This is a genomic window from Variovorax boronicumulans (assembly GCF_019352895.1).
Taxonomy (GTDB): domain Bacteria; phylum Pseudomonadota; class Gammaproteobacteria; order Burkholderiales; family Burkholderiaceae_C; genus Variovorax; species Variovorax boronicumulans_A.
This window is the reverse complement of record NZ_JAAAFX010000007.1, coordinates 512998-570668: the sequence shown is the minus strand read 5'-3', so window position 1 is coordinate 570668 and position 57671 is coordinate 512998. Positions and strand designations below refer to the sequence as shown.

Genomic DNA, 57671 nt, shown 5'->3' with positions numbered 1-57671 from the left:
AGAAGCCGCCGTGGCCGGGTTGCGCGCGCCAGTTGGTGGCGAGCACCACCTTGTCCTGCGCGAGGGCGGCGAAGGCGGTGCCGGCGAGCAGCGTCGTCAGCAGTGCGCGTGCGATGAAGGGGGCTTGGAGTCGCATGGGAATGCCTTTTGTGGGGTGTTTGGGAACGAAGAAAAGCTCAGGCGTCGCGCGCCATCTCCGGCGTCCAGCCGCGGGTCTTGCCGGGGTTCATCAGGCCCATCGGGTCGCTGCGTTTCTTGAATTCGATCTGCTGGTCGTCGATGGCCTTCATGCCGCCGTCCTCGATGGTGTAGACGTGCGGGTTGAAGATCAGGCAGCCGCCCTGCGACTCGATCTCGCGCATCACGGCGTACTGGTGGGCTTCGTCCTTCCAGCGCACCAGCAGGATGCCGAAGGTGCCGTAGGCGCCGCCGGCGCGCGCGAAGTCGTGGTGCTGCAGCACCTCGTCGCCGAACAGCGCGAGGTGGCGGTCGACCACGGCCGGGTCGAAGGGCTGCGCATAGGCCACCTGCAGGTAGGTCCAGCTGCGGTCGACCTTGAGCGCCTGCAGCGTGGTGTGGTTGAAGGCGCACTCGTAGGCCGGCGGCAGGCCGCGCGCGACCAGCTCGGCCTCGGTGCCGGCCAGCGAGATGGTGCCGCCGTGGGCCTCGACCAGGGCACGGAAGCGTTCCATGGATTCCGGCGCCACCATGGTGAAGGCCGCGTGCCGATCCGGCGGGAACAGCGCGCCCATCTGCACGTAGTAGGGCGAGAAGCGCGCCTCGACGGTCGACAGCAGGAACAGGTCGATCTCGGGCGTGCTCGCGGCCACGCTGAAGTCGAGCGCGCCGCGGTAGCTGTCGAACAGCGCGGTGCAGTGCACCCATTCGATGGCCGGGCTCAGCGCGACCTCGACGTCGAGGATCACGCCGTTGGTGCCGAAGGCATGCTGCACCTGCTGGATCTCGTCGCCCTGCAGTTCGATGATGCGCGGCTCGCGCTCCACCGTCATCACGCGCGCGCGCAGCATGTTGCCGGGGTCGCGCAGGATGCCGTGGCGCACCGAGCCGATGCCGCCGAAGCCGCCGGAGATAAAGCCGCCGATCGAGGCCACGTGCCAGGTCGAGGGCCACATGCGCAGCGCCTGGCCGGTCTCGGCCACGGCCTGCTCGATGTCGTGCATGCGCGCGCCGGCCTGCACCCGCACCCGGCCGTCGTCGATGGCGAGCACGCGGCACATCTGCGTGACGTCGAGCACCAGGCCGTTGTGCAGCGGCACGCACTGGCCGTAGTTGCCGGTGCCGCCGCCGCGCACGGTCAAGGGCAGCTTCCACCTGGCGGCCACCGCGCAGACCTGGCGCACGTCGTCCTCGGTGCTGACCTTGACCACCAGGTCGGCCAGGCAGTCGGCCAGCTGCGCCGTGAGGATCGGGCTGTACCAGTAGAAGTCGCGCGAGAGCTGCCGGCGCTGGCCCGGTGCGTCGATCAGGTTCAGGCCCTGCAGGTCCGCGCGCACCGCGGCCCAGTCGATGGATGCCGTCATGTTCATCGCTCCCTCCGCATCTCGCTCTCGTGCCAGTGGCCGAGCACCATGCGCGACAGCGCCGCGAACACCAGGAAGATCGCGATGCCCAGCAGCGACACCAGCAGCAGCGCGGCGAACATCATCGGGATCTCGGTGCGGAAGCTCGACTCCAGGATGCGCGAGGCCAGGCCGGTCTCGCGACCCGCGGTCCCGGCGGTGAACTCGGCCACCACGGCGCCGATCAGGCTCAGGCCGCCCGCGATCTTCAGGCCCGCCATGAAGTAGGGCAGCGCGCTGGGCGCCAGCAGGTAGCGGAAGGTCTGCCAGGGCGAGGCCTTGTAGAGCTGAAACAGGTCGCGCAGGTTGCTGTCGGCGCTCTTGAGGCCGATCACGGTGTTCGACAGGATCGGGAAGAAGGCCACGATCCAGGCGCACAGCAGCAGGGCGGCGGTGGTGCTCGAGACGTAGATCAGGATCAGCGGCGCGATCGCGATCACCGGCGTGACCTGCAGGATCACTGCGATCGGGAACAGGCCGATCTCGACCCACTTGAAGAGCGCGAAGGCGATCGCCAGCAGCACGCCGCCCACGATGGCCGCGAGCAGCGCCAGCAACGTGAGCTTGACCGTGAACCACAGCGCACTCGACAGCGAGCCCCAGTTCTCGAACAGCGTGCTGAGGATCAGCGAGGGCGCGGGGATGATGTAGTGCGGCACGTTGTTGATGCGCACCAGCGCTTCCCACACGATGAACAGCAGCGCGATGACGGCGATGGGCACCACGATGCGCAGCGTGCGGTCGCGCCGGCGCAGGCGCTCGTCGCGCGCGCGCAGCGCATCGGCGGAGGTGGCGTCGCCGTCCTGGAGGGCCACGCCGGGCTCAATGATCGATGTCGATGCCATGCAGGGCTCCGTGCAGGGATTGCGACACTGCGGTGCAGTGCGCGTTGTAGCGACTCGAGGTGCGGAAGTCTTCGCCGCGCGGGTACGGTTCGTCGATGCGGATCTCGTCGATCACGCGGCCCGGACGCGCCGCCATCACGACGATGCGGTTCGACAGGTAGACCGACTCGTAGACGCTGTGCGTCACGAAGATCACCGAGAAGCGGTGCTCGCGCCAGATCGCCAGCAGGTCGTTGTTGAGCTTGATGCGGGTCATCTCGTCGAGCGCGGCGAAGGGCTCGTCCATCAGCAGCAGGCGCGGATGCGTGACCAGCGCGCGCGCGATCGACACGCGCATCTTCATGCCGCCCGAGAGTTCGCGCGGATAGACGTCGGCGAAGCGCGACAGGCCCACCATCTCGAGCACCTGCTCGACCACCGGCGCGGCCGCGTCGCGGCCCATGCCGGCCAGCTTGAGCGGCAGCCAGACGTTGTCGAAGACCTTGGACCAGGGCATGAGCGTGGGCTCCTGGAACACGAAGCCCAGTTCGCGGTCGCTCTTGCTGCCGCTGCTGCCGGCGCCCGTGTTCTCGCGCGACCAGACGAGCTCGCCCGAACTGGCACGCGTGAGCCCGGCGATCAGCCGCAGCGCGGTGCTCTTGCCGCAGCCCGAGGGGCCGAGGAAGCTGATGAAGTCGTGCTCGCCGCAGTCGAGCGTCATGCCCTGCAGCGCGAGCGTGCCGTTGGCGAAGCGCTTGCCGACGTTGCGCAGGCTGACCAGCGGCGGCGTGGCCGCGGACGCGGCAGGTGTGGAGGCGGTGTCCATGCTCAGCGCCATGCGGGAACGTTGTCCAGGCGCGAGAGCGGGAAGCGGTCGACCTCCTGCAGCAGCTCGACGAAGCGCCGGCCCACGTGGTCGAGCACGGCCGCGCCCTTCTCGGCGGTGGCGCGCGTGGCGTCGCCGGCCGCGCCGGCGGGGTTGATGTCGTGCATCTGCCAGCCGAGCTTGCCGGTGGGCGTGATCGAGAGGAATTTGTTCTCGCGGGCCAGGTCTTCCGTCATCGAGTGGAAGTTCTGGAACTTGTCGGACTGCACGTCGTCGGGCGTGAGGTGCAGCATCACCGAGCTCTCGAGGTCGCCGGCATGCACGCCATGCCTGCCTTCGTGCGCGGTGAACAGGCCGTCGGGCAGGCCCAGCGTGTACCAGTTGGCGGACACGACCATCATGTCGTGCTCCTCGCGCAGGTCGCGCCCCACGATGTCCATCACGCCCATCTGGCCGCCATGGCTGTTGTAGAGCACCAGCTTGCGCACGCCGGCCTTGGCCACGCAGGCGCCGATGTCCTTCCAGAGCGAAATCAGCGTGGCGGCCGACACGGTCAGCGTGCCCGGGTAGCGCGAATGCTCGTTGCTCTTGCCGTAGGCCACGGTGGGCAGGAACAGCACCGGCAGGTCGTCGGGCAGGTAGGGAATCGTCGCGCGCACCATGCCGTCGATGGTGGCGGTGTCGGTCGACATCGGCAGGTGCGGCCCATGCTGCTCGGTCGCGCCCACGGGCAGCACGGCGATCAGCCGTTCGCGGTCGAGGCGGGAGAACTCTTCGCTGGTCAGGTCGGACCAGTAGCGCGTGCGCAAGCGTGTCGTCATGGGCGGGACTTCCTCTTGTGGTGGGGAATCAAAATTATCCGAGTGGTCAATAGTAATGGGGCTAGCGACTAACCCTGAGCAAAGGCCGTGCCGGGAATTCGGGATTCTCCCAGGGAAAATTGGAATGCAAGCCGGGTATAGCGCCTCAAAGCGGTGCACCGCCTGAGCCAATACTTGTACGACTGGTCAATTCAAGGGGTGCAAGCGCGCGACATAAACGCATGCACGGACCGGCGCCTCACGCCGATGCGGTGGTGAGGAGTGCCGCTGCGGGATCGGGTCGCGCAGCAGGCCCCTGCGCGCGTTCTCAGCGGCGGACGACGAAGCGCTTGACGATGGGCGGCCCGTCGCCCAGGTGGAAGGCCAGCCGGCGCTCGCGCAGCGCCAGGTCGGCCGCGGTCGCGCGGTGGAAGCGGCGCAGGTGGCCGGTCCAGGACTCGTCGACGATCTCCTCGACGTAGCGGCCCGGCTCGGCGATGTCGTGCAGCAGCTCCCAGCCGATCGCGCCTTCGCTCAGGCGCGTGCGGCGCGTCTGCTGCATCACGGCCTGGAAGGCGGCGGCGCGTGCCGGGTCGATCAGGTACTCGACCATGATCACCAGCCGCCCCTCGCCCGGCGGCGCGTGCGGCGGCACGTCGGCCCAGCCCGGCGCGGCCGGGCTCACGTCGTCGTCGACGCCGCCGTCGACCACGTAGCGCAGCGCCGCGCCCATCATCAGCACGCCGGTGACGGCCGCGATCAGCAGGCTGGCCTGCAGCGAGCTCACGGTGGCGATCTGGCCCCAGAGCGCGGCCCCGAAGGCGCTGGCGCCCATGATCGCCATCTGGAACATCGACATGCCGCGCGCGCGCACCCAGTCGGGCAGCGCGAGCTGCGCCGACACCGACAGCGAGTTGGCCACCGTGATCCAGGCCGCACCACCGACGAACATGGCCGGCACCGCCACCCAGGTGTTGGGCGCGACCGCCATCACCGCGGTCGCGGCCGACTGCAGCAGCGCGCCGCGCAGCACCAGCTGGTCGCGCACGTAGGCCTGGCGCAGCCGCGGCATCACCAGCACCGCGCTGATCGCGCCCGAGCCCATGGCTGCGAGCAGCAGCGTGAAGGTGCCGGCACCGCCGCCTTCGAGGCCGCGCGCCAGCAGCGGCAGCAGCGCCAGCAGCGCGGTCGAGTGCAGGAAGAAGATCGAGATGCGCACCAGCACCGCGCGCATGCGCAGCGACTGGCGCACGAACTGCACGCCCACGCGCATCGCGCTGACCAGCTTCTCGCGGCCCAGCGGATTGGGCGTGTGCTCGCGCCGCCAGCGCAGCACGATGAAGCCCGAGGCCACCGACATCACGGCGTTGAGCACGAAGACCCACAGCGTGCCGGCGCTGGCGATCAGCGCGCCGGCCACCAGCGGGCCGACGATGCGCGAGGCGTTCATCGCGATGCCGTTGAGCCCCAGCGCGGCCGGCAGCAGCGGCCGCGGCACCAGCTCGGGCACGATGGCCGCGAACACCGGCCAGCGCAGCGCCAGCCCGATGCCGTTGGCGAAGGTCAGGGCCAGCAGCAGCGGCGCGCTCATCATGTCGAGCGCCACCGCGATGCACAGCACCACCGCCACGCCCGCCAGCCAGAACTGCGTGGCCATCAGCCAGCGCCGCCGGTCGAGGATGTCGGCCAGCGCCCCGCTGGGCAGGCCCAGCAGGAACACCGGCAGCGTGGAGGCCGACTGCACCAGCGCGACCCAGATCGGCGTGGTGGTCAGCGTGGTCATCATCCACGCGGCCGCCACGTCGTTCATCCACATGCAGACGTTGGCCAGCAGCCAGGTGCTCCACAGCATGCGGAAGACCGGCAGCTTCAGCGGCTCGAAAGGCCCGACGCGCGCAGGCTTGGCGCGTGGCGGGGAGAGGGGTGTTTCTTCGGGGGAGATGGGCGGCATCGGGTGGGCTATTGTGGCCGGACAATTGTGGGGTGGCCCGACAATCGCCCCCATGACAACACCCCGAAGCCAACGCCCCAGGGCTGATCGGCGAGAAGCTCGCCGCTGCGGACGGGGAGTGCAGGACATGCATCTGCGGGGCTTGGGCGCGGATCGCAGTTGCCGCGCGACGAAGGAGAGCACGTGATTCGCGACGAAGACTATTGGCGCAGCGTGGTGCACGAACTCACGGCGTTGCCCAGAGAGACCGGCTGGCTCGAATTCAAGCAGAACAAGGCCGACCCGCAGGACATCGGGGAGTACATCTCGGCACTCGCAAATTCGGCGGCGCTGGAGGGCAAGGCACAAGCCTATGTGGTCTGGGGCATCGAAGATCTTGCACATGCCATCGTCGGAACGACGTTCGACCCGGCAGCCTGCCGCATCGGCAACGAGGAGTTGGAGAGCTGGCTGTTGCGGCGCTCTCGCCAAAGATCGACTTTCGATTCCATGCGATCGACATCGACGGCATGCGCGTGGTGCTGCTGGAACTGTCGCGTGCGGTGCGTCACCCTGTGCAGTTCGCCGGCACCGAGTACATCCGCATCGGTTCATACAAAAAGAGGCTCAAGGACTTCCAGGAAAAGGCGCGTGAGCTGTGGCGCATCCTGGACGCCGTGCCCTTTGAACTCCTGACGGCCGCGCAGCGCTTGAGCGCAGACGAGACCGTGGCGCTGCTCGACTACCCGGCCTACTTCGAATTGCTGGGACGGCCCCTGCCCAACGGCAGGGACGCGATCCTTCAGGCCTTGAACGAAGACCATCTGATCGAGCGGGAAGACGGCGGCACATGGAGCATTCGCAATCTCGGCGCCATGCTGTTTGCACGGCGCCTTTCGGATTTCGGGCGGCTGCAGCGCAAGGCCGTGCGGGTCATTGCGTACAACGGCGTCGGCCGGGTACAGACCTTGCGGGAGCAGGAGGGCAACCGCGGCTACGCGGCCGGCTTCGAGGGCCTGATCGGCTTCATCAATGGCTTGTTGCCGAGCAACGAGATGATCGGCCAGGCCTTGCGCAAGACGGTGCCGATGTATCCCGAGCTGGCGATTCGCGAGCTGGTCGCCAATGCATTGATTCACCAGGATTTGTCGGTGACCGGAAGCGGGCCGATGGTGGAGATCTTCTCGGATCGCATGGAGATCACCAATCCGGGCCCACCGCTGGTGGACACGAACCGGTTGCTGGACCACCCGCCACGTTCGCGCAACGAAGCGCTGGCATCGCTGATGCGCCGCATCGGCATCTGTGAGGAACGTGGCAGCGGGGTCGACAAGGTTGTCTTCGAAACCGAGTTCTACCAGTTGCCGGCGCCGTCGTTCGACGTGGTGGGCGATTCGATGCGCAGCATCTTGTTTGCCCCGATGCCCCTGACCAAGATGACGAAAGCCGATCGCATTCGGGCGGTCTACCTGCATGCATGTCTGCGCCACGTGCAGCGAGAGGCCATGACCAACACCTCGCTCAGGGAGCGCTTCGGCATCGACCCCAGGAACAGCGCGACGGCGTCCCGCCTGCTCAAGGAAGCGCTGGAAGCAGGCGTGATCCGGCTGATGGACCCGGATGCTGCGTCCAAGCTGCGCAAATACGTGCCGGAATGGGCCTGAGGTCCGCCCAAATTTTGCTTGATGGGTATTTGATGGAGTGCGCCTTCAGGCCCCGCCATTCACCCATAGAACCCATATGAATCAACAACTTGCAAGCACATCGTTTGCTTGACAAGTAAATGGCGAGCGGCTCCGCCCGTCCGACCCCGTCACTTCTTCAACGCCAGGTGCCCCAGCGGCAGCGCATGGCTCGCCTTCACCTCTCCCAGCGAGAAGCTGGTGTGCAGGTCCTTCACGTTGGGCAGGCTCATCAGCTGCTGGCGCGCGAAGGCCGAAAAGCCGTTGAGGTCCTGGGCCACCACCTGCAGCTCGAAGGTGCCGGTGCCGCTGATGTAGTGGCAGGCCACCACCTCGGGCATCTTGCGGATCGCGTCCTCGAGCTTGCGCGTGGCCTCGTGGGTCACGCGCTCGGTGTCCACGCGCACGAAAGCGAGCACGCCCAGCCCTATCTTGTGGCGGTCGATCTCGGCCCGGTAGCCCTTGATGAAGCCGGATTCCTCCAGCGCCCGCACCCGGCGCCAGCAGGGCGCGGCCGACAGGCCCACGCGCTGGGCCAGTTCGGCATTGGTGAGGCGGCCGTCGGCCTGCAGTTCTTGCAGGATGGCGAGATCAAACTTGTCGAGGCTTTCCATTTACATCGATTCTAAGAAAGAATCTTCCCCAAATGGTCGTTTGAAGGGCGTAGAAAGCAAACACCTGTCGGTTGTGCAGGCATACACTTTGCGTGCACCATGGGGTCCATGCCCTACCCGGGCACAGACCCACCAGCCAGGCCCACAAGGCCATGCCACCAGGAGACAAGACGATGAATGCCCCCCTGCCCGAGCACATCCGCAAGGCCCTAGAGACCGTCACGCTCGACGACAACCCGCAAAGCGGGTTGCGCCAAAGGCACAAGTACGCGGCGAACGGCGCAGCCGGGCGCGCTGTATTTGGCGTCGAGCAAGGCGGTGCCGTATGAACGCCCCGCTGCCCGAGCACATCCGCAAAGCACTCGAGACGGTGACGCTCGACGACAAATACAGCCTCGATTACGGCCGCGCCTTCATGAGCGGGGTGCAGGCCCTCGTGAAGCTGCCGATGCTGCAGCGCCTGCGGGACCAGCAGAACGGCAAGAACACCGCCGGCTTCATCAGCGGCTACCGCGGCTCGCCGCTGGGTGGCTACGACCAGGCGCTGTGGAAGGCCAGCAAGTACCTCAAGGCGCAGAACATCGTGTTCCAGCCGGGCGTGAACGAAGAGCTCGCCGCCACCGCGCTATGGGGCACGCAGCAACTTGGCTTCTCGCCGCAAGGCACCAACAAGTTCGACGGCGTGTTCGGCATCTGGTACGGCAAGGGTCCGGGCGTGGACCGCTGCTCGGACGTCTTCAAGCACGCCAACATGGCGGGCACCACCGAGTTCGGCGGCGTGATCGCCGTCGCCGGTGACGACCACATCTCCAAGAGCAGCACCGCCGCCCACCAGAGCGACCACATCTTCAAGGCCTGCGGCACGCCGGTGTTCTTCCCGACCAACGTGCAGGAAATCCTGGACCTGGGCATCCACGCCTTCGCCATGAGCCGCTTCTCGGGCGTCTGGTCGGGCATGAAGACGATCCAGGAGATCGTCGAGTCCAGCGCCACCGCGATGATCGACCCCGAGCGCGTCGACATCGTCATCCCCACCGACTTCGAGATGCCGCCCGGCGGCCTGCACATCCGCTGGCCCGACCATGCGCTCGACCAGGAAGCGCGGCTGATGCACTACAAGTGGTACGCCGCGCTGGCCTACATCCGCGCCAACAAGCTCAACCACAACGTGATCGAAGGCCCGAACGACCGCTTCGGCATCATGGCCAGCGGCAAGGCCTTCAACGACACGCGCCAGGCGCTGATCGACCTGGGCCTGGACGACGCAGCCTGCCGCCAGCTGGGTATCCGGCTGCACAAGGTCGGCGTGGTGTGGCCGCTCGAGGCGCAGCTCACGCGCGACTTCGCCACCGGCCTGCAGGAGATCCTGGTGGTCGAGGAGAAGCGCCAGGTCATCGAATACCAGCTCAAGGAAGAGCTCTACAACTGGCGCTCCGACGTGCGGCCCAATGTGGTCGGCAAGTTCGACGAAGGCCTGGGCGCCAGCGCCGACGGCTACTCCGGCGGCGAATGGTCGATGCCCAACCCGACGGCGCACACGCTGCTGCGCGCCAACGCCGACCTGAACCCGGCGCTGATCGCCAAGGCCATCGTGCAGCGCCTCAAGAAGACCGGCCTGTTCGACCAGGCCGGCGCCGACATGCGTGCGCGCATCGACGCCCAGCTCGCCATCCTCGAGGCCAAGGAGCGCTCGATGGAGGTGCTCAAGCTCGGCGGCGTGCAGGGCGCCGACCGGCTGCCCTGGTTCTGCTCGGGCTGCCCGCACAACACCAGCACCGTGGTGCCCGAAGGCTCGCGCGCGCTGGGCGGCATCGGCTGCCACTACATGGCGACCTGGATGGACCGCAGCACCATCGGCTTCACGCAGATGGGCGGCGAGGGCGTGCCATGGATGGGCCAGCAGCCCTTCACCACCGACCAGCACATCTTCGCCAACCTGGGCGACGGCACCTACTTCCACAGCGGCCTGCTGGCGATCCGCCAGAGCATCGCGGCCGGCGTGAACATCACCTACAAGATCCTCTACAACGACGCGGTCGCCATGACCGGCGGCCAGACCGTGGGCGAGCGCCCCGAAGGCCACTCGGTGCTGCAGATCGCGCAGAGCCTGCAGGCCGAAGGCGCGACGAAGATCGTGATCGTCACCGACGAACCCGAGAAGTACGAGGGCGTGAAGGTGGCGGGCGATCCCGAGATCAAGCACCGCGACCTGCTCGACGAGATCCAGCGCGAGTTCCGCGAGATCAAGGGCACCACGGCCATCATCTACGACCAGACCTGCGCCACCGAGAAGCGCCGCCGCCGCAAGCGGGGCACGGCCGTCGACCCGGCCAAGCGCGTGGTGATCAACGAGCTGGTGTGCGAAGGCTGCGGCGACTGCAGCGTGCAGAGCAACTGCCTGTCGGTGGAGCCGCTCGAGACCGAATTCGGCCGCAAGCGCACCATCAACCAGAGCAGCTGCAACAAGGACATGAGCTGCCTCAAGGGCTTCTGCCCGAGCTTCGTCACGGTCGAGGGCGGCGCGCTCAAGAAGAAGGCCAAGAACAAGGCCAACTCGCCCTTCGAGCTGGGCGCACTGCCCGAGCCGGCCGTGCCGCAACTCGCACGCGACCAGGTCTGGGGCGTGGTGGTGGCGGGCGTGGGCGGCACCGGCGTGATCACCATCGGCCAGCTGCTGGGCATGGCCGCGCACATCGAGGGCAAGGGCATCGTCACGCAGGACGCAGCCGGCCTGGCGCAGAAGGGCGGCGCGACCTGGAGCCACGCGCTGATCGGCGAATCGCAGGCCGCGATCCGCACCACGCGCGTGGGCACCGCAGCGGCCGACCTGATCCTCGCGGCCGACCCGCTGGTGGCGGTCAACGCCGAGACGCTGGCCCGCATGCTCGAGGGCCGCACGCACGTGGCGCTCAACAGCCACAGCACGCCGACCGCCGCCTTCGTGCGCAATGCCAACTGGCAGAACCCGCAGGACGACTGCGCCAACCAGATCGCCCGCATCGTGGGCCTGGACGGCCTGGGCAGCTTCGACGCCGATGCCGCCGCGGTCTCGCTGATGGGCGACAGCCTGTACGCCAACCCGATGCTGCTGGGCTACGCCTGGCAGAAGGGCTGGCTGCCGCTGGAGTACGCGTCGCTGATGCGCGCGATCGAGCTCAACAACGTCGCCATCGACAACAACAAGACGGCCTTCGAATGGGGCCGCCGCGCGGCGCACGACCTGGGCTCGGTGCAGAAGATGGTGTCGCCCGGCCAGGTGATCGAGTTCAAGAAGCGCGAGACGGTCGACGGCCTGGTCAAGCGCCGCGTCGAGTTCCTCACGGCCTACCAGAACGCCGCCTACGCCGAGCAATACCGGGCCTTCGTCGCCAAGGTGCAGCAGGCCGAGACGGCGGCCGTGGGCAAGACCACGGTGAGCGAATCGGTGGCGCGCTACCTGTTCAAGCTGATGGCCTACAAGGACGAGTACGAGGTCGCGCGGCTGCACACCGACCGCAGCTTCCTCGACCGCGTCAACGGCATGTTCGAGGGCGACTTCAAGCTCAACTACCACCTGGCGCCGCCGATCATCGCCAAGAAGAACGCCAAGGGCGAGCTGCAGAAGCAGAAGTTCGGCCCGGCCATGCTGACCGGCTTCAAGCTGCTGGCGAAGCTCAAGGGCCTGCGTGGCACGGCCTTCGACATCTTCGGCCGCACCGAGGAACGCAAGACCGAGCGCGCGCTGATCGGCGAGTACCGGGCCAGCATCGAGGAAGTGATCGCCGGCCTGACGGCGGCCAACCACGACGTGGCGCTGGAAATCGCGAAGCTGCCCGAGCAGATCCGCGGCTACGGCCACGTGAAGGAGCGCAACCTGGCGGCCGCGCGCACGCGCTGGACCGCGCTGCTGGTCAAGTGGCGCCACCCGCAGGGCGAGCGCGCCGCGGCCTGAAATCGGTCGCCCCACGGGGCGATCGCCCATGAAAAAAGCGCCTCACGGCGCTTTTTTCATGTCCGGGCGCGGGCCGCGCTCAGGGCTTGGTTTCGGAGAAGCTGGGGCGCAGCATCAGCTTGTCCTGCAGCTTCGCCAGGTTGGCGTAGGAACCGCGCCAGTCGATCTCGGGGAAGCGGAACTCGATCCAGCCCAGCGCGCAGCCCACCGAGATGTCCGACAGGCTCAGGTGGATGCCGCTGCAGAAGGGCTTGTCGCCCAGGCCCTTGGCCATGGCGGCGATGCCGGCCATGACCTTGCCGCGCTGGCGGTCCATCCAGGCCTGGCTGCGCTCGCCCTCGGCGCGGTGCGGCCAGGTGGCTTCGAGGCGCAGCAGCACGCCGGCGTCCATCACGCCATCGGCCAGCGCCTCCCAGGTCTTGACCTCGGCGCGCTCGCGGCTTTGCTGCGGAATCAGCTTGCCGACCGGCGACATCGTGTCCAGGTACTCGACGATCACGCGCGAATCGAACATCGCCTCGCCGCCTTCCATCACCAGGCAGGGCACCTTGCCCAGCGGGTTGGAACTGGCGATGGCGGTGTCCGCCGACCAGACGTCTTCGATGGCGAACTGATAGTCGAGCCGCTTTTCGGCCATGACCACACGCACCTTGCGCACGTAGGGACTGGCGGCAGATCCGATCAGTTTCATTGGGTCTCTCTCTCTTTCCCCCTCGGGGAATCCTCGTTCTGTAGCGCTTTGATTCTAGTGTGAGGCCGCGCCGCGCCGCGCTCCTTGGCGACCTCGACACAGGGCGCGTGCAGAATCGTGGCGCATCACCAACGAGGGAGAGAAAAAGCCATGGACATCGACACAGGGGCCGCCACGCCTCCCGAACGCCACCCCGTGCGCTTCACGGCCAGCGGCAGCGAATACTTCCGGATCTGGATCGTGAACCTGCTGCTGACCGTGGTCACGCTGGGCCTCTACCTGCCCTGGGCCAAGGTGCGCAAGCTCAAGTACTTCCATACCAACACCTGGGTCGGCGGCGACGCGCTCGACTTCCATGGCGACCCGTCGCGGATGCTGCGCGGCACGCTGATCGCTGGCGCCTTCCTGATCGCCTACCTGGTGGCCGGCGCCTTCTCGGGCTGGGCCGAACTGCTGGCCGCCGTGGCCTTCGTGGGCCTGTGGCCGGCGCTGTTCCACGCCTCGCTGCGCTTCCGGCTGGCCAACACGAGCTGGCGCGGGTTGCGCTTCCACTTCGCGGGCGACCGGGCCGGCGCCTATGGCGCGATGCTGCCGCCGCTGATGCTGGCCATCCTGCCGCTGGCCATCGCCGGCCTGACGGTGGACCCCGGCCGCCGCGAACCCTCGCCGCTGGCGTCCGGCCTGATCGGCTTCGGCATGCTGGCCTTCGCGCTGAGCTTTCCCTACTTTCTCTGGAAACTGCGCCGCTACCAGCACGACCACTTCAGCTTCGGCGGCCTGCAGACCCGGCTCAGCGCCAAGGCCGGCAGCGTCTACGGCGTCTTCCTTCGGATGCTCGGGCTGGGCCTGCTCGCGTTCATGGGCATGGCGCTGGTCTTCGGGCTCTTCGCCTCGCTCGGGCTGATCGGCCGCAAGGCCGGCGTGAGCGTCGCCATCCTCACGCTGCTGGGAATGTTCGCGATCGGCGGGGTGCTGCTGTTCAACATCCTGCCCCAGTCCTATCTGCAGGTGCGGCTGCAGAACCTGTTCTGGTCGGCCACCGGCAACCCGGTGCTGCGCTTCGACAGCCAGATGAAGCTGGGGCCCTACATCGGCCTGCAGCTGAAGAACTTCCTGCTGATCTTCCTCACGCTGGGCCTCTACTGGCCCTTCGCCGTGGTCCACACGCGGCGCGCCCGCCTCGAGGCCGTGACGCTCGAGACCCGCGGCTCGCTCGACGCTCTCACGCGCACCGGCGGCCAGGAGAACCCGGCGGCCGTCGGCGACATGGCGGCCGACCTGTTCGGCATGGACATCGGCCTCTGAACGCCGTGAGCGAGGCGCTGGAGGCGCGCTATTTCGATGGCCTCAGCAGTCGGCCCCGGGTCGCGCGGCTGCAGATCGCCGATGCGCGGCTGCAGGTCACGCCGCTCGGGGACGACGCCGCGGCGCCCTTCGCCGTGCCGCTGGCCGCGCTGCGCTGGCCCGAGCGCACGCGCCACGGCGGCCGCCTGTTGGCGCTGCCCGGCGGCGCCAGCCTGCAGGCGCAGGACGTGGCGCAATGGGACGCATGGGTCGCGCAACAGGTGAGCGCGACCGAAAGCCGCGTGGTGCGCGCGCAGCAGAGCTGGCGCGGCGTGGCCGTCGGGCTGGTGCTGCTGTTCGCCGCCGTGGGCGCGATGTACCAATGGGGCCTGCCCTGGGTGGCGCGCGGCGTGACGGCCCTGGTGCCGCACCGGGTCGATGCGCTGATCGGCACCCGGACGCTGGCCCAGCTCGACGACACCATGCTGCGCCCGAGCGCGCTGCCCGTGGCCGACCAGGAACGCCTGCGGCGCGCCTTCACCCGCATGGTCGAGGCCGCGCACCCCGAGGGCGCGCCGCCCTGGACGCTGCAGTTCCGCCAGGGCCGCGACAAGGCGCTGGGCCCCAACGCGCTGGCGCTGCCCGGCGGCACCATCGTGCTCACCGACGCGCTGGTGCAGCTGCTGCCGGGCGACGACGACGCGGTGCTGGGCGTGCTGGCCCACGAGTTCGGCCACGTGCGGCTGCGTCACACGATGCGCCAGCTGGTCCAGGCCTCGGCGGTGGGCTTCGCGGTGTCGGTGGCCTTCGGCGACTTCGGCACGCTGATCGGCACCGCGCCGGTGCTGCTGGCCACGCTGGGCTATTCGCGCGACGCCGAGCGCGAGGCCGACGAGGAATCGGTGCGGCTGATGCGCGCGGCCGGCATCTCGCCACGGGCCATGGCGGGCTTCTTCGAGGCCATCGAACGCTGGCGCGGCACGCAGCAGCGCGGCGGCGCCCAGGCCGGCTCGATCGGCATGGCCTTCGCCACCCACCCGGCCACGGCCGAGCGCATCGCCTTCTTCAAAGCCGCGGCCGAGTAGGCCCGGCGGCGGCCCGCCTAAAATTGGGCCCATGAGCTTCTCCACCGTTTCCGCCCTTTCCCCCCTCGACGGCCGCTACGCCGCCAAGCTGGCCGCGCTGCGCCCCCTGATGAGCGAACAGGGCTACATGCACCGTCGCGTGCAGGTCGAGGTGGCCTGGTTCATCGCCCTGTCGGACTGCGGCTTCGCCGAGTTCAAGCCGCTCACGCCCGGTGCCCGCAAGTACCTGATGGGCCTGGTCGCCAACTTCTCCGAGGCCGATGCGCTGGCCATCAAGGAGATCGAGAAGACCACCAACCACGACGTGAAGGCGGTCGAGTACTGGATCAAGTCGCGCTTCGAGGCCCGGCCCGAGCTGCTGAGCGCGGCCGAGTTCGTGCACTTCGCCTGCACCAGCGAGGACATCAACAACACCAGCCACGCGCTGCAGATCCAGGCCGCGCGCGAGAAGGTGCTGCTGCCCGCGCTCGACGGCCTGGTCGCCAAACTGCGCGAGATGGCGCACCAGTTCGCCGACGTGTCGATGCTGGCGCGCACCCACGGCCAGACCGCCAGCCCGACCACCGTCGGCAAGGAGATCGCCAACGTCGCGGTGCGCCTGGCCAAGGCGCGCGACCAGATCGCCGGCGTGCAGCTGCTGGGCAAGATGAATGGCGCGGTCGGCAACTACAACGCCCACCTGGCCGCCTGGCCCGAGTTCGACTGGGAAAGCTTCAGCCGCAAGGTCATCGAAACGCCGGCCCCGCTGGGCCTGGGCCTGACCTTCCAGCCCTACAGCATCCAGATCGAGCCGCACGACTACATGGCCGAGCTGTTCGACGCGGTGGCCCGCGCCGACACCATCCTGATCGACTTCTCGCGCGACATCTGGGGCTACGTGAGCCTGGGCTACTTCAAGCAGCGCCTGAAGAAGGGCGAGATCGGCTCCTCGACCATGCCGCACAAGGTCAACCCGATCGACTTCGAGAACGCCGAAGGCAACCTGGGCCTGGCCAACGCGGTGCTGCGCCACCTGAGCGAGAAGCTGCCGATCAGCCGCTGGCAGCGCGACCTGACCGACAGCACGGTGCTGCGCAACATCGGCGTGGCCTTCGGCTACGCGGTACTGGCCTATGCCAGCCTGGCCACCGGCCTGGGCAAGCTGGAGATCAATGAGGAAGCGCTGGCCGACGACCTCGACGCCTCGTGGGAAGTGCTGGCCGAGCCGATCCAGACCGTGATGCGCCGCTTCGGCGTGCAGGGCGCCTACGAGCAGCTCAAGGAAGTCACGCGCGGCAAGACCGTGACGGCCGAGGCGCTGCACGGGCTGATCCGCTCGCTCGAGATCCCGCAGGCCGAGAAAGACCGTCTGCTGGCCATGACACCGGCCAGCTACACCGGCAAGGCCGGCGAACTCGCCCGTAGAATCTGAGGCCCCGCGCGGCGCGGCGCCGGATCCTACAGGGCCCCGGCGCCTTCTCCGACGCGCAATCCTTCCAGCCAACGCGCCTCTCGCGGCGCGCCAGCCAACGACTTTCTGACGGGACTTGGGTCCCTGGCTTCATGGCGCGCGCTCCCCTGAGACGCCTCTGGCTTCGCCTTCACCGCTGGATCGGTCTCACCCTCGGTCCCCTGCTCGGCCTCACCGCACTGCTTGGCGCCGTGCTGGTGGTCGCGCTGCCGCTCGACCGGCTGGCCCATCCCACCTTCTTCACCGCCTCCAGCCCCGCGGGCGCGAACGCGCTGCCGCTCGAGCCCCTGCGCCAGCGCATCGTGGCCGAGTTCGGCCCCAAGACCCGCATGACCCTGCGGCCGCCGCGCGAGCCCGGCGAGACCCTGTGGGTGCTGGTGCGCGGCCCCTGGGACGGCACGCTCTACCTCGACCCCGCGACCGGCGCCGAGCAAGGGCGGCGCGGCACGCACGAGGGCGCCTACAACCTGCTGTTCGAGCTCCACAGCAGCCTGCTGCTCGAGGACACCGGCAAGGGCGTGCTGGCCGTCACCGCGCTGGCCTACCTGTTCCTGCTGGCCACCGGGCTGGTGCTCTGGTGGCCCAGGCGCTGGCCGCCCTCGCTGCGCATCGCGCTCGACCGCGGCCTGCTGCGCGGGCTGTTCGACCTGCACCGCACCGGCGGCGCGGTGCTGGGCCTGCTGATCGCGGTGTCGGTGTTCACCGGCGCCTACATGGCCTGGCGACCGCTGGGCGACGTCATTTCCGCCACGCTCGGCCAGACCCCGATCAAGCCGCCCAAGGTGCCCAAGGGCCCGGCACAGGGCCCTCACCTGACGCTGGACGAACTGGTGGCGCGCGCGCAGCAGGTGTTCCCGGGCCAGCCGATCGGCTACGTGCAGGTGCCGGCGGGCCCCGACCGGCCGCTGCGCGTGCGCTTCCGGCTCGCCGACGACCCGCACCCCAACGGCATCAGCTCGGTCTGGCTGCATCCGCTGACCGGCGAGGTGCTGGCCACGCGCCGCTGGCAGGACCTGGACACCGGCTCCGGCGCGGTGGCCATCCTCTATCCGCTGCACACCGGCGTGCTCGGTGGCCCGCTGCACCAGGCCGTCACGGCGCTGCTGGGCCTGGTGCTGGCGGGCCTGAGCTTCACCGGCGTCTGGCTCTGGTGGCGCCGCCGCGCGCCGAGCCCCGCATCGGCCGCGGCCGATGCGCGCCGCCCCCCCGTTTCCTGATCGATCCATTCCCCGAGGAGTCCCCGTGTTCCAGAAGAGAAAGTGCGCCGCCCTGGTGATGGCGCTGTTCCCCGTCAGCTTCCAGGCCTTCGCGGCCGATGCCGCCACCGCCCCGCCGACCGGCGCCAACGAATCGCTCGATGCGGTCACCGTCACTGGCGACTGGCTGGGCACGCCCACCGAGACCAAGGTGCTCGAGCACCCCGGCGCGCGCACCATCATCGAGCGCCAGCAGATCCGCGAGAGCGGTTCGGCCAACGTGCGCGACGTGCTGCGCCAGATCCCGGGCGTGCAGGTGCAGGAGAGCAACGGCACCGGCGGCAGCGACGTCTCGCTCAATGTCGGCGTACGCGGCCTGACCTCACGCCTGTCGCCGCGCTCCACCATCCTGCTCGACGGCGTGCCGCTGGCCTATGCGCCCTACGGCCAGCCCCAGCTCTCGCTGGCGCCGCTGTCGCTGGGCAACCTGGAGGCGGTCGACGTGGTGCGTGGTGCGGGCTCGGTGCGCTTCGGGCCGCAGAACGTCGGCGGCATCATCAACTTCGTGACCCGCGCGATCCCGCAGCAGTTCGCGGGCGAGGCCAGCGTGGGCGTCGAGAGCGCGAGCCACGGCGGCGGCACCAAGAGCACGCCCAACCTGTTCATCGGCGGCACCAACGACAAGGGCCTGGGCCTCGCGCTGCTGTACTCGGGCACGCACGGCCAGGGCTACCGCGCCGCCAACGACCGCACCGACATCGACGATCTGATGCTCAAGGGCGCCTACCGCATCTCGAAGACCGACGACATCGCGCTGTCGCTGCACCACTTCGAAGGCAGCGGCAGCATGCCCGGCGGCCTGACGAGCGCGCAGTACGCGGCCGACCCGTACCAGTCGACCCGTCCCTTCGACGACTTCACCGGCCGCCGCACCGACGGCTCGATCAAGTACACGCACAACGACGGCGTCAACAAGTTCGAGCTGCTGACCTACTACACCGACTCCTTCCGCGGCAGCCACATCGAGCAGGACGGCAGCGGCACCACCGCCGGCCAGCGCCGCCTGACCGCGGCCCCGCGCAGCTACCACACCTTCGCGCTCGAGCCGCGCTACTCGCGCCTCATCGACTCGGGCAGCGTGGTGCAGGAAGTCAGCGTGGGCTACCGCTACCTCAAGGAAGCCAGCTCGGAAGTGGCCTCGCGCAGCAGCTACTACCGGCCGCGCGTGGGCTTCGACGCCAACACGCTGGCGCAGAACGTCTACCAGACCAGCGCCGGCGGCACCACCGCCCACGCCTTCTACATCGACGACCGGATCGACTTCGGCAACTGGACCGTCACGCCCGGCGTGCGCTACGAATCGATCCGCACCTTCAACGACGTGACCAACCTGGCCAACAACGTCGTCACCGGCATGCTGAACCCGAAGGTCGATGCCAACGAGGTGCTGCCGACGCTGTCGGTGCTCTACCGCATGGACGCGAAGTGGTCGCTGTTCGCCAACGCCGGCGTGTCCTTCGGGCCGCAGCAGTACGCGCAGCTCGCACAGTCGACCTCCGGCCTGCACCCCGAGAAAGCCACCACCTACGAGATCGGCTCGCACTACAAGGGCGAGGCCTGGAGCGGCGAACTCACGCTGTTCAACGTCGACTTCGACAAGGAACTGCAGCTGGCCCGCTCCATCGTGGGCGACGGCACCTGGACCGACCTCGGCGCCACGCGCCATCGCGGCATCGAATCGGGCCTGCGCTACCAGCTGGGCGACCTGAACCCCTCGCTCAAGGGCCTGTCGGTGTCGGCCACCTACACCTACACGCAGGCGATCTCGAAGGCCGGCGTGTTCGCCGGCCGCGACCTGCCCTTCTATTCGCGCCAGGTGGCCTCGCTCGGCGCGCGCTACGAGCGCGGCCCGTGGACGGTCAACGTCGACCTCTTCGCGCAGAGCAAGCAGCGCTCGCCGGGCTCGCCCGACCCGGGCGCCAGCTACACCACGCTGGAAGACGCGAGCGGCCGGCTGGGCGACATCCCGGGCTTCGCCACCGTCAACCTGCGCACGGGCTACGACTTCGGCCCCTCGCTGAGCCAGCTCAAGCTCGCGATCGGCGTGAAGAACCTGTTCGACCGCCAGACCTTCACCCGCTCGGTCGACAACAACGGCGGCAAGTACGTGGGCCAGCCGCGCACGGTGTACGTGCAGGCGTCGGTCGCGTTCTAGGCGGCACCCGGTCGAGTGTGTGCGCCGCGCGCGCATACACTCGCGCACCCATGGCGCTCAAATCAACCATCTTCAAGGCGAACCTCGCGGTCGCCGACATCGACCACGGCTACTACGCCGACCACGCCCTCACGCTCGCGCGCCATCCGAGCGAGAACGACGAACGCATGATGGTCCGGCTCATCGCCCTGGCCCTCAACGCCCACAAGCTGCAGAGCGTGTGCGACGGCGACGGCGTGCTGGGCTTCGGCGCCGGCCTGTCGAACCCCGACGATCCCGACGTGTCGCTGCGCGACTTCACCGGCCGCACGCGCGTCTGGATCGAAGTCGGCCAGCCCGAGGACAAGCCGCTGCTCAAGGCCTGCGGCAAGGCCGACGAGGTGCTGCTCTACTGCTTCAGCCACGCGGCCGGCATCTGGTGGAAGGGCATCGAGAACAAGCTCACGCGGCCCGACAACCTGCAGGTGTGGCGCATTCCCAGCGAGACCTCGCAGGCCGTGGCCGCGCTGGCGCAACGCAGCATGCAGCTGCAGGCGACGATCCAGGAAAACACGCTGATGCTGGGTGACGGCAAGAACAGCATCGACATCGAGCTGCAGCGGCTGCGCTGACGCGCCTTCGACCGTGCGCCTTCAGCCGCCGTGCCTGAAGGCGGCCAGCAGCAGCGCGGTCCCCGAGCACAGCAGCAGTCCGTCGATCAGGACCTGGAAGGCGCGCGGCCCGAGCCGCAGCACCGCCGCCTTGCCGATGAAAGTGCCGGCCATCAACGATGCACCGACCAGCAGCCCCTGCAGCAAGACCGGCAGCGGCAGCGCGCCCATCCCGCCGAAGGCCAGCACCTTGCTCACGTAGAGCGCCAGCGAGGAAGCGGCCTCGGTCGAGAGGAACGCGCCCTGCACCAGGCCATAGGCCGCGAACACCGGCACGCTGAGCGGGCCGGTCGAGAGCACCAGCCCGGTGAGGTAGCCGATGACCGCGCCCGCCACCGCGAGCTGCCACAGCCGCACCCGAAAGTCGCGTGCGCGCAGCCAGTGGCGCAGCGGCACCATGGCGATGAAGAACAGGCCCAGCCCGAGATCGATCGCCACCGGCGGCAGCGCGAGCAGCGTGCGCGCGCCCAGCGCCGCGGCCGGTGCGCCCGGCACGGCGTAGGCGAAGAAGGCGCGCCAGTCGACCTCGCGCCACCAGGCCAGCACGCGCGCCAGGTTGGCCATCACGGCTGCGACGGCCATGATCGGCACCGCCTGCTTGGGGCCGAAGGCCCAGACCAGCACCGGCAGCAGCATCAGCGAAGAGCCGGTGCCGATCACGCCGCTGACGGCGCCGGCCAGCAGGCCCACGGCGAGAACGAAGACGTAGGCGGTCAAGGCACGGACGTGGGCATCATGGTGCCGCACTGCCAGCATTGCTCGAAGCCGCCTTCGACCAGTTCGCCGCAGCCGCAATGCCAGCGCCGCTGCGGCCGGTTCTGCAGGTCGTGCAGCGCGCGCGTGGCGGCATCGAACTGATCGTCGTCCTCGATCCAGACTTCGGGCAGGCACTGGTCGGGCGGCAGCTGGCCGACCACCGCGCCCAGGTACTCGCGCTGCACCGACACGTCCAGGCCCTCGTCGCGCAGCGCATGCGCCCAGAGCGTCGCGATCGCGAGGTTGGGGGCCTGGGCCAGGCGGCGCATGGGCGGCTCAATCCGTGGCGGGCGGAGGGGCCGCGTCGTCGGCGGGCGCGTTCTCGCGGGCCCGTTCGGCGTAGGTGTTGAAGCGCCAGGCCTTGTCTTCCATCGTGATGCGGCGCCAGGTCTGGCGCTTCTCGGCCGGCGTCATCGCGGGCCAGTACTGGACTTCGTCGAAGCTGCGGCCGCAGCCCTTGCACTCGTCGTCGCCCTGGCTGGTGGAGCAGATCGCGATGCAGGGCGTGTCGATGGTGGTGTCGTACCAGGCGAGCCAGGCGGCCCAGGCCTCGGCGGGAAAGCCGACCTCGTCGACCTCGTCCTCGCGGTAATAGACCATCAGGGCGTAGACCTTGGCCAGCGCGCGCAGCTCGGGCGCGAGCGTGATGCCGTCGGGCGAGGGTTTCTTCTCGCGCCAGTGGTTGATGGCGGCCTCGATGTCGGTGATGTGAATGGCGGCCATGGAAAGGAAAAAATGCAGGGACGGCATCATAGTTCGGCAAAGTCCCGGGTTGCCCGAAGGATATGGGGCGCTCTCATTTTCAGAGCAACAAAGCCACGGAGGGCAACGATTCCAGAACGCTTTTTCTTGAGCGCTCGCGGCCGCCGGTTGCCACACCGGCGCCGCGGGTGCTCTAATTCGCGCCACGAAGGGGAGTAGCTCCCGCCTGCGGCTCGCGCCACGGGTATCGCCAGGTCGTCAATACGAAGCACAACAACTTCCGGCCTGTCGGGCCGCGCGCTGCGCGGCTGAGCAAGACCTTCGATTTGAACCCGCCAGGGTTGGATCGAAGCGTCTGCGCGTTCCGGAAGATTCCGGGCCTCATTCATCCGCGTCGATCCGACCCCTGCGGGTAGATCGAAACGAAAAGAGGAATCCAATGGAACAATTCATGGCCCCGGAATTCTGGGTCGCAGTCGGTCAGATCATCATGATCGACATCCTGCTGGGCGGCGACAACGCGGTGGTGATCGCGCTCGCCTGCCGCAAGCTCCCGCCGGCGCAGCGCACCAAGGGCATCCTGTGGGGTACCGCCGGTGCCATCGTGCTGCGCGTGATCCTGATCTTCTTCGCGCTCACGCTGCTCGCGATCCCCTTCCTCAAGGTCGTGGGCGCGCTGCTGCTGGTCTGGATCGGCATCAAGCTGCTGGCGCCCGACCATGACGACGCGCACGGCAACATCGCCGGCAGCGACAAGCTGTGGGCCGCCGTCAAGACCGTGATCATTGCCGACCTGGTGATGAGCGTGGACAACGTGATCGCCATCGCCGGCGCCGCACAGGGTGCAGGCGAAGGCCACCAGATGCCGCTCGTGATCTTCGGCCTGCTGGTCAGCATCCCGATCATCGTCTGGGGCAGCCAGCTGGTCATCAAGCTCATGGACCGTTTCCCGATGATCATCACGCTGGGCGGCATGCTGCTGGGCTGGATCGCCGGCACGATGCTGATTTCCGACCCGGCCGTCGTCCGCCTGGACGCCTGGACCTGGGTGCCGAAGATCCCGCAGACCGACACCATCAAGTACGCCGCCGGCATCGCGGGTGCGCTGGTGGTGCTGGCCATCGGCAAATGGGTGGCCTCGCGCCGTCCGAAATCGCACGAGGCGGCTGCCATCTGATGTCGGGTCCCGGGTCTCTCTCACTCTAACTATCCAAAGGAGCGCATCGTGGAAAAGATCATTCTCTATGTCGACGACGCGGCCTACGCCCGCGAGTTTCTCGCCAAGGCGCCGGCCGGAACCGTGAGCACCGGGGCCAAGCACTGGGTGCTGGTGGCCTGCGCACCGCGCATGACGCACCGCATCAGCAAGTGGGTGAGCCACAGCGCGCGCGAGAACTGGCGCGGCAAGTGGTTCGCCAAGACGCAGGAACAGGTGCTGCCGCTGCTGCGCCGTCCCGGCGACGAGGTCACGCCGGTGCTGGCCCAGGGCCCGCTGACCGACCTGACGCAACGCCTCAAGCTCGAGCACGGCGCGGCGCGCGTGATCGATGCGCGCCGCCCGAAGCTGGGCGTGGACATGGAACCGGTGACGCCGGGCCAGAAGCCGGCCGGCCACACCGGCTGGGCGCTGCCGGGCGCGACCCTGGGACTGGGCGCCCTGCTGGTGCTGGCGAACGAACTCGCCGAGTAAGGCGCTTCTCGCATCCAGCCGCAGCGGCCGCCCTCGGGCGGCCGTTGTGCTTTGTGGGTGCGCGGGCGTCGGGTATGCTGGCCCGCATGCGACTGATCATCCAATGGCTCCTGAGCGCGCTGGCCCTGCTGGCGGTGACCTACATCTACCCCGGCGTGCAGGTGAGCAGCTTCACCTCGGCGCTGATCGCGGCGGCGGTGATCGGCCTGCTCAACATGGTCGTGCGGCCGGTGCTGGTGGTGCTCACGCTGCCGGTCACGATCGTCACCCTGGGCCTGTTCCTGTTCGTGATCAACGCGCTGATGTTCTGGGCCGCCTCGGGGCTGCTCGGCGGCTTTGTCGTGAACGGGTTCGTGGCGGCGCTGATCGGCTCGCTGATCTACTCGCTGCTGCGCCTGCTGATCGAAGCCGCACTGGGCGGTCTCACGAAGCGCTGAGGTTCTCTTCGCGGGCCAGCTGGCCCAGCGTCTCGTAGACCATGCGCGGCGGCTCGACCCGCCAGCCAAGCCGCTCGCGGATCGCCACCACCGCACGCATCGCCAGCAGCGAATGCCCGCCCAGGTCGAAGAAGTTGTCGTCCAGCGCGACCGCCTCGACCCCGAGCAACTCCCCCCAGATGGCCGCGATGGCCAGCTCCGACGGCGTCGTCGGCACCATGCGGCGGGCCTGGGGTGCGCGGCGGGCCTCGACCTGCGGCGCCGGCAGCGCGTTGCGGTCGATCTTTCCATTGGGCAGCAGCGGCAGCGCGTCGAGCCACACCAGGTGCTGCGGCAGCATGTACTCGGGCAGCCGCGTGCGCAGGTAGGGCCGCAGCGTGGCCGCGTCGGGCGGCGTGCCGCGCGGCACCACGTAGGCCACCAGTTGAACCTCGTCGGCACCGGGCGCATGGGTGGCGATCACGCCCTCCGCCACCTCCGGATGGTCCAGCAGCGCCGCTTCGATCTCGCCCAGCTCGATACGCCGGCCGCGCAGCTTGACCTGCCGGTCGAGACGGCCCAGGTGTTCGAGCTGGCCGTCGTGACGCCAGCGGCCCAGGTCGCCGGTGCGGTAATAGCGGGCCCCGGGCACCGGGCTGTCGGCATCGGGCGGAAAGCGCTCGGCCGTGAGTTCGTCGCGCTGGTGGTAGCCCAGCGTCACGCCGAGGCCACCGATGCACAGTTCGCCGGGCACGCCGATCGGGCACAGCTGGCCGTCGGCGTCGCGCACCTGCACGTCGGTGTTGGCGATGGGCCGGCCGATCGCGATGCCGGCGCGCGGCGCCGCGACGCGCCAGACGGTGGACCACACGGTGGTCTCGGTCGGGCCGTACATGTTCCACAGCGTCACGCCGCTGGCCAGCAGGCGCTCGGCCAGGGCCGGCGGCAGGGCTTCGCCGCCGATCAGCGCCTGGAAGCGCGTGCTGCCGGCAGGACGGCGCCAGCCGGCATCGAGCAGCATGCGCCACAGCGTGGGCGTGGCCTGCAGGACGCTGACCTCCTGGTGCACGCTCAGCGCGGCCAGCGCGTAGGGGTCGCGCACCTGCTCGGCGTCGGCGATCACCACCCGCGCGCCCACCGCCAGCGGCAGCATCAGTTCGAGCACCGCGATGTCGAAGGACAGCGTGGTCACGGCCAGCAGCCGGTCGTCGGCTGTGAGGCCGGGCTCGCGCGCCATGCTGGCCAGGAAGTTGACCACCGCGCGGTGCGGCACCACGACGCCCTTCGGGCGGCCAGTCGACCCCGAGGTGTAGATCATGTAGGCCGCATCGAGTGGCCCGGCATCGTGCAAGGCGTCGGGCGACAGCGCATCGCGGGCGTGGCCGGCCAGCAGCGCATCGTCGTCGAGGCTCAGCCGCGGCACGCCGCTGTCGGCCAGTCCGCCGGGCGCCCCGCCGCGCGTCAGCAGGGCCGACAGGCCGGCGTCCGCAGCCATGAATTGCAGGCGCTCGGCGGGGAAGTCCGGGTCGAGCGGCACGTAGGCCGCGCCCGACTTCAGCACGCCCAGCAGCGCCACCAGCATGGCCGTGTCGCGCGCCACGCACAGGCCCACGCGATGGCCGCGGCCGATGCCGCGCGCACGCAGCGCTCGGGCCAGGGCATTGGAGCGCGCCGCGAGTTCGCCGTAGCTCAGCAGGAGGCCGGCCGCATCGACGGCCGCGATCGCCTCGCCCGACACCACCGCAGCGCCCGCCAGGTAGCGATGCACCGTGTGCTCGGCCGGCAGCGCCGCCTGCGTGGCATTCCAGCCTTCGCGCAGGAAGGCGCGCTGGGCCGGGGCGACGATGGCCATCGTCGACAGCGCCGCCGCAGGCTGGGCCAGCAGCCGCTCGAGCAGGGCCAGGTAGTTCTCGAGCATGCGCTCGGCGGTCGCGGGCGCGTAGAGGTCGCTCGCATAGTCGAGGTGGATGCGGTGGGTGAACTCGGTGTCGATGTGCACCGACAGGTCGAACTGCGCCGTGGTCCGCTCGAACGGGAATTCCTCCACCTCGAGCCCGGCATGGTCGAGCCGGCCGAGCGGCGCATTGAGCACGTTGAACAGCACACGCACCAGGCCCTCGGGATGCAGCGAACGGTCGTGGCCCAGCGACTCGACCAGCTCGTCGAACGGGGCCTCCTGGTGGGCATAGGCCTGCAGCGCGGTGTCGCGCACGCGCTGCACCAGTCCATCGAAGCTCGGGTCGCCGGACAGATCGGTGCGCATCACCAGCGTGTTGACCAGCGTGCCGACCAGGTGCTCGGCGGCGAAGCGGTGCCGGTTGGCCACCGGCGTGCCGACTGCGATGTCGGTGCTGCGCGCCTCGCGCGTCAGCATCAGCTTGAAGGCCGCGAGCAGCACCACGAAAGGCGTGACCGACGCGCGCGCGCAGTAGGCGCGCACGGCCGCGCGCAATGCCACGGGCAGCGCGGCCGAGACGCGGGCGCCGCGGAAACTCGGCCGCTGTGGCCGGGCGAAGTCGGTCGGCAGGTCGAGCGGCGCGAGCCGGTCCAGACGCGCGCGCCAGTACGCCAGCTGCGGCTGACGCTGGGCCACGGCGACCGGGCTGCGCTGCCAGGCGGCGTAGTCGGCGTACTCCACCGGGATCGGGTCGAGCTGCGGCGTGCGGCCCGCCTGCCAGGCGGCGTACACCGCCAGCGCTTCGCGCATCAGCACCGCGAAGGACCAGTTGTCGGCGATCGCATGGTGCATGACCCACAGCAGCACATGGTCGCGGGCATCGAAGCGCAGCAGGCTCGCACGGTGCAGCGGCGCCTGCGCGAGATCGAAAGGCGCGGCCAGGCGCTCGCCGAGCAGCACGCGGGCCTGCGCCACGCGATCGGGCTGCGTGGCCAGGTCGATCTGCTCGATGGCAAACGATGCCGAGGGCGCGATGCGCTGCATCGGGCCGGCGCCGTCGAGGACCAGGCGCGTGCGCAGGCTCTCGTGGCGCGCGACCATCAGGTCGAAGGCCCGCTGCAGCAGTGCGACATCGAGCGCGCCGCGCAGGCGCAGCGAGACCGCCACGTTGTAGGCCGAGGAGGCCGGATCGAACTGCTGGATCACCCACATGCGCCGCTGCGACAGCGACACCGGCAGCGGGCCGTCGCGCGACACCCGCACCGGCGCCGCGAGCGGCACCGCGGCGCTGCCGTCGGCGGCCGCGAGCAGCCGGGTCACATGGTCGGCCAGCGCCGCGACGCTGGTGTGTTCGAACAGGTCGGCCAGGGGCAGCTCGAGGCCCATCTGCTGGCTCACGCGCGTGGCCACCTGCGTCATCAGCAGCGAGGTGCCGCCGAGCTCGAAGAAACTCTCGTGCACGCCGAAAGCGCTGGTGCCGAGCACCTCGCGCCAGATGTCCCACACCGCCTGCTCGGGCGCATCGCGCGGCATCAGGTGCAGCGCCCGCGAGGGGGCGTCGGCTTCGGCTTGCGTGCCCGGATCGCCGCCCGCATCGCGCGCCACCAGCGCCTGCACGTCGAGCCGGTGCGCGAGGTAGCGCTGGCGCGTGCGCTGGCGCTGGATCTTGCCGCTGGAGCTGCGCGGCAGCGAGCCCGAACGCACCAGCACCACGGCTTCCACGGGCAGGCCGTGCGCGTCGCCGATGGCCCGTCGCACCGCGGCCGCCACCGCTTCGGCATCGGGCACCGAGGCGCGGCGCTCGGTCTCCAGCACCAGCACCAGCGCCTCGCCGTCGGGCGTGTCGACCGAGAAGGCGGCGCCGTAGCCGGCGCGCAGCGCGGGATGCGCGCGCTCGGCGCTCCATTCGAGGTCCTGCGGGTAATGGTTGCCGCCATGGACGATCACCAGGTCCTTGAGCCGGCCGGTGACGAAGAGTTCGCCCTGGTGCACGAAGCCCAGGTCGCCGGTGCGCAGGAAAGGCCCGTGGCCGTCGGCCATGCGCGCGCCAAAGCTCGCTTCGGAGAGCGCGGGCTGGCGCCAGTAGCCGTCGCCCACGCTGGGTGAGCGCACCCAGATCTCGCCCACCGCATCGGCAGCCGCAGCGGCGCCGCTGACGACGTCGACGATCTGCACTTCGGTGTCCGCCAGCGGCGGGCCGCAACCGACAAGCCGCGTGACGGGCCCGGTGGCGGGCGCATCGTCGGCCAGCGGCACGACGCGGTCCTGCAGCAGGGCGCCCGTCTCGACGGCCAGCAGAACGGGCAGGCGATCGGGCTGCGAGGTGCTCACGCCGAGCACCGTCTCGGCCAGGCCATAGGCCGGCAGCAGGGCCTCGGGCCGCAGGCCGGCGCGGCCGAAATCGGCCCGCACGCGTTCGAGCGTCTCGGCGCGGATCGGCTCGGCGCCGCAGCTCAGCGCGACCAGCGACGAGAGGTCGCCGGCCGGTGCCGCGCCGTCCAGCGCGCGCAGGCAGGCCAGGAAGGCCGACGGCGGCGCACCGGCGTGGGTGATGCGCAAGGCGCCGATCGCCTCCAGCCAGCGCAAGGGCCGGCGCAGGAAGACCAGCGGCGACATCAACCAGCTCGTGGCGCCCGCGCAGAAGGGCGCGAGCACGCCGAAGATCAGGCCGTAGTCGTGGAAATGCGGCAGCCAGGTGAGGACCCGGCTCTTTTCATCGACCCAGGTGGCCGCATGGAGCGCCCGCACATTGGCCAGCGCCTGGGCATGGCTCACGCGCACGCCGCGTGGCGCCAGCGTCGAGCCGGAGGTGTATTGCAGGTAGGCCAGCGCGTCCGGTGCCGCCAGCGCCGGGAGGGGGGCCGCGCCGGTCAGATCGTCGGCGGCGATCCAGCGCGCGGCGGTGAACATCCCGGGCTCGAAGACCTGGCGCGCCGCCTCGCGCAGCGAGGCCGAGGTCCAGACCCAGGCGGCGGCCGTGTCGTCCAGGATGCCGCGCAAACGTGGCGCGCTGCGCAGCAGCCGCACGGGATCGGGCGCCGGCACGGGCACTGCGACGCAGCCCGCGCGCAGGCAGGCCCAGAAGGCGCGCACGAAGTCCAGTCCGGGCGGCAGGGCCAGCAGGACCCGGTCGCCAGGCCGTGCGATGGCCGCCAACCCCTGCGCCAGGGCCTGGACATCGCGTGCCAGCGCCCCATGGCTCAGCTGTTCGGCGACCGACAGGTCGTCACGCAGGAAGACATAGGCCAGACGCTCCGGGTGTGCGCTGCACTGGACGTCGAAGACGTCGGACAGGGTTTTTGAAAACACAATAGCTACATTGTGTTTCACGTTCTGCGCTTCCGGGCCGATATTGCTGCGCTGCAACGGGCATTGCTGCGCAATCGGCGCCAACTTCGGCATCAACGCAACGGCGGATCGGCCTGCTGGGCCTGCAGCAGCGCCTCCACCGCCCGTGCACGCGTGTCGATGATGGAGGCTTCGTAGTGGTCGCCGCCGCCGCGCGCCAGGTCCTGCGCGGCCTTGAAACGGTCGCGCGCGCCGGCGTAGTCGAGCACCGCGACGTTGGCCTCGGCATCGGCGCGCACGGCACGCAAGGCGTCGTTCTGCGCGTTGTAGAGGGTGGACAGCGCATGCCAGGCGCCCGCATCGCGCGGGTGAAGGGCCACCCAGTCGCGCAGGGGCGCCACCATCGGGGCCGGCTGGCGCTGGGCCACCGCCACCTGCGAGGCCAGCAGCAGCTCGGCGCGGGTGCGCGGGGCCGCCCCGGGCTCGAGCAGGGCCGCGGCCTGGGGCGCCGCGCCGGCTGCGAGGTACAGCTCGGCGCTCAGCAGCCGCGCCAGCGGGGCCGCGGCCGGATCGGGCGCCACCAGCGCCGTGAGCCGATCGGCCAGCCGGCGGGCCGTGCGGGGGTCGTGCAGCTCGTTCGCGCTCAGCGCCCCCGCGTACAGCAGGCCGGCCTGCTGCGCGGGCGCGCGGCGCGCGAAATCGGTGCCGCTGGACGCGTCCACCGCCTGGCGCAGCAGGTCGGCACCGGGGCGCGACAGCACGCGGGCGCGGGCCGCCATCATGGCGTGGTCCATCTGCAGCACGGGCTTGAGCGCGGCGGCCGGCACGGTCCCGGCCGCGGGCACGGCGGAGCCCTCGCCGCGGAACTGGAAGCGGGCCTGCATGTCGGCGATGCGCTCGCTGTTGAGCGGATGGCTGCGCAGGTAGGGATAGGAGCCGTTGTCGTTGAGGCGCGAGGCGTACTGCAGCTTCTCGAACATCGAGGCCGCGCCCTGGGGCGCGAAGCCGGCCTGCGTCATCACGCCGAAGCCCACGCGGTCGGCCTCGCGCTCCATGTCGCGCGAGAAGTCGAGCTGGCTCTGCATGGCCAGCGCCTGGCTGCCCATCAGCACCGCCTGGCCCGCGTCGCCATTGCGGCTCTTGCCGGCCGCGATCATGCCCAGCACCATCGCCGCCAGCAGCAGCGGCATCTGCCGGCTCTGCTTGGCCATGATGCGGGCGATGTGGCGCTGCGTGACGTGCGAGAGCTCATGGCCCAGCACGGTGGCGAGCTCGTCGCGGCTGTCGGTGACGGCGATCAGGCCGAGGTGCACGCCCAGGTAGCCGCCGGGCAGCGCGAAGGCATTGATGCTGCGGTCGCGGCCCAGCAGCACGGCCCAGGCGAAGCGCTCGTCGAGCTCGGGCGTGAGTTCGCCGCGCACGCGGGCCGCGGCCATCAGCGGCTGCCAGACCGACTGCACGTAGTCGACCAGCACCGGGTCGTCGATGAAGTCGGGGTCGCGGTAGAGCTCGCGCGCGATCTGGTCGCCGAGCCGGCGTTCGGCCGCGGCCGTCATCTCGCCGCCGTCGCCCATGCCGGGCAGCAACTGGGCCCGGGCCAGCGGCGGCAGCAGGCACTGGCTGGCGACCAGCAGGGCCACGCAGGCCCGGCGCAACGCGGGGCGTACAGAGAGGGAAACGGCGGTCCAGTGCGGCATGGAGGGCGGCATCGCAGGTGGCGGAACGGACTCGTATGATGCACAACCCCAGCGAACGTTCACCCCATGAGCACCCTCACCCATTTCGACGCCCAAGGCCAGGCCCACATGGTGGATGTGGCCGGCAAGCCCGCGACCCATCGCGTGGCCGTGGCCACGGGCCGCATCGAGATGCAGGCCCACACGCTGGCGCTGATCGAATCGGGCACCGCGAAGAAGGGCGACGTGCTGGGCATCGCGCGCATCGCCGGCATCCAGGCCGCCAAGAAGACCAGCGACCTGATCCCGCTGTGCCACCCCCTGGCCCTGACCCGCGTGGCCGTGGCCTTCGCGCTGGCCGAGGGCGGCGTGCCGCAGGTGGTGTGCACCGCCACGGTCGAGACCGTCGGCCCCACCGGCGTCGAGATGGAGGCGCTGACCGCGGTGCAGGTCGCGCTGCTGACCATCTACGACATGTGCAAGGCGGTCGACCGCGGCATGACCATCACCGACGTGCGCGTGCTGGAGAAGCACGGCGGCAAGTCGGGGAGCTACCGGGCGGACTGAGCAGCCGGCAGCTCCGTCTGGATTCAGCCGTACAAAGGGCTGGCCGCTGCCGCGAGGTCACACGCGGATCGTCTCGCGCGCCTGTCCCCGCGCCCGGAATGCAGGCAATCCCAGCGTGATCAGCACGAACACCGCAGTGACCAGTTTCAGGTCGCCCGGCTTCAGGCCGCTCGACAGGCCCAGCGACACCAGTTGGAAGTACAGGATGCTGCCGACCACCGGCGCCGCCAACTGACGCGTGATGGTCTTGCGCCCGGTGAGGGCCTCACCGATGACCAGCGAGGCCAGCCCGTTGATCAGCACGCCCAGGCCCATGCCCACATCGACAAAGCCCTGCTGCTGCACGATCAGTGCGCCGCCCAGCCCGACGAGGCCATTGGCCAGCGCCAGGCCGGCGATCGTGTACGTCCAGTCGCTGATCCCGAGCGACGGCGCCAGGTCGGCATTGACACCCACCACGCGCAGCGCAGCGCCCGACTCCGTCCTCAGGTACCAGCGCAACGCGAACAGCAAGGCCAGCACGAGCAGCGCGAAGAAGCCGATCTGCAGGCCCACCGATTGGGTGAGCTCCGGATGGATCAGCTGGAACAGGCTGGCGGTGTCGAACAGCGCTACGTTCGATTGGCCAAGCACGCGCAGGTTGATGCTGTAGAGCGCGGTGAACACCACGATGCCCGCGAGCAGCGGGCTGAGACCGAAGCGCAGGTTGACCAGCGCGGTGAGCGCGCCGGCCAGCACGCCGGCGGCGATGGCGGCCAGGGTCGCGAGCACGGGATGCCAACCCGCCAGCAGCAGGGCGGCGCAGACGCAGCCGCCGAGCGGGAAGGACCCTTCGCAGGTCAGGTCGGGAAAACCCACCAGGCGGATCGGGATCATGATGCCCATGACCAGCAGTGCATAGACCAGGCTCTGCGCGAGCGTCACCGGCACCAGGTTGAGGAAGGCTTGAAGAAAGTCCATCACGGCCTCAGTGTCCAAGCCGCATGCGGTCGTTGTCGATGTGGAAGCGTTCCACCAGCGCGTCGGGCGTCAGCGCGGCCTTCTCGGCGCCGCGAATGTCGAAGCGGATGCGGCCCGCGTCCATCATGATCAGGCGGTTGCCGGTGGCGATGGCCTGGCTCATGTTGTGCGTCACCATCAGCGTGGTCAGCCGGCGCTCGGTCACGGCGCGCATCGTGGCCTCCATCACGCGGTTCGCGGTGCGCGGGTCCAGCGCGGCGGTGTGCTCGTCGAGCAGCAGCAGCAGCGGCTGCGAGACCACCGCCATCAGCAGCGACAGCGCCTGGCGCTGGCCGCCCGAGAGCAGGGCGACCGAGGTGTCGAGCCGGTCCTCGAGCCCCAGGCCGAGCTCGGCCAGCCAGTCGCGGTACCTGGCGCGGCGCTCGGGAGTGAGCAGGCTGCGCGCGCGGTGCGCCTGCCCGCGTCGCTCGGCGACGGCCAGGTTTTCTTCGATCGTCATGGCGGCGGCGGTGCCGGCCATCGGGTCCTGGAACACGCGCGTGACCAGGCTGGCGCGTTTGTGCGGCGCCAGCGCCGTGATGTCGCGGCCCGCGATCACCAGCGAACCCCGGTCCGGCTGCACGGTGCCCGCGATGGTGTTGAGCAGCGTCGATTTGCCCGCGCCGTTGCCACCGATCAGCACCAGGAAATCACCCGGCGCCACGCTCAGGTCCAGGCCGTCGAGTGCGGGCCTGGATTCGGGCAGGTCGCGGTGGAAGGTCTTGGTCAGGCCCCGGCACACCAGGGTCGGCAAGGCCTCGCTCACTTGAGCAGCCAGGGGCTCTGCTCGAGCGCGGCCGGCACCGACAGGCCGACCGCCTGCAGGCCTTGCGCACTGAAGAAGGAATCGAAGTCGCTGGCCTTGGGCACGTAGGGTGCGATGTGGGCCGGCTTCTCGCCTTTCAGGATGCGGTCGGCGATGTCGGCCGCGTGCTCGCCGTTCTTGGCATAGGACACGGCGTGGAAGCCAGCAAGTTGGTGCTTGAGCGGTTCGGAATACACCGAGTTGAACAGCGGCACGCGGATGCGCCGCGCCACCTGTGCCACCACCGGTATCGCGGTCTGCACGATGTTCGACTGGATCTGGTAGATCGCATCGACCTTGCCGGCGAAGCTCTGCACGCGCTGCGGCAGGTCGTTCGCGTTGTCGACCGGCACGGCTACCACCTCCAGGCCAAGCTTGCGCGCGGCCTTGTTGAACAGGTCGATGTTGGTCTTGTCGTTGTCTTCGCCCGGGTTGTAGAGCGTGCCGACGCGCTTGACCGTGGGCACCACCTGCTTGACGAAGGCCAGCGAGGCCTCGAAGTCCTGCAGCAGCGTGGCGCCGCTGCTCGTTGCCGAGCCGTGCTGCCAATCGGGCACGATGCCCGCGGCCACCGGGTCGACCACCGAGCCGAACACGATCGGGATCGACTTGTCCTTGATGCCGCGCACGGCCGCCTGGTTGATCGGTGTCGTGATGGCGAAGATCAGGTCGGGCTTCTTCGCCTCGGCGCGCTGCAGCACCTGCGGCACCAGGCTGCGGTCGAAGTTGGCATGCATGAAGTCGTAGCTGACCTGGCGGCCCTCCACGTAGCCCAGCTGACCCAGGCGCGCCTTGAAGCCCTCGGCGACCTGGTTCAGCGCCGGGTGTTCGCCGAAGCTGGCGATCGCGATGACCTTGGGGGCGGGGGTCTGGGCCGACACCGCGCTCGTGAGGACGAGCGCTATCGCGCCCAGAAGATGTCTGGCGTTCATCGAAAAGTCTCCGGATTTTTTGAAAGAAGGAATCAGGTCGGCGTGGTGCCGTGCCAGTTCTGGCCCGCCACGCGCAGGAAGTTCTCGCCGAGCACGCCCAGGATGGCGTCGTCGCCATAGCCCAGGCGCTGCAGCGCCTCGACCAGTTCGGGCAGCACCTCGGGCTTGACGTCGGCCCAGGGCGGTCGCGGGTAGCCGCGCTGCGCCATCAGGGGGCCCGCGTCATAGAGCTGGGTCATGAAGGCCTGGTAGAAGACCACGTCCAGGCCCAGGCCCACGTGCTGCGGCCCCACCAGTTGGGCGATGTGGTCGATGTGACGCACCACGCCGGTCACGCCCGAACTGTTGTCCTCGGCCACGAAGGCGCCGATGGAGTTGATGCCCACCACCCCGCCGCGCGCGGCGAGCGCGCGGATCTGCGCGTCGTTGACGTTGCGCTCGTGCGCCTTGACGGCATGCGCACTCGAATGCGAAAAGATCACCGGCTGGGTCGAGTGCTCGATGATGTCGAGCGAGGTCCGGATGCCCGCATGGCTGGCGTCGAGCATCATGCCGACCCGGTTGGCCTCGGCCACGAAGGCGCGGCCCAGCATCGAGAGGCCGGCGTCCGACGGCTCGTGGCAACCGTCGCCCAGCGGATTGCGCGTGTTGTAGGCCGGGATGATCCAGCGCACGCCCAGGCGGTACCAGACCGCGAGCAGCGCGGGCTCGTAGGCCAGCGGCCCCGCGCCCTGCAGATGAAAGCCCACCCCCAGGCGGCCGTCGGCCTTGGCGTGGCGGATGTCGTCCACGCTCTCCACCAGGCGCAGGTGCGGCTGGGCTTCGAGCCAGCGGCGTTGCTGGGCGAAGTGGCGCAGCGTGGGCTCGGGCTTGTCCCAGTCGGCACCGATGGTCAGCGAGACGAAGGAGAAGCCGCCCGCATGAAAACGCTCGAGCATCCCCGGCCCTTCGGCCAGGCACTCAGGCGTCCAGCCGACAGCGCTCTCCCAGACCAGGGCGCGCTGGATCAACGCGTCGGCCGGACGCGTGCTCGCGAGCGGCGCGCTCATGACAGCGGACCGCGTGTGATGTGCGTGAGCGCGGCGTTGACAGCGAAGCTGTGCGCCACCACCCCTTCGACGCCGAACGCCTGCAGACGCGCCGCGTGCTTGGTGCGGTAGCGCTCTGCCGAAGCCGCGTCGGCGAACAGATAGATGCCGCCTGCGCGGCCGGCAGCCTGGTTCTCGGTCCAGATCTTCCAGAGCAGGCCGTCCTCGCCGGCGATGTCGAGCGCAAGATCGTTCATCGCGCTGCCGAGCTCGGCGCCCCAGGGCCCGGCGAAGGGGAAGTCGAATTGAAGCAGGGTCGTTGGCGGGGCGTGGCTCATGGCGTGGGCGTGCAGGTCTCGTGCGTTGCGGGGCAGTGCGTGCGTTCGTGGAAACCGAAGACGCAAAAAGCCCGCGACGATAGGCCGGCAGTGCGGGCCACGCCAATGCGAAAAATGAACTTGCTTATCTGTTCCTTGAGAACGGATGCAAGACCTGGACAGGGTCGTGCAAGCGCCTGCGCGGAAAGGTGGCTGCAAGGCCGCACGAGCACGGCGGCAGGCCAGGACGCCAAGCCGGGGAGCGAGCGGCTTCCGACAGAACGCTCAAGCCGTCTCGACCACGGGCATCGGCACCTCGGCCGCACGCGCCGCCATCCACGACTGCAGCATCACCAGCGACCAGACATGCGTCCAGTTGACGCGCCGGTCACCGGCCAGGAAGCGCTGCCACAGCGACGCCACTTCGGCGCGATCGAACAGTGCGTTGCGGCCCAGCTGGTCCAGCGCGGCGGCGCAGAAATCCTTGAGATCGTTGCGCAGCCAGCGATCCCAGGGAAAGGAGAAGCCCTTCTTCGGACGGTGCACGATCTCCGGCGGCAGCAGCGTGCCCATGGCGTCGACCAGCGCCTTCTTGGGCGTCTTGAAGTCGGTCTTCATCGCGTCGGGCATGCGCAGCACGTACTCGATCAGACGGTAGTCGAAGAAGGGCTCGCGGATCTCCAGGCCCCAGGCCATGCTCATCTGGTCGGTGTCGCGCAGCAGCACGTCCAGCGTGTAGCCTGACAGCTCGGCGATCGAGTACTGGCCCAGCAGCGGGAACTGCGACGCAGTGCCGAAGTTGACGTGCTCCCAGCCACGCTGGCGCGTGTCGGCCGGAAAGCTCAGCAGCCGGTCGAGGTCGCCGCGCACGAACACGCTGCGGCTCGCGCCGTAGAAGGACGACAGGTCGAGGTTGCCGCCGCTCGTGAGGTCGTTGAGCTTGGACAGCGCGCGCGTCTTGAGCACCGCGCTGGCCGCGCCCACGCCCTGGCGGAACAGTGGGTGGCCGAACAGCTTCTTGTGGCGCGACACGGTGAGCCAGCGCTCGAAGCCCGGGTAGCCCGCGAACAGCTCGTCGCCGCCCAGGCCCGAGAGCGCGACCTTGATGCCGGTCTGCGCCACCAGCTTGGAGACGATGAAGGTGTTGATGCCGTCCAGCGTCGGATGGTCGGTGCGGCGGATGTAGTCGGGCAGGATGCGCACCACCTCCTGCGGATCGAGCAGCAGCTCGGTGTGCCGGGTGCCGTATTTCTTCGCGACGATCTGCGCGTACTCGCGCTCGTCGAACTCCTTGTCCTCGAACACGATGGAGAAGGTGTCGACCGGCTGGTCGTGGTGCTGCGCCATGAGCGCGACCACGGCCGAGGAATCGATGCCGCCCGAGAGAAAGGCGCCCACCGGCACGTCGGCCACCATGCGCATCTGGATCGAGGCGTCGAGCAGCTGGCGCAGGGTCGCGGTCACGCGGCCGTAGTCGGCGTAGGCATCGGCGGCGATGGGCTGCGTCGGTGCGCCCGTCAGGTGCCAGTAGATGCGGCGTTCGAAGCTGTTCTCGGTCAGCGTCGCGCACTCGCCGGGCAGCAGCTGCTCGACGCCCTCGAGGATGGTGTGCGGCGTCTTCACCGACACGCCGCCCAGGTACTCGCGCAGCGACTGGCGATCGATGCGGCCGTCGCTCGCGCCGGCCGCGATCAGGCCGCGGACTTCCGAGCAGAAAGTGAAGCGGCCGGGCTGCTGCACGAAGTAGAAGGGCTTGACGCCCATGCGGTCACGCGCGACGAAGAGTTCGCGCTTGTGCTTGTCCCAGATCGCGATCGCGAACATGCCGTTCAGGCGCGACAGGCAGTCGGCGCCCCAGCGGATGAAGGCCGCCAGGATGACCTCGGTGTCGGAGCGCGTCTTCCAGGCGTAGTCGAGCTGCGCGCGCACTTCCTGGTAGTTGTAGATCTCGCCGTTGAAGACCATCACGTAGCGGCCGGTCGCTTCGGTGAAGGGCTGGTTGGCCGCATCGCTGACGTCGATGATCGACAGCCGGCGCTGGCCCATCAGCACGCCATCGGCTTCGTAGCGCCCTTCGGCGTCGGGGCCGCGGTGCTGCATCGCCGTGTTCATGCGGTCGATGGCCGCCGGGTCCGCGCTGTGGTCGAAACTGATGATTCCTGCGATTCCGCACATGGTGGAAGGGGCCGGTGGGCGTTGAAGGTTGAGGGGCTCAGGCAGGCTGCGCGCGCGCGGCCAGCGTCTGCGCGTAGATCGCTTCGATGCGGTCGAGCGCGGCGTCGGAGTCGAAGCGCCGCACCTGGGACAGGCCATGCGCGATGGCCGAGCAGCGCGCGTCGTCGTCCAGGCCGACCACCTGCGCGAGCACGGCGGCGGCGGCGGCGGTCCAGGCCTCGTCGGCGGGGGCCGCCGCATCGGCCGGCGGCACATAGAAGGCCGCGTCGCCCGCGACCTCGTTCATCGGTGCCGCATCGGTGGTGATCACCGGGCAGCCCGAGGCCATGGCTTCGGCGATCGGCCAGCCGAAGCCTTCGGCGATCGAAGGGAACAGGAAGGCCGTGGCCGTGCCGTAGAGGCCGACCAGCACCTCGTCGGCCACGCCCGACAGGAAATGCACCTCGTCGGGCGCGTGCATGCGCAGGCGTTGGGCGACAAGCGCGTCGGTCGGCGGCGGGCCGATCATGAGCAGCGGCAGGCCCTGCGACGTGCCGCGGCGCCAGCGGTCGACCATGGCCAGCACGCCGCCGCGGTTCTTGTACCAGACGTCCACACCCACATGCAGCAGGAAGCCGCGCGACAGATCGATGCCCAGCTTGCGCCCGAGTTCGGTGCGCCCGGCGGCCACATCGGGCGCCGGATGGAACTGCGGGTTCACGCCGTTGTAGACGACATCGCACACCGGCCCCGGGCCGATGAAGCCGCGCAGGTCCTGCTCGGTCTTCTTCGAGATCGCGATGAAGCGGCGCCCCTGCGTGAAGCCATGGCGGATGTAGCGCTGGTAGAGCCGGCCCGTGAAGCCCGGCCGGTTGAGCGGCACCCGGCCCAACGCCGAATGCTGCGCCAGCAGGTCGTGGCAATGGATCACATGGGGCTGCGAGGCCACCAGCGGCACCCAGGGCCCGAGCGCGTGGTCGCTGAACACGTACAGCGTGTCGGCCGGCTGCCGGGCCTTCTCGCGCCGCACCCAGCGCGGAAAGACCACGAACTGGTCGAGGTAGCCCATCCACTTCTTGAAGCGCTTCGGCACCGGCCAGGCATGGAACCCGGGCCGCGGGGCCCAGATGCGCACCGTGTGGCCCCGCTGCAGCAGGCCGTCGGCCAGCCAGCGGGTGTAGCGCGGCATGCTGGCCGAGCCAAGGAAATCCGGGTGTGCGAAGAGCACGACGTTCATGCTTCGGCCTGCATCGTCTTCAACGCCGCGAGCAGGCGCCGGGCCGCTTCGTCGGCCTCGAAGTTGTCACGGTAGACCGCATGGGCCGCGGCACCGCGCGCCGCGCGCTCGGTGGGCGACAGCGCGCGCCAGCGCGTGAGCAGGCGCAGCACGCCGGCTTCGTCGTCGTCCTCGACCAGGCCGCCCGCCTCGCACTCGCGCCAGATGTTGACCTGGTGGCTGATCAGCACCGGCCGGCCGCAAGCCATGGCCTCGACCACGGAGATGCCGAAGTTCTCCTGATGGCTGGGCAGCACGAAGGCGTCGCAGCCGTAGAGCGCGCCCCATTTCTCGTCGCCGCGCAGCATGCCGGGGAAATGCACGTCGGGCTGGCCCGCGGCCATCGCCTGCAGGGCGCGCCCGTGCTCGCTGTCCAGGCCCGGGCCGGCGATGACCAGCGCTGGCAGGTCGGCGCCTTCGCGCCGCAGCGCCAGGTAGGCGCGCAGCAGCAGGTCGGTGCCCTTCTTCTCGTGCACGCGGCTCAGGAACAGCAGGTAGGGCTTGCCCCCGAGCGCCGGGCAGCGGGCCGCAAAGGCAGCCGCCATGCCGTCGTGGCGCGGCGGGGGCGCCTGGATGCCGTAGCCCACGTCCAGCTCGCGCTTCGGGTGGTAGGGCGAGAAGGGCTCGCGCGCCAGCAGCAGTTCCTGCGCGCAGGTGAACAGGATCGCGTCGGCGCCGTGGATGGCCGCGCCCTCGAACAGGGTCCAGGCGAGGGTGTTGCGCAGCGCCTTCCAGCGGCGCTCCGGCGCGCGCTGGAAGTAGGGGTCGAGCATGCCGTGCGGCATGACGCAGAAGCGCGGCCCGGGTTTGCCGGTCTGCCGGCGGTATTCCTTCAGCGCGCCCCAGGTGCCGGCGTTGTTGTGCAACCAGAGACCGTGCGCGATCACCACGTCGAAGCGCTCGAAGTTCTTCAGCAGCCAGGGACGCAGCGCCGGGCAGTAGGCATAGGGCGTGCGCGCCGGGCCGATGGCGTGGATCTCGAAAGGGTCCTGGCCCAGGAAGGCCGCATCGGGCGCGTCGAAGCTCAGCACCTCGTTGTGCACGCCCAGCGCGGTCAACGCCGGCACGATGTTGCGGATTCCCTGGCAGGGACCGCCGTGCACGGGGTCCATGCTGGAAATGACGCGCAGAATTCTCATGGGCCTCTCATGAACCGACAAAAGTAAGTTCAAAGTTTTAACAAAGGTCTCGATTGTCGCGAAGCTGTGACATTTCGCAACCTCAATCCGCCTCTTTTTCGACCGGCTCCCCCCGCAACCAGCGGGCATATTCCTCCGAATAGGCGATCTTGAAGCGCGCCGCCCACGCGAGCGCCTGATCGTCGCGTCCGATCAGCGTGGCACTTTCGATCAGCTTGACGACCACGCGCGGCTCGGGCGAGAAGTGCAACGTGCGCTGCGCCAGGGCATTCACCTCGGCCGCGTTGGCCCGGCTCACGGGCGTCAGCGCCAGTTCGGCAAAACGCACCTGGCCGGCAAAAAGCCAAGAGGCCTGCAGCCTGGCCAGGGTGTCGTCGCGCCAGGGGGGCAGGCGCTCGGCGCGGACCGTGTAGATCTGGCTGATGCGCAGGTAGTCCCAGCCCGCATAGCCGACCACCGCGATCAGCAGCACGGCCAGCGCCCCGCCGATGCGCGGCCCGTTCAACCAGCGCGTGCCTGGGGTCGCGGCCGCGGCCGGCCAGAGCAGGCCCAGACAAAGACCGAAGACCAGCTGGAAGGGCCCGTACCAGAGCGGGTACTCGAGCAGGCTGTGCAACACGATCGCGCCCAGCACGCCCCAGGCCAGCAGCCGCTGCGGGTTGCGCTCGCGCCAGGGCCGGGCGGCCAGCACCAGCGCGGCAAAACCCGCGCAGATCACGAAGGCCGCCGGTATGCCCAACTCCACCGCCAAGTGCAGCGGCAGGTTGTGGGCGTTGTCCAGGATCTCGATGAAGCGCGGCCCGGCGTACAGGTGGCTGAAGTGCGCGTAGCTCAGCTGGCCCCACCCCCAGCCGCGCCAGGGGTGCTCGGCGATCAGCTCGATCACGTTGCGCCACAGCAGCAGCCGGGCGTTGCCTTCGGGCGCACCGTCGCGCAGGCGCTGCAGCATGCCTTCGACGTCCGACCCGGCGAGCATCGGCAAGGCCCAGGCGGCGATGAAGTACGCGGGGATCAGCGCCAGCAGCAGCAGGGGGTGCGGCAGGCGCCGCGGTGTGACCGGTGCGCCGCGCCGTTCGCCCCAGGCCAGCGCCGCCGCCAGGCCACTGATCGCCGCCCATTGCAGCAGCCCGGTGCGCGACGTGGACGCGGCGGCGGCCAGGGTCAGCAGCCCCAGCCCCGCCAGCCAGCCCCATCGGGCGCGCCCGCCCAGCCCGGCGTACAGCCAGAGCGCCGCCACCAGCGCCATGCTGATCAGCGTGGCGAACTGGTTGCGCTGGCGCAGGTTGCCGTAGGCCTGGCCGATCTCGGGCGCGGTGGTGAAAGGCGCCAGCGGGGCGGCCGCGCCGTAGTACTGGAACAGGCCGAGCACCGCGCTGACCAGGCCCGCGGCCAGCAGGCCGAGCGCGACGGCGCGCGTGCCCATGGAACCGGGCGCGCGTGCGATGCCCGCCCCCACGCAGGCCGCCATCGCACCGACCGCGATCGCGGCGCACGCCCCGAGGAACTGCCCCGTGTCAGGCCCCCGGCCCAGCACGATCGCCAGGGCCAGCGCGCCCAGCCACAGCAGCACCCCACGCGCCGGCATCGCCCGCGGGCCCAGCCACCAAAGCAACGCCGCGCACAGCCAGCTGACCAGCAACTGCCAGACGTTGGCGGAGGGGCCGGCGACGAGGGGGGAGAGGAAGGGGAAGGCGAGGAGGAGGGCAGATCCGAGGCCATTCGACGGCCAACGGCTCGCCTGGATGTTGAGATGCATGGATCCCCTAGGACTGTGAAAAATTCACGGATCGGATTTGACGACCGCACCACTCGGCGGCCTCCCGGTTCCGTTCGTCGCCAGGGCTCGTCAAAACAACGGGGCCGTTGGCACAAATTGCTACATTTGAAAACTATTGGCCATTACTCCTTTGGCACTCAGGTTCACGCCCCCCCTCACTCATGAAACAATTTTCACGTTCGGCATGCATGGCAACAGGCCATAGGAACGTGTTTTTCCGCGGGCGCGCACGCTCCGCCATGCGGGGTTTTACCCTACTCGAACTCATGGTGGTGCTGGCGATAGCGGCCATCCTGATGGCCGTTGCGGTGCCCTCTTTCGCGCTGCTGATCCAGAAGAACCGGCTGGCGACCCAGACCAATGCCTTCATCGGCGACCTCCAGTTTGCCCGCGCGGAAGCGATCAAGCAGGGTCAGACGGTCACGGTCTGCGCTTCGAGCGACGGCTCCAGCTGCCTGGGTACCACCACCTGGAACACCGGCTGGATCGTGTTTGCCGACCCCGACAACAGCAAGACACGCGACACGACGAAGGTGACAGAAGCCGTGCTGAGAAGGCAAGCAGGCTGGACTGCCTCAGACACTTTCACGGCAAGCAACAGCATCGCCGCCATCTCCTACAGCCGCGACGGCTTCGCGCTGGGTCTCACGGGCACGATCACCCTGGCAATGCGCACCAATCCGTCGAATGCGCAGACCACGCGCTGCGTGACGCTGAGCCTCGTCGGTCGCCCGCAGGTCGTGTCGCCGAACGGAAGCAATTGCACATGAAGCGCCTGGTCCTGCCGCCCTCCGAGCGCGGCTTCACTCTCATCGAAGTCCTTGTCGCCATCCTGCTGGTCGCAATCGGCATCTTCGGCTTTGCCAAGATGCAGGCACTGGCGCTCTCGAGCACCCAGGTTTCCAGCGCACGCTCCATCGTCTCGATGCAGGCCAGCAGCCTCGCTGCAGCCATGCAAGGCAACAGGACCTATTGGGCTTCTGGCGTGGCTCCCGCCAGTTTCAGCACGGCGCAGTCCACCGTGACCGACGCCACCGGCGTGCTCTCGGCCACCGTGGGCTCCTGTGAAGCAGCCGCGAAACCTGCCACCCCTGCTTGCACTTCCGCGCAACTGGCCGCACGGGACGTGCAGCAATGGGCCAGCAACCTCGCCAATCTCTTGCCGACCTCGAGCTCCACCGTCAGTTGCAGCACATCGACCAGCGTCCCGGTCAGTTGCGTGCTGACGATCAGCTGGAAGGAGCGCTACGTCGCCTCCACCCGGGCCACCGCATCGGACAGCGCCGCCACCGGCGGTTCGCGCTCGTTCACCCTGTACATCGAACCATGACCACCTTCATCAGAACGCGGCAGCCTCTTCGGCGCATGCGGCAGGCCGGGTTCGGCTTGATCGAACTCATGGTGGCGCTGGCGATTTCGCTTTTCGTGCTGGGAGCGGTGCTGAGCATCTACCTCAACATGAAGAACACCTTCAACACACAGGGCCAGCTCACCGATCTGCAGGACAGTCAGCGTCTGGTGCTGACTATGATGACCACGACCATCCAGTCCGCCGGCTACTTCGTGAACCCGCGCACGGACACGCAAAGCGCCGCGCTCCCGGCGGCGACCGTGACCGGCGCCGACGGCAGCACCTCAGTCTTTGCCGCCGGACAGGTCATCGTCGGCAGCGGCAACGGCAGCGGCAGGGCCGCCGCCAGCGACGCCGTCACTGTCCGCTATCAGACCGCCAACAACGACGGTCTGATGAACTGCCAGGGCGCCACCAACACGTCCGGCGCGACGACCATCTACTCGAACCGATTCGCCGTCAATGCCAGCAACGAGCTCACCTGCACGGTCGGCACCGGCAGCCCGGTGACGCTGGCGGGCAATGTCGACAAGATGAGCATCCTGTACGGCGTCGACACCGATGGCGATGTCAACAACGCCATCGACACCTACCTGCCCGCATCGGCGATCACCGATGCCGGCCTGTGGGCCAACGTGTACACGGCCCAGGTCAAGCTCGTCTTCCTGGACACGACGGCCTCCAAGCCCGGCGCACCTGTGACCATGCCCCAGCCCCTCGTCCAGACCATCAACCTGATGAACCGCCGGTGAACTCACTCATGCTCCCCCGTTCGCATTCGAAAGGCCGAACAGCGCAGCAGGGCATTGCCCTGATCACCAGCCTGCTGATCCTGGTCATCGTCACCCTCGTCTCCGTCAGCATGTACAGAAGCTTCGGGCTTCAGGAAAAGATCACCGGCAACACCCTCGAGAAACAGCGCTCGCTGCTTGCCGCCGACAGCGCGCTGCGCTACGCGGAGTGGTGGATCAACCAGGGCAACACCGGCACCGGCTCGGCCTGCACCGGTGTCGTGAACGCCAACACCCAAGCGAACATGAAGATCTGTTCGAACGCCCTCGGCACGCCCGCGGTGCTGCCCTGGACCAACCGGTTCGAATACAAGCCACCCACCATGACCGTCCTGGGCGGCGGCGGCCTCAATACGGCCACGTCCGGCGTGGTCGGTGACGTCAACTACGCCACCGTCCCCAGCCTGTACATCTCTTACCTCGGCATCGGCCCCGACGGCAAGTCGATGCTCTACCAGGTCACGGGCGTGGGATACGGCGGCAGCACCACCAGCGCGAGCGTTCTTCAGAGCACCTATGCGATGACCTATGCAACCAAAGACCTGAGCGGACCTTGAAAGGTAGACATGAAGCACCTTCGTTTGATCTACGCCCTGACTGCCCTGAGCTTGTTTACGAGCAGCGCACACGCCCAACTGGTCATCAGTGACACATTGACAGGCGTGTCCTCATCATATGAGTGGCAAAGCCTCGCAGGCGCTTGTCTGACCGCTGGCAACGACACTGGGTCCATCCCTAGCTGCTCTGGGCTGAGGTACTACAGCGACAGCAAGCGAAAGCTCGTCGGCGGTGCAAATGGAACGATGCCCGATGCTGTCGGCTCCGGAGCACTGCGCCTCACCAACGGAGCGAACGTAGACGGCAACCCGGTGAAAAATGCAGTCCCCGCCGGAGGTGCCAACGGCAACGATCAAACAGGGGCGGTGTACTCGAAGTTCGATTTCCCGTCGAACCAAGGCCTCGAAGTCACGTTCCAGACAGCGACCTATGGCGGGAATGCATACTCAAACCATCGCGGCCAAAAGTCTGGTGCCGACGGCATTGCCTTCTTTCTGGTGAATGCCGATCAGGTGACCCAAGTCAATGCGCAGACCACTACCGGTGCGTTCGGGGGCAGTCTCGGCTACAGCTGCGCGAACAGCAAACCCACCAACGACGGATTGCTGGGCGCCTATATCGGTCTGGGCATCGATGAATTCGGTAACTTCTCGAACCCTGGAGACAACACGGCAAGCGGCCCGGGTGCGGGCGCTGGACGCGTGACGCTACGGGGCGCCGGCAATATCACATGGGCCTGGCTGAATGCCAACTATGGGACCTACTACCCGAATAACCTGAGCGGCGGCGACCAGCAGACCGCTGTCGGCAACACCTGTAAAGCCGGCACTGTGCAGAACTGGAGTGGCAAGGACCAGTTGAACAGCGACGGAAAGACCAAGATTTCACATAAGGGCTCCACCGACTACACCCTCCGCACCTATCCCTATATTGCACACAGCGACCTGCCGTCCGGCTCGACCATCTACAGCCAAGAGGCCGTAGCGAAGCCGACACGCACCGCAGCGACGCCCATCACCTACGGCCTCAAGATCACGCAGGATGGCCTGCTCAGCCTCTCCTACAGTATCAATGGCGGCACGACGACACCGGTGATTACCAACCAGGCGATCACAACCTCCAATGGTCCACTGCCATCCAAGTTCCGCTTCGGATTCAGCTCCGGCACTGGCGGCGGCAGCAACGTGCACGAGATCATGTGCTTTAAGGCGGCACAGATCAACGCGTCGGCAAGTTCCGCCGGTATCAACATCCAGCAATCGGCCAAGGTGCAGGTCGGCACGCAGCTCTACCTGGCCTACTACCATCCCACAAACTGGTGGGGCCAGATGACAGCGCAGAACCTGGTCGAGGACGCGACGACCAAGACCGTGTCGATCAACCCTGTGGCGAACTGGGATGCCAGTTGCGTCCTGACCGGAGGGACTTGCACCGCAACGGGCTCGTCCAACACCGTGCAGGCTTCGGAGCAGCGAAACATCCTGACCTGGAGCGGCAGCGCCGGGACGCCGCTCACCTGGGACTCGCTCACGGCCCCACAGAAGACCACACTGGATTCCTCTTCCCGACTGTCGTATCTGCGGGGAGACCGCAGCAACGAAGTGACCACCTCGGGAACGGGCACGTTCAGGGCCCGCAACAGCGTGTTGGGAGACATCGTCAACTCCAGTCCCACTTGGGTTGGCGCACCCACACTGCCGTACAAGGGCCTGTGGACTGACGCGTTGTTCCCGACCACGACCATGCCCGAAGGCGGTACGAGTTATGCGGCCTTTGCAAGCGCCAATGCCACGCGAACCAATGTGGTTTACGTGGGCGCAAACGACGGCCTACTCCATGGCTTTCGCGCGGGGGCATACACCGCGGGCGGCGCCTTCGACACGACAGCCGCAAACGACGGGCGCGAACTGCTGGCCTACATGCCGAATGCGGCGCTGACCACCATCCGATCGACGACGCCGGCGCTCGACTACTCATCGCCACAGTACAGCCACAACGCCTTCGTCGATGCCACGCCCGGTACCGGGGACCTCTATTACGGCGGGGCTTGGCACACATGGATCGTCGGCGGCCTGGGCGCGGGCGGCAATGCCACCGGCGTGGTCGGGGATGCCACCTCGATCGCCACGGGCACGCTCTACGCACTGGACGTCACCAACCCCGGCAACTTCAGCGAGACGAATGCCAGCAGCCTGGTCCTGGGCGAATGGAACTCCAACACGCTGGCCTGCACCGGAGACACGACAGGGTCGCTTTGCAAGGACAGCCTGGGCAGCGTCTATGGCACGCCGATCATTCGCCGCCTCCATGACGGCAATTGGGCGGTGCTCTTCGGCAACGGCTTGAACAGCAACTCGGGCAAAGCCGGCCTGTTCATCATGACGGTGAATCAGGCAACCGGCGTCAAGAGCTTCCGCTTCCTCGAGGCCGGCACCGGCTCCGGCCCGAAGACCGCCACCAACGGCACCATCACCGCGCGCAACGGCATCGCCTATGTCACCTCGGCGGATCTCGACGACGATCACGTGACGGACTACGTCTATGCCGGCGATGTGTTCGGGAACGTCTGGCGCTTCGACCTCACGAGCAGCTCGCCTGCGAACTGGGCCGTTCGCGCCGCACCGGTCTTCGCGACCGGTTCGCAGCCGATCACGACGCGCGTCACTGTGACGTCTTCCATTGCCGCATCCATCGCGCCGCGGGTACTGGTTAGCTTCGGGACAGGCCAGATCATGCCGCAGACGCTGACCTCGTCCGCGACACCAGCGACGGGCTCACAGGCGATCTACGGCATCTGGGATTGGGATATGGCGGCCTGGAATGCCAAGAGCACCAGCCAATACACCAGCCTGACCGGCGCTCAGACGGTCAATACCGCAGCACTTCAGACGCAGACGGCGACCACTCTGACCTACAACAACGGAAACATCTCGGACGTACGAACCGTGACCCAGAATGCCGTGTGCTGGAAAGGCTCGACCACCTGCAGTGGCGGCGCAACGAACAATCCGCACTATGGCTGGCGGCTTGTGCTGCCCGGCACGAACGAACAGATCGTCTACAACCCCGTGATTTCGGACGGCCTGTTCCTGGTCAATACGACGCTTCCGGCCGTCACGCAGACGCTGACCTGCGATGCGCAACCTGCCTCGGGTTTCACCATGGCCATCGCACCCGAAACCGGCGGTGCGCCACGCTCGTCCTACTTCGGAGACGCCACCAACAATGTCATCACCACCAACGGTCTGGTGGTGGCAGGCATCGGGCTGAGCGGTGTAGGCTCGCCTTCCATCGTCAGCACAGACACCAAGAAGTATCTGGCGACTCAGACCGTGAGCGGTGTGGGGTCGGTCACGCAGGTCAATCCTGGGGCGAATGGTAAAGGTGGACGACTGACGTGGATCAGGCTGCGCTGAGGTGTCGCCATTGCGAAAGAACTAGATGAAAAAATACCCGGCCAATCCCGGTTTTTCGATGTACGGCAGGAAGAGCCGAGGATTCACGCTGATCGAAATGATGATCGTGGCCGCAGTGGTCGCAATCCTGAGCGCAATTGCCATCCCGTCTTATCGCAACTACATCCAAAAAGCACGCCGGGTCGATGCGAAAAATGCGCTGCTCGATATGGCAGCCCGGCAAGAACGTTATTTCAGCATAAATAACACTTACAGCGGCAATCCCTCTGCGCTCGGTTACACCGTGACCAACTGGCCTCAGCCCGTGAATTCGAGCGGAACAAGCTACTATTCACTCAGGGTGGATGTCACCGCCGCCACAGATACGGCACTACCAACATTTGTTGCCAAAGCAACTCCAGTAAGCCCACAAACACTGGATACGACTTGTTATGAGTTTCGACTAAATCAGTTGGGTGTTCAGACCAACGCCGACAGCAGCGGGACAGTATTTGACGGGCCTGGGTGCTGGTAGCGTCCGTTGCCACAAACAGAACCACATGATTTGAAATTCACCGAAGCACTGACTTCAGAACAGCTCTTTTCTCACATTAAGTATTTTAATTAAAACCCATCAGTCGGCGAACGCAAGATAGCGGCATCGACACGGACCCCAATGGATTGAGCGGAGAGGCACTCTTTGCTTTTATTAGCGTTTACGCATCTACCCTACCCAGTCGGACCAAATCCCGTGACTACCGCGCTAAAGAGCGCGAATCAGCAGTACCCCAACATACCGAATCGATCCCATTGCGAGGACCGATACCTATAGCTGAACGACACAGCCGACTTCACAAGATTGATTATTTTTACCGTCTCTGGCGACTCAAAAACGGCAGCACAGATCACCCAATTTTTTCGGTAGACCTACGAGATATAGCGGATGTGGCACATCGAAGATGACTTGACCCTCACGCAAAAAATCTCAGGTTCGCAGATATCTCCGCGCTTGAACCCCCCTGAGCTGAGCCTGTAATTTCGGCGGCTGCCGACATAGCTCTAGCATGTTATTCCTTGCTCGCGACTTAGCTCCGACTTTCGCAAAAACCGATATAGCGCACCCTTTTACCGGTCAAAATGCCTCCATTCCTATCTTCGCTCAGATGCATTTGAGGCGCAGGTTAGACCATTTGGTAAGAAGCATTATCCGAGCGCTCCCCCTACCAAGTTAGATTCGGCGAATGCAAGACCTGCACAGAACGCAAAAAACCGCCCGAAGGCGGTTTTTTTGAGCAGGGTTCTTACGGCTTCGGAGCAGCAGCAACGCGGCAGTTTGCGGGCAGGTATTTTTCTTGAATCGGCGTAGCAGCCGAGGGGCGGCACTTCCATTGGAAGGCTTGGCCGGCCGCCGCCGCTGTGGAAAGATCAAGGTCGACCGGCGTAGCGGCGTTGGTCTGGGGAACCAGATCCAACTGGTTGGCGGTAGCGGGGACGACCGCGGTCGTATATGCAATTGTGATGATGCCCGAGGCGGAGGTCTTGATGCTGGAAACATTCTTGTTGTTTTCCAGGAAAGTCGTGCCAATCTTCTGGCACGAAGCTGCATCCGTACAAGCGACGAGTGCAGTAGGACCACCTGACGCAAACGTATCGGAGACGGCCGTCTTATAAGCGCTTGCGAGCGACAGACCTTCGGTGACCTTCGCACGGATTGTGTAGTCCTGATACGCCGGCAGCGCCACAGCAGCCAGGATACCGATGATCGCCACAACGATCATCAGTTCGATCAGGGTGAAACCCTTTTGCACGTTGCGTGCGATGGAACGACGGTTCATTTCACTACTCCAGGTTGTTTATGAGGTCCGAGAACGCGTCCCGGTGCTCCTTATCCGCAGCAAGCGTGCCAGCCTCAAAACCGCCTCTCCGCTGCTGTTTTCTGCCAAATCGTTCACGTTCGATTTACAAGTTGCGACACAAATGTTGTTGAGGCACAGCTTGTAGGTGACGTTTTTTGTCACATCCGACCAAACGTGTCTGCACACGACACCTGCTGAACTCTCAAACCACCATCACCCCCGCCGTCTGCAACCACCGAATGTCCCGCCCCTCCAGCCCATTGCTCAGCCACCCCGAAGCAAAGGTGTCGATCTGGCTCATGATCTCCGCCGTTTCGGCGGGCTTGGTGTGGGTGATGTAGATCGGGTAGCGCCGGCCGGGCGCGATGTGGGCCAATTCGTCGGCCAGGGTGGCGGGCGACAGGTGCAGGCTGCGTTGGGCCAGGGTCTGTTCGCGGTTGCTGAAGGCGGTCTCGATCACCAGCATGGCCACGTCGAGCGTGTTCACGCGGGCCCAGAAGGGCGGGTTGCGCTCGGTGTCGCCGCTGAAGACCCAGTACGGGCCGCCGTCGGCGGCGCGCACGGCGTAGCCGCAGGCGGGCACGGTGTGGACGGCCGGGAGCACTTCGATTGCCTTGGGGGCGCGGGTGCCGAGTTGCAGGATCTGGCCGATCGAGATGTCGTGGAAGCTCACGAAAGGCGACTCGCGGCTGGGAATGCTCGCGAAGTCGGGCCAGATGACGTTGTTGAAGACGTGGGCGCGCAGGGCCTCGATGGTGGCGCGCAGCGCATGCACCCGCAGCGGCCGGGCGCGGCTGGACGCCACGGCGTCGATCATCAGGGGCAGGGCGGCGATGTGGTCGAGGTGCGAATGGGTCAGCAGCACGTCGTCGATGCCGGCCATTTCCTCGAGCGTGAGGTCGCCGACACCGGTGCCGGCGTCGACCAGCACATCGTCGTCGACCAGGAAGGAGGTGGTGCGGCAGTCTTTGGCAATCGCGCCGGAGCAGCCCAGTACACGCACCTGCATAGCGGACCCTTGTTACTTGGTTTCGAAACGGATGGCGCCGTCCCAGTTCGGGTCTTGGGGCTGCCGCGCCATCGAGGCTAAACGCTTCTCGTAGACCTGGTAAAGGACTTTTTTGGCATCGACGGCGAGCAACGGCGCCAGCAGCTGGCGGGCCTCGGCCCACTGCTGCGACCGATAGGCCGCCAGCACCAGCGACCAGCGCTCCAGTTGCGCGTGCAGGGCCGGCTCGGCCTCGTCGACGCGCGCCACGGGCGTGAAGACGGCGACGGCGCGCGCCTTGCCGCGCACATAGACCCAGTCGAGCTCCTGCCAGAGGAACAACGAGCTGGCCTGGCGGGTGGCGTCGGTGGCCATGATCTCGGTACCGTAGTGGCCGTTGAGGCCCTCGAGCCGCGAGGCCAGGTTCACGGCGTCGCCCACCACCGTGTAGCTGCGGCGCACGGCCGAGCCCATGTCGCCGACGCTCATCACGCCGGTGTTCAGACCGATGCCCACGCTGATCTCGGGCCGCCCGCTGGCGCGGTGTGCCAGGTTGATCTCCTGCACGGCGGCCGCCATCTCGATGGCCGCCTGCACGGCCAGCACCGCATGGTCGGGCGCGTCGACCGGCGCGCCCCAGAAGGCCATGACGCAGTCGCCCATGTACTTGTCGACCGTGCCGCGGTGCGCGTTGATGATCGCGGTGAGCCGGCTGAACACGGTGTTGAGGAACACCTGGAGCTCGGTCGGCGCCATGGTCTCCGAGAGTTGCGTGAAGCCGCGCATGTCGCAGAACATCACGGTGAGCTCCTTGCTCTCGGCGCGCATGCTGTAGCGCTCGGGGCTTTCGAGCATCTCGTCGACCAGCTGCGGCGGCACGTAGGTGCCGAACAGCCGCGCCAGGCCGCGGCGCGCCCGGGCCTCGACGAAGTAGCCCCAGCTCATGTTGAGCACGAAGACCATGCCGATCATCAGCACGGTGGCCGCCAGCGGCAGCACCACGCCGAAGCTGGAGAACAGCGCGGCATTGAGCCCGACCACCACCACGCTGGCGCCCAGGCCCAGCAAGGCCGCGCGCGCGGCCGGCAGCAGCGACATGCCGATGGCCAGCGTGAGCCCGACGACCAGCAGCGCCAGCACCTCGTAGCCGGGCGCATAGTCGGGCACGAAGGGCAGGCGCCGGTCCAGCAGGCCCGAGATGATGTTGGCGTGCACTTCCACGCCAGGGAAGGCGGCACCGACCGGCGTGGCGCGCAGGTCCTGCAGCCCGGGGGCGGTGGCGCCGACCAGCACGATCTTGCCCTTGAGCTCGCCGGGCGCCAGCTTGCCGCGCAGCACGTCGACCGCCGAGACGTAGCGGAACGATCCGCCGCGCACGCCGCCCGGACCGCGGTAGGGCACCAGCAGGCTGGCACTCTGGTCGACCGGCACGCGCAGCCGGCGCCCGCCGGGCACGTCGAGCACCAGCGCCTCGAGCGGGGCGGCGCCGCCGGCCAGGCCCATGGGCGCGAGCGACGCGCTCACCGACGGCTGCCCGTGCGCCAGCCGGTAGACCGCGAGGCCCAGCGATTCGTAATAGCCCGGCACGGCCGCGTCGCCCTCGTAGCGGGCCATCAGCGGCGCCGCGCGGATCACGCCGTCTTCGCTGGTTTCGATGAGCACGTTGGTGAAGCCGCTGGCCGGCGCGGCCCGGGCCAGCGGCTCGATGCTGCCGGCAAAGCCGTTCCAGCGCGCGGTGCGATGGTGGCCCGAGGGAAAGGCGTCGGCCGGCAGCAGGGGCGCGGGCAGCTGGCCCTTGGCGTGCGGCTGCAGGGTCTGGGTGAAGTAGTAGCCGAGCGCCACGCGCCGGTCGGTCAGCGCGCGCGCAAAGCTGGCGTCGTGGTCCAGCAGGGGTGCCAGGCGGTCGATCTCGGCGGCGAAGGCGCGGTCGCCCCGCATTGGGCCGGCGGCCAGCCTGCGCAGGCTGCCCAGGCCGGTGCTGCCATCGGCCTCGACGAAGAGCACGTCGTAGCCGAGCACGGCCGCCTGTTGCCGGTCCATGAGTTCCGCGGTGAGATCGGCCAGCTTGTCGCGGCTCCAGGGCCACTGGCCGAACTGCTGGAGGCTGGGGTCGTCGATGTCGACGATGACGATGCGCGGGTCCAGCGTGTGCGGCATGGTGAGCCGCAGCCGCGCGTCATAGATGAAGTTGTTGAAGGGCTCGACGAAGGGAGAGCGCCAGGCGCCGACCGAATGGCCCAGCGCCAGCAGCACCGGCACCAGCGTGATGGCGATCCGAAGCCAGTGCCGGCGCAGCGCGTTCATGGCGCCAGGCCACGCGGGGAGACAGGCAAGGGCCGCTCAGTTCAGCTCAGGCGTGCACGAACTGCATGCGCGTGCCGCCCAGCTCCAGCACGTCGCCGTCCTGCAGGGCCACGGCCTCGTTGCCGAGCAGTTCGCCATTGAGGGTGGTGCCGCCGTCGATCGGCGCCACCACGTAGCCGTGCAGCCGGCGCGTGACCGCCGCCACCGCCACGCCGGGCTTGCCGATGGTGGTCACGACTTTTTCCAGGGAGAGTTCACGGCCCGCACCCGCGCCGGAGAGCACGCGGATGGCGGCCTGGGCGACGCCGCCACCGCCCAGGGGCGCCGGAATGGTCGGGCTGCTCGACAGCGGGATGGGCGCGAAGGGCGGCGGGGCGCTGACGCGGGCCGCGGCGCTGGAATAACCCCCGGGTTCGCTGCCCGAGAGGTAGCGGATCTTGTACTTGCCGACCTCGACGATGTCGTTGTTCTCCAGCGCCTGTTTCTTGATGGCGCAGGAATTGACGTAGGTTCCGTTGGTGCTGTTGAGGTCTTCGAGGTAGACGTCGCCACCGATCATGTGCAGCACGGCATGCTCGCCGCTGATGGCCAGATTGTCGATGACGATGTCGTTGTAAGGCCGCCGTCCCAGCGTGGTCCGGTCCTTGGCAAGCGTCACTTCCTTGATGACGACTCCGTCGATCGAAACGATCATTTTCGGCATGGCCGACTCCTCAAACTGCGAATTTTTATCAGCGCGGCCCAGAGAAACGTGAACCTTCCCTGGCCTTACCCTGCAGTGCGCGCGAGGCCGGCGCTTGCCAGAACAACAGAGATATTGTCCCGTCCGCCATTGTCGTTCGCCATCGCAACCAAAAGTAGTGCTTTTTGAGCCAGCCCGCAATTTTGTAACAAAAGTGTGGAAAGCTGCGCGTCGGACACCATTTCACTGAGTCCGTCGGAACATAACAGGTAAAGGTCCCCCGGCTGCGTGCTGTGTTCGTGCATCTCGAGATTCACCGAGCGTTCGATGCCGAGCGCCCGGGTCACGAGGTTGCGGTGCGGGGAGCGGGCCGCCTGCTGCGGCGTGATGACGCCGGCATCGAGCTGCTCCTGCAGCAGCGAGTGGTCGCGCGTGAGCAGTTCGAGCTGGCCGCGGCGCAGCCGGTAGCAGCGCGAATCGCCGATGTGGCCGATCACCACGCGCTGCGGGCCGAAGGCCGCCAGCACCAGCGTCGTGCCCATGCCCTGGAGCTGCAGGTTGGCCTGCCCGGCCTCGAGGATCGCGCTGTTGGCCTCGTCGGTGCCGGCCTGCAGTGCACGCCGCACGGCGCGTGCAGGGGCTGACGGACCGGCGTGGGCCAGCCAGCGGCCGAAGCTCGCCTGCAGCAAGGCCAGCGCCATGCCGCTGGCCACCTCGCCGCCGTTGTAGCCGCCCATGCCGTCGGCCAGGATCGCCAGGCCCAGCGCCGGGTCGAAGGCGACCGCATCCTCGTTGTTGGCCCGCACGCGCCCCGGATGGGTGAGCGCGGAGAATTCCCATGACCGGGCGCCGTCTTCCTGCGGGGAAGGAGAAGTATCGGGGCGGTTCATGGGCAGCGGTCGAAGGCTCAGTGCGCGGCGGCGCGGCTGCCGCGCCGATTCAGCGCGCGCCCGACGAACACCACGAAGGCAGCGCCAGCTGCGGCACCCGCATAGTGCAGCCACGGGTTGGCCGTCAGCACGTCGCGCAGGAACACGTCGCTGACGATGGTTTCACCGCCGACCCAGCCGATCAGGGCGGCGCCGAGCAGGACGATGATGGGGAAGCGTTCCATGAGCTTGATCATGAGCGTGCTGCCGAAGATCACCAGCGGGATGCTGATGGCCAGGCCGAGGATCAGCAGCGTGGTGTTGCCCTGGGCCGCGGCCGCCACGGCGATCACGTTGTCCAGGCTCATCACCAGGTCGGCGATCAGGATCGTGCGCACGGCGGCGAACAGGCTGCCGTACTCCTTGCTCTCGCCCTCGCCATGGTCCTCGTCGCCCAGCAATTGCAGGCCGATCCACAGCAGCAGCAGGCCGCCGACGATCTGCAGGAAGGGCAGGCCCAGCAGCTTGGCCGCCACCACCGTCAGCACGATGCGCAGCACCACGGCCGCACCCGAGCCGAAGAGCACGGCCTTTTGTTGCTGCGCGGGCGGCAGCGAACGGGCGGCCATCGCGATCACCACCGCGTTGTCGCCCGAAAGAATGATGTTGATCCAGACGATCTTGACCAGACCGATCCAGAAGTCAGCGCTTTGCAGTAGTTCCATGTCTCTCTTTTTCCACTGTTATGTATTGAAAAAGCGCCCGCAATATGAATTGCGAGCGCTTTTCGTTTGTGTGTGGTCGCGGGACGCGATGCTTACAGGCGGGCCTTCAGCAGCTTGGCCAGTTCCGAGAAGTTGCGCGTCACGGTGAAGCCCGACTCTTCCATGATGGCGAGCTTGGCATCGGCCGTGTCGGCACCGCCCGAGATCAGCGCGCCGGCGTGGCCCATGCGCTTGCCCGGAGGCGCGGTCACGCCAGCGATGAAGCCGACCACCGGCTTCTTCATGTTGAGCTTGCACCAGCGGGCTGCGTCCGCCTCGTCCGGGCCGCCGATTTCGCCGATCATGATCACCGCGTCGGTGTCCGGATCGTCGTTGAAGGCCTGCATCACGTCGATGTGCTTCAGGCCGTTGATCGGGTCGCCGCCGATGCCGACCGCCGACGATTGGCCCAGGCCGATTTCCGTCAGTTGCGCCACGGCTTCATACGTCAGCGTGCCCGAACGCGAGACCACGCCGATGCGTCCCTTGCGATGGATGTGGCCGGGCATGATGCCGATCTTGATTTCGTCGGGCGTGATCAGGCCGGGGCAGTTGGGGCCCAGCAGCAAGGTCTTCTTGCCGCCGGCCGCTTCCTTGGCCTTCATCTTGTTGCGCACTTCGAGCATGTCCTTGACCGGAATGCCTTCGGTGATGCAGATCGCCATGTCCAGGTCGGCTTCGACCGCTTCCCAGATCGCTGCGGCAGCGCCCGGAGGCGGCACGTAGATCACCGACACGGTGGCGCCGGTCTGCGAGGCGGCTTCCTTCACGGAACCGAAAATCGGGATACCGAAGATCGACTCGCCGGCCTTCTTCGGGTTCACGCCCGCCACGAAGGCGTTCTTGCCGTTCGCGTATTCCTGGCACTTTTCCGTATGGAATTGACCGGTCTTGCCGGTGATGCCTTGCGTGATGACCTTGGTGTCTTTGTTGATGTAGATCGACATGACTTGTTCCTTACTTGGCGACTGCCGCAACCACTTTTTGAGCCGCGTCGGCCATCGTGTCCGCGCTGATGATGGGCAGGCCCGAATCGGCCAGCAACTTCTTGCCTTCGACTTCGTTGGTGCCCTTCATGCGCACGACCAGCGGCACGGAGAGGTTCACGGCCTTGCAGGCCGCGATCACGCCGGTGGCGATGGTGTCGCACTTCATGATGCCGCCGAAGATGTTCACGAGGATGGCTTCCACGTTCTTGTTCTTCAGCATGATCTTGAAGGCTTCCGTGACCTTCTCGGGGGTGGCACCGCCGCCCACGTCCAGGAAGTTGGCCGGCTCGCCGCCGAACAGCTTGATGGTGTCCATGGTGGCCATCGCCAGGCCGGCGCCGTTCACCAGGCAGCCGATGTTGCCGTCGAGCGAGATGTAGGCGAGGTCGAACTTCGAGGCTTCGACTTCGGCCGCGTCTTCCTCGTCGAGGTCGCGCAGGGCCACGAGTTCGGGGTGGCGGAACAGCGCGTTCGGGTCGAAGTTGAACTTCGCGTCGAGCGCCATCACGTTGCCCTTGCTGTCACGGTTGAGCGGGTTGATCTCGACCAGCGAGGCGTCCGTCTCCATGTAGCAGGTGTAGAGCTTCTTGAGGATGTCGACCGTCTGCGCGGTCGAATCGGCCGGCATGCCGATGCCGTCGGCGATCTGCTTGGCCTGTTCGTCGGTCAGGCCCTTTTCGGGGTCTGCGAACACCGTGATGATCTTTTCCGGCGAGGAGTGGGCCACTTCCTCGATGTCCATGCCGCCTTCGCTCGAGGCGATGAACGCGACCTTCTGGGTCGCGCGGTCGGTCACGGCGGAAACGTAGTATTCCTTGTTGATGTCGGCGCCGTCTTCGATGTAGAGGCGACGGACCTTCTGGCCTTCGGGGCCGGTCTGGTGCGTGACGAGCTGCATGCCGAGGATTTCACCGGCCAGCTTCTTGACGTCCTCGATGGTCTTGGCG

49 protein-coding genes and 1 pseudogene (2 of these 50 only partly in view) are annotated in these 57671 nt (G+C 67.9%); 20 read left to right on the top strand and 30 right to left on the bottom strand.

The features are described 5' to 3' along the window. From K0H49_RS17640 to K0H49_RS17615, 6 genes are all read right to left on the bottom strand, one after another. Window positions 1-136, bottom strand: partial view of an ABC transporter substrate-binding protein gene (locus tag K0H49_RS17640; RefSeq protein ID WP_219215171.1) — the start only. 884 nt of this gene lie to the left of the window's left edge; 136 of the gene's 1020 nt are visible here — the first part of the coding sequence; its start codon is at window positions 134-136; its stop codon lies beyond the left edge, outside the window. Window positions 137-176: 40 nt separating this feature from the next. Beyond that, on the bottom strand, window positions 177-1541 hold the full coding sequence (locus tag K0H49_RS17635) for an FAD-binding oxidoreductase (RefSeq protein ID WP_219215169.1): 1365 nt from the start codon (window positions 1539-1541) through the stop codon (window positions 177-179). Between the two features lie 2 nt (window positions 1542-1543). Further along, entirely contained in the window at window positions 1544-2425 is an 882-nt protein-coding gene (locus K0H49_RS17630) for an ABC transporter permease (RefSeq protein WP_219215167.1), read from the bottom strand. Then, entirely contained in the window at window positions 2403-3230 is an 828-nt protein-coding gene (locus tag K0H49_RS17625) for an ABC transporter ATP-binding protein (RefSeq protein WP_219215165.1), read from the bottom strand. The genes K0H49_RS17630 and K0H49_RS17625 overlap by 23 nt, the downstream gene beginning before the upstream one ends. A 2-nt stretch (window positions 3231-3232) precedes the next feature. Then, entirely contained in the window at window positions 3233-4051 is an 819-nt protein-coding gene (locus K0H49_RS17620) for a creatininase family protein (RefSeq protein ID WP_219215163.1), read from the bottom strand. Between the two features lie 307 nt (window positions 4052-4358). Continuing rightward, on the bottom strand, window positions 4359-5981 hold the full coding sequence (locus tag K0H49_RS17615) for an MFS transporter (protein WP_219215161.1): 1623 nt from the start codon (window positions 5979-5981) through the stop codon (window positions 4359-4361). A gap of 183 nt (window positions 5982-6164) precedes the next feature. Here K0H49_RS17615 and K0H49_RS30900 point away from each other — a divergent pair. Together K0H49_RS30900 and K0H49_RS17610 are read left to right on the top strand one after the other, a co-directional pair. After that, window positions 6165-6347: pseudogene (locus K0H49_RS30900) on the top strand (AlbA family DNA-binding domain-containing protein); the annotation flags it as partial. Between the two features lie 143 nt (window positions 6348-6490). Beyond that, window positions 6491-7624: an ATP-binding protein gene (locus K0H49_RS17610; protein ID WP_257624936.1), complete on the top strand. Its 1134-nt coding sequence runs from the start codon at window positions 6491-6493 to the stop codon at window positions 7622-7624. Between the two features lie 149 nt (window positions 7625-7773). On the opposite strand, the gene K0H49_RS17605 is transcribed toward K0H49_RS17610, so the two are convergent. Continuing rightward, complete coding sequence (locus tag K0H49_RS17605; protein ID WP_219215159.1) at window positions 7774-8256, bottom strand: Lrp/AsnC family transcriptional regulator; 483 nt, start codon at window positions 8254-8256, stop codon at window positions 7774-7776. 173 nt (window positions 8257-8429) lie between these two features. Here K0H49_RS17605 and K0H49_RS17600 point away from each other — a divergent pair, with 173 nt between their 5' ends. After that, the gene (locus K0H49_RS17600; RefSeq protein WP_219215156.1) at window positions 8430-8585 is read left to right on the top strand and encodes a hypothetical protein; all 156 of its coding nucleotides are present in this window, start codon (window positions 8430-8432) and stop codon (window positions 8583-8585) included. Continuing rightward, on the top strand, window positions 8582-12187 hold the full coding sequence (locus tag K0H49_RS17595; protein WP_219215154.1) for an indolepyruvate ferredoxin oxidoreductase family protein: 3606 nt from the start codon (window positions 8582-8584) through the stop codon (window positions 12185-12187). Before K0H49_RS17600 ends, K0H49_RS17595 begins: the two co-directional genes overlap by 4 nt. Window positions 12188-12266: 79 nt before the next feature. Here K0H49_RS17595 and K0H49_RS17590 read toward each other — a convergent pair whose 3' ends face one another. Continuing rightward, window positions 12267-12878, bottom strand: a complete 612-nt coding sequence (locus K0H49_RS17590) for a glutathione S-transferase N-terminal domain-containing protein (RefSeq protein ID WP_219215152.1) — start codon at window positions 12876-12878, stop codon at window positions 12267-12269. Window positions 12879-13028: 150 nt separating this feature from the next. On the opposite strand from K0H49_RS17590, the gene K0H49_RS17585 reads away from it, so the two are divergent. From K0H49_RS17585 to K0H49_RS17560, 6 genes are all read left to right on the top strand, one after another. Further along, on the top strand, window positions 13029-14183 hold the full coding sequence (locus tag K0H49_RS17585; RefSeq protein ID WP_219215149.1) for a YjgN family protein: 1155 nt from the start codon (window positions 13029-13031) through the stop codon (window positions 14181-14183). Between the two features lie 5 nt (window positions 14184-14188). Then, window positions 14189-15247, top strand: coding sequence for a M48 family metallopeptidase (locus K0H49_RS30670; RefSeq protein WP_219215145.1), 1059 nt, complete (start codon window positions 14189-14191; stop codon window positions 15245-15247). Between the two features lie 31 nt (window positions 15248-15278). After that, on the top strand, window positions 15279-16658 hold the full coding sequence (gene purB / locus K0H49_RS17575; protein WP_219215144.1) for an adenylosuccinate lyase: 1380 nt from the start codon (window positions 15279-15281) through the stop codon (window positions 16656-16658). A gap of 131 nt (window positions 16659-16789) precedes the next feature. Next, window positions 16790-17914, top strand: coding sequence for a PepSY-associated TM helix domain-containing protein (locus tag K0H49_RS17570; protein WP_219215142.1), 1125 nt, complete (start codon window positions 16790-16792; stop codon window positions 17912-17914). Window positions 17915-17972: 58 nt separating this feature from the next. Then, a complete protein-coding gene (locus K0H49_RS17565) occupies window positions 17973-20108 on the top strand; it encodes a TonB-dependent receptor family protein (RefSeq protein WP_219215524.1) in 2136 nt (711 codons plus the stop codon). A gap of 50 nt (window positions 20109-20158) precedes the next feature. After that, on the top strand, window positions 20159-20719 hold the full coding sequence (locus tag K0H49_RS17560) for a YaeQ family protein (protein ID WP_219215139.1): 561 nt from the start codon (window positions 20159-20161) through the stop codon (window positions 20717-20719). 21 nt (window positions 20720-20740) lie between these two features. Here K0H49_RS17560 and K0H49_RS17555 read toward each other — a convergent pair whose 3' ends face one another. Genes K0H49_RS17555 through K0H49_RS17545 form a run of 3 tightly spaced genes read right to left on the bottom strand, consistent with a single transcriptional unit; the run spans window position 20741 to window position 22237 of the window. Then, the gene (locus K0H49_RS17555; protein ID WP_257624935.1) at window positions 20741-21475 is read right to left on the bottom strand and encodes a sulfite exporter TauE/SafE family protein; all 735 of its coding nucleotides are present in this window, start codon (window positions 21473-21475) and stop codon (window positions 20741-20743) included. After that, on the bottom strand, window positions 21472-21783 hold the full coding sequence (locus K0H49_RS17550; protein WP_219215134.1) for a DUF2007 domain-containing protein: 312 nt from the start codon (window positions 21781-21783) through the stop codon (window positions 21472-21474). The genes K0H49_RS17555 and K0H49_RS17550 overlap by 4 nt, the downstream gene beginning before the upstream one ends. A gap of 7 nt (window positions 21784-21790) precedes the next feature. Continuing rightward, on the bottom strand, window positions 21791-22237 hold the full coding sequence (locus K0H49_RS17545; RefSeq protein WP_219215132.1) for a DUF3717 domain-containing protein: 447 nt from the start codon (window positions 22235-22237) through the stop codon (window positions 21791-21793). A 418-nt stretch (window positions 22238-22655) separates the two neighbouring features. Between K0H49_RS17545 and K0H49_RS17540 the strand changes: the two genes are divergently transcribed. From K0H49_RS17540 to K0H49_RS17530, 3 genes are all read left to right on the top strand, one after another. Then, window positions 22656-23393 (top strand): TerC family protein, encoded by a 738-nt coding sequence (locus K0H49_RS17540; RefSeq protein ID WP_219215129.1) that lies wholly within the window; start codon window positions 22656-22658, stop codon window positions 23391-23393. A gap of 48 nt (window positions 23394-23441) precedes the next feature. Beyond that, window positions 23442-23906, top strand: a complete 465-nt coding sequence (locus K0H49_RS17535; RefSeq protein WP_219215128.1) for a hypothetical protein — start codon at window positions 23442-23444, stop codon at window positions 23904-23906. An 86-nt stretch (window positions 23907-23992) separates the two neighbouring features. Next, window positions 23993-24343 (top strand): phage holin family protein, encoded by a 351-nt coding sequence (locus K0H49_RS17530; RefSeq protein WP_219215125.1) that lies wholly within the window; start codon window positions 23993-23995, stop codon window positions 24341-24343. Here the strand turns inward: K0H49_RS17530 and K0H49_RS17525 are convergent. Beyond that, window positions 24330-29528: a non-ribosomal peptide synthetase gene (locus K0H49_RS17525; protein ID WP_219215122.1), complete on the bottom strand. Its 5199-nt coding sequence runs from the start codon at window positions 29526-29528 to the stop codon at window positions 24330-24332. The genes K0H49_RS17530 and K0H49_RS17525 overlap by 14 nt on opposite strands. A gap of 92 nt (window positions 29529-29620) precedes the next feature. After that, window positions 29621-31216 carry a M48 family metalloprotease gene (locus K0H49_RS17520; protein ID WP_257624934.1) on the bottom strand — a complete coding sequence of 532 codons (1596 nt, stop codon included), beginning with the start codon at window positions 31214-31216 and terminating at the stop codon, window positions 29621-29623. 54 nt (window positions 31217-31270) lie between these two features. Between K0H49_RS17520 and moaC the strand changes: the two genes are divergently transcribed. Continuing rightward, on the top strand, window positions 31271-31750 hold the full coding sequence (gene moaC, locus K0H49_RS17515; RefSeq protein WP_219215119.1) for a cyclic pyranopterin monophosphate synthase MoaC: 480 nt from the start codon (window positions 31271-31273) through the stop codon (window positions 31748-31750). A gap of 57 nt (window positions 31751-31807) precedes the next feature. On the opposite strand, the gene K0H49_RS17510 is transcribed toward moaC, so the two are convergent. From K0H49_RS17510 to K0H49_RS17470, 9 genes are all read right to left on the bottom strand, one after another. Further along, window positions 31808-32710, bottom strand: a complete 903-nt coding sequence (locus K0H49_RS17510; protein WP_257624933.1) for an ABC transporter permease — start codon at window positions 32708-32710, stop codon at window positions 31808-31810. 7 nt (window positions 32711-32717) lie between these two features. Next, window positions 32718-33515 (bottom strand): ABC transporter ATP-binding protein, encoded by a 798-nt coding sequence (locus K0H49_RS17505; RefSeq protein WP_374122372.1) that lies wholly within the window; start codon window positions 33513-33515, stop codon window positions 32718-32720. Beyond that, window positions 33512-34486, bottom strand: a complete 975-nt coding sequence (locus tag K0H49_RS17500; protein WP_219215116.1) for an ABC transporter substrate-binding protein — start codon at window positions 34484-34486, stop codon at window positions 33512-33514. Before K0H49_RS17500 ends, K0H49_RS17505 begins: the two co-directional genes overlap by 4 nt. Window positions 34487-34518: 32 nt before the next feature. Further along, on the bottom strand, window positions 34519-35535 hold the full coding sequence (locus tag K0H49_RS17495; protein ID WP_219215113.1) for a dipeptidase: 1017 nt from the start codon (window positions 35533-35535) through the stop codon (window positions 34519-34521). Continuing rightward, window positions 35532-35852, bottom strand: a complete 321-nt coding sequence (locus tag K0H49_RS17490; protein ID WP_219215109.1) for a monooxygenase — start codon at window positions 35850-35852, stop codon at window positions 35532-35534. Before K0H49_RS17490 ends, K0H49_RS17495 begins: the two co-directional genes overlap by 4 nt. A 264-nt stretch (window positions 35853-36116) precedes the next feature. Then, window positions 36117-38006: an asparagine synthase (glutamine-hydrolyzing) gene (gene asnB, locus K0H49_RS17485; protein ID WP_219215104.1), complete on the bottom strand. Its 1890-nt coding sequence runs from the start codon at window positions 38004-38006 to the stop codon at window positions 36117-36119. A gap of 37 nt (window positions 38007-38043) precedes the next feature. After that, on the bottom strand, window positions 38044-39222 hold the full coding sequence (locus K0H49_RS17480; protein ID WP_219215103.1) for a glycosyltransferase: 1179 nt from the start codon (window positions 39220-39222) through the stop codon (window positions 38044-38046). Continuing rightward, window positions 39219-40400 (bottom strand): glycosyltransferase, encoded by a 1182-nt coding sequence (locus K0H49_RS17475; RefSeq protein ID WP_219215098.1) that lies wholly within the window; start codon window positions 40398-40400, stop codon window positions 39219-39221. Before K0H49_RS17475 ends, K0H49_RS17480 begins: the two co-directional genes overlap by 4 nt. An 82-nt stretch (window positions 40401-40482) precedes the next feature. Continuing rightward, window positions 40483-42156, bottom strand: a complete 1674-nt coding sequence (locus tag K0H49_RS17470; protein WP_219215095.1) for a PglL family O-oligosaccharyltransferase — start codon at window positions 42154-42156, stop codon at window positions 40483-40485. Between the two features lie 182 nt (window positions 42157-42338). Here K0H49_RS17470 and K0H49_RS17465 point away from each other — a divergent pair, with 182 nt between their 5' ends. Genes K0H49_RS17465 through K0H49_RS17440 form a run of 6 tightly spaced genes read left to right on the top strand, consistent with a single transcriptional unit; the run spans window position 42339 to window position 48807 of the window. Beyond that, complete coding sequence (locus K0H49_RS17465) at window positions 42339-42947, top strand: GspH/FimT family pseudopilin (RefSeq protein WP_257624932.1); 609 nt, start codon at window positions 42339-42341, stop codon at window positions 42945-42947. Beyond that, window positions 42944-43507: a type IV pilus modification protein PilV gene (pilV, locus tag K0H49_RS17460; RefSeq protein ID WP_219215092.1), complete on the top strand. Its 564-nt coding sequence runs from the start codon at window positions 42944-42946 to the stop codon at window positions 43505-43507. The genes K0H49_RS17465 and pilV overlap by 4 nt, the downstream gene beginning before the upstream one ends. Continuing rightward, window positions 43504-44280: a PilW family protein gene (locus K0H49_RS17455; RefSeq protein ID WP_219215089.1), complete on the top strand. Its 777-nt coding sequence runs from the start codon at window positions 43504-43506 to the stop codon at window positions 44278-44280. Before pilV ends, K0H49_RS17455 begins: the two co-directional genes overlap by 4 nt. Then, window positions 44277-44876, top strand: a complete 600-nt coding sequence (locus K0H49_RS17450; protein WP_374122371.1) for a pilus assembly PilX family protein — start codon at window positions 44277-44279, stop codon at window positions 44874-44876. Before K0H49_RS17455 ends, K0H49_RS17450 begins: the two co-directional genes overlap by 4 nt. A 9-nt stretch (window positions 44877-44885) precedes the next feature. Continuing rightward, the gene (locus tag K0H49_RS17445; RefSeq protein ID WP_219215086.1) at window positions 44886-48293 is read left to right on the top strand and encodes a PilC/PilY family type IV pilus protein; all 3408 of its coding nucleotides are present in this window, start codon (window positions 44886-44888) and stop codon (window positions 48291-48293) included. Window positions 48294-48318: 25 nt separating this feature from the next. After that, on the top strand, window positions 48319-48807 hold the full coding sequence (locus K0H49_RS17440; RefSeq protein ID WP_307886071.1) for a type IV pilin protein: 489 nt from the start codon (window positions 48319-48321) through the stop codon (window positions 48805-48807). Between the two features lie 766 nt (window positions 48808-49573). Here K0H49_RS17440 and K0H49_RS17435 read toward each other — a convergent pair. The 8 genes from K0H49_RS17435 to sucC form a co-directional block, all read right to left on the bottom strand. Beyond that, the gene (locus K0H49_RS17435) at window positions 49574-50107 is read right to left on the bottom strand and encodes a pilin (protein WP_219215083.1); all 534 of its coding nucleotides are present in this window, start codon (window positions 50105-50107) and stop codon (window positions 49574-49576) included. Between the two features lie 223 nt (window positions 50108-50330). Beyond that, window positions 50331-51137 (bottom strand): 3',5'-cyclic-nucleotide phosphodiesterase, encoded by an 807-nt coding sequence (locus tag K0H49_RS17430; RefSeq protein ID WP_219215082.1) that lies wholly within the window; start codon window positions 51135-51137, stop codon window positions 50331-50333. 12 nt (window positions 51138-51149) lie between these two features. Continuing rightward, window positions 51150-53420 (bottom strand): CHASE2 domain-containing protein, encoded by a 2271-nt coding sequence (locus K0H49_RS17425; RefSeq protein WP_219215079.1) that lies wholly within the window; start codon window positions 53418-53420, stop codon window positions 51150-51152. A gap of 46 nt (window positions 53421-53466) precedes the next feature. Then, entirely contained in the window at window positions 53467-54123 is a 657-nt protein-coding gene (locus K0H49_RS17420) for an FHA domain-containing protein (RefSeq protein ID WP_219215076.1), read from the bottom strand. Window positions 54124-54188: 65 nt separating this feature from the next. Beyond that, window positions 54189-54992 (bottom strand): Stp1/IreP family PP2C-type Ser/Thr phosphatase, encoded by an 804-nt coding sequence (locus tag K0H49_RS17415; protein ID WP_219215072.1) that lies wholly within the window; start codon window positions 54990-54992, stop codon window positions 54189-54191. Between the two features lie 17 nt (window positions 54993-55009). After that, complete coding sequence (locus K0H49_RS17410; protein WP_219215069.1) at window positions 55010-55696, bottom strand: TerC family protein; 687 nt, start codon at window positions 55694-55696, stop codon at window positions 55010-55012. A gap of 92 nt (window positions 55697-55788) precedes the next feature. Next, window positions 55789-56682, bottom strand: a complete 894-nt coding sequence (gene sucD / locus K0H49_RS17405) for a succinate--CoA ligase subunit alpha (RefSeq protein WP_140841234.1) — start codon at window positions 56680-56682, stop codon at window positions 55789-55791. Between the two features lie 10 nt (window positions 56683-56692). Continuing rightward, window positions 56693-57671, bottom strand: partial view of an ADP-forming succinate--CoA ligase subunit beta gene (sucC, locus tag K0H49_RS17400; RefSeq protein WP_219215067.1) — the 3' portion only. 185 nt of this gene lie beyond the right edge of the window; only the last 979 of its 1164 coding nucleotides appear in the window; its start codon lies beyond the right edge, outside the window; it ends in the stop codon at window positions 56693-56695.

Excerpts from the sequence above, each read along its gene's own strand:
- pilV (WP_219215092.1), top strand. The coding sequence starts at position 42,944 with ATGAAGCGCCTGGTCCTGCCGCCCTCCGAGCGCGGCTTCACTCTCATC.
- K0H49_RS17425 (WP_219215079.1), bottom strand. The coding sequence starts at position 53,420 with ATGAACGCGCTGCGCCGGCACTGGCTTCGGATCGCCATCACGCTGGTG.
- K0H49_RS17590 (WP_219215152.1), bottom strand. The coding sequence starts at position 12,878 with ATGAAACTGATCGGATCTGCCGCCAGTCCCTACGTGCGCAAGGTGCGT.
- K0H49_RS17635 (WP_219215169.1), bottom strand. The coding sequence starts at position 1,541 with ATGACGGCATCCATCGACTGGGCCGCGGTGCGCGCGGACCTGCAGGGC.
- K0H49_RS17540 (WP_219215129.1), top strand. The coding sequence starts at position 22,656 with ATGGAACAATTCATGGCCCCGGAATTCTGGGTCGCAGTCGGTCAGATC.
- K0H49_RS17625 (WP_219215165.1), bottom strand. The coding sequence starts at position 3,230 with ATGGACACCGCCTCCACACCTGCCGCGTCCGCGGCCACGCCGCCGCTG.
- K0H49_RS17595 (WP_219215154.1), top strand. The coding sequence starts at position 8,582 with ATGAACGCCCCGCTGCCCGAGCACATCCGCAAAGCACTCGAGACGGTG.
- K0H49_RS17500 (WP_219215116.1), bottom strand. The coding sequence starts at position 34,486 with ATGAACGCCAGACATCTTCTGGGCGCGATAGCGCTCGTCCTCACGAGC.
- K0H49_RS17545 (WP_219215132.1), bottom strand. The coding sequence starts at position 22,237 with ATGGCCGCCATTCACATCACCGACATCGAGGCCGCCATCAACCACTGG.
- K0H49_RS17550 (WP_219215134.1), bottom strand. The coding sequence starts at position 21,783 with ATGCGCCGCCTGGCCCAGGCCCCCAACCTCGCGATCGCGACGCTCTGG.
- K0H49_RS17475 (WP_219215098.1), bottom strand. The coding sequence starts at position 40,400 with ATGAGAATTCTGCGCGTCATTTCCAGCATGGACCCCGTGCACGGCGGT.
- K0H49_RS17520 (WP_257624934.1), bottom strand. The coding sequence starts at position 31,216 with ATGCCGCCCTCCATGCCGCACTGGACCGCCGTTTCCCTCTCTGTACGC.
- K0H49_RS17615 (WP_219215161.1), bottom strand. The coding sequence starts at position 5,981 with ATGCCGCCCATCTCCCCCGAAGAAACACCCCTCTCCCCGCCACGCGCC.
- K0H49_RS17480 (WP_219215103.1), bottom strand. The coding sequence starts at position 39,222 with ATGAACGTCGTGCTCTTCGCACACCCGGATTTCCTTGGCTCGGCCAGC.
- K0H49_RS17445 (WP_219215086.1), top strand. The coding sequence starts at position 44,886 with ATGAAGCACCTTCGTTTGATCTACGCCCTGACTGCCCTGAGCTTGTTT.
- K0H49_RS17560 (WP_219215139.1), top strand. The coding sequence starts at position 20,159 with ATGGCGCTCAAATCAACCATCTTCAAGGCGAACCTCGCGGTCGCCGAC.
- K0H49_RS17455 (WP_219215089.1), top strand. The coding sequence starts at position 43,504 with ATGACCACCTTCATCAGAACGCGGCAGCCTCTTCGGCGCATGCGGCAG.
- K0H49_RS17630 (WP_219215167.1), bottom strand. The coding sequence starts at position 2,425 with ATGGCATCGACATCGATCATTGAGCCCGGCGTGGCCCTCCAGGACGGC.
- K0H49_RS17530 (WP_219215125.1), top strand. The coding sequence starts at position 23,993 with ATGCGACTGATCATCCAATGGCTCCTGAGCGCGCTGGCCCTGCTGGCG.
- K0H49_RS17570 (WP_219215142.1), top strand. The coding sequence starts at position 16,790 with ATGGCGCGCGCTCCCCTGAGACGCCTCTGGCTTCGCCTTCACCGCTGG.
- sucD (WP_140841234.1), bottom strand. The coding sequence starts at position 56,682 with ATGTCGATCTACATCAACAAAGACACCAAGGTCATCACGCAAGGCATC.
- K0H49_RS17620 (WP_219215163.1), bottom strand. The coding sequence starts at position 4,051 with ATGACGACACGCTTGCGCACGCGCTACTGGTCCGACCTGACCAGCGAA.
- K0H49_RS17510 (WP_257624933.1), bottom strand. The coding sequence starts at position 32,710 with ATGGACTTTCTTCAAGCCTTCCTCAACCTGGTGCCGGTGACGCTCGCG.
- K0H49_RS17600 (WP_219215156.1), top strand. The coding sequence starts at position 8,430 with ATGAATGCCCCCCTGCCCGAGCACATCCGCAAGGCCCTAGAGACCGTC.
- K0H49_RS17410 (WP_219215069.1), bottom strand. The coding sequence starts at position 55,696 with ATGGAACTACTGCAAAGCGCTGACTTCTGGATCGGTCTGGTCAAGATC.
- K0H49_RS17605 (WP_219215159.1), bottom strand. The coding sequence starts at position 8,256 with ATGGAAAGCCTCGACAAGTTTGATCTCGCCATCCTGCAAGAACTGCAG.
- K0H49_RS17465 (WP_257624932.1), top strand. The coding sequence starts at position 42,339 with ATGAAACAATTTTCACGTTCGGCATGCATGGCAACAGGCCATAGGAAC.
- K0H49_RS17565 (WP_219215524.1), top strand. The coding sequence starts at position 17,973 with ATGGCGCTGTTCCCCGTCAGCTTCCAGGCCTTCGCGGCCGATGCCGCC.
- K0H49_RS17415 (WP_219215072.1), bottom strand. The coding sequence starts at position 54,992 with ATGAACCGCCCCGATACTTCTCCTTCCCCGCAGGAAGACGGCGCCCGG.
- K0H49_RS17470 (WP_219215095.1), bottom strand. The coding sequence starts at position 42,156 with ATGCATCTCAACATCCAGGCGAGCCGTTGGCCGTCGAATGGCCTCGGA.
- K0H49_RS17430 (WP_219215082.1), bottom strand. The coding sequence starts at position 51,137 with ATGCAGGTGCGTGTACTGGGCTGCTCCGGCGCGATTGCCAAAGACTGC.
- K0H49_RS17585 (WP_219215149.1), top strand. The coding sequence starts at position 13,029 with ATGGACATCGACACAGGGGCCGCCACGCCTCCCGAACGCCACCCCGTG.
- asnB (WP_219215104.1), bottom strand. The coding sequence starts at position 38,006 with ATGTGCGGAATCGCAGGAATCATCAGTTTCGACCACAGCGCGGACCCG.
- purB (WP_219215144.1), top strand. The coding sequence starts at position 15,279 with ATGAGCTTCTCCACCGTTTCCGCCCTTTCCCCCCTCGACGGCCGCTAC.
- K0H49_RS17490 (WP_219215109.1), bottom strand. The coding sequence starts at position 35,852 with ATGAGCCACGCCCCGCCAACGACCCTGCTTCAATTCGACTTCCCCTTC.
- moaC (WP_219215119.1), top strand. The coding sequence starts at position 31,271 with ATGAGCACCCTCACCCATTTCGACGCCCAAGGCCAGGCCCACATGGTG.
- K0H49_RS17610 (WP_257624936.1), top strand. The coding sequence starts at position 6,491 with ATGCGCGTGGTGCTGCTGGAACTGTCGCGTGCGGTGCGTCACCCTGTG.
- K0H49_RS17435 (WP_219215083.1), bottom strand. The coding sequence starts at position 50,107 with ATGAACCGTCGTTCCATCGCACGCAACGTGCAAAAGGGTTTCACCCTG.
- K0H49_RS17440 (WP_307886071.1), top strand. The coding sequence starts at position 48,319 with ATGAAAAAATACCCGGCCAATCCCGGTTTTTCGATGTACGGCAGGAAG.
- K0H49_RS17495 (WP_219215113.1), bottom strand. The coding sequence starts at position 35,535 with ATGAGCGCGCCGCTCGCGAGCACGCGTCCGGCCGACGCGTTGATCCAG.
- K0H49_RS17420 (WP_219215076.1), bottom strand. The coding sequence starts at position 54,123 with ATGCCGAAAATGATCGTTTCGATCGACGGAGTCGTCATCAAGGAAGTG.